Origin of the sequence: Dickeya lacustris (genome assembly GCF_029635795.1) — a bacterium.
Taxonomy (GTDB): Bacteria; Pseudomonadota; Gammaproteobacteria; order Enterobacterales; family Enterobacteriaceae; genus Dickeya; species Dickeya lacustris.
Genome location: NZ_CP114280.1, coordinates 2,073,440 through 2,131,110, shown reverse-complemented (window position 1 = coordinate 2,131,110; position 57,671 = coordinate 2,073,440). Strand labels below are relative to the sequence as shown.

At 55.4% G+C, this 57,671-nt stretch carries 49 protein-coding genes, 2 pseudogenes and 1 CRISPR repeat array (2 of these 52 running past the window's edge); of the genes and pseudogenes, 24 read left to right on the top strand and 27 right to left on the bottom strand.

Translation table 11 applies throughout. The features are described from left to right. The 4 genes from parE to ftsP all read left to right on the top strand — a co-directional run. Positions 1-402: the 3' portion of a DNA topoisomerase IV subunit B gene (gene parE / locus O1Q98_RS09660; protein ID WP_125258027.1), read on the top strand. Its footprint begins 1,494 nt before the window's first position; the window shows 402 of its 1,896 coding nt (coding positions 1,495-1,896); the start codon falls outside the window, past its left edge; the stop codon is at positions 400-402. A 146-nt stretch (positions 403-548) separates the two neighbouring features. After that, complete coding sequence (parC, locus tag O1Q98_RS09655) at positions 549-2,876, top strand: DNA topoisomerase IV subunit A (protein WP_125258028.1); 2,328 nt, start codon at positions 549-551, stop codon at positions 2,874-2,876. Between the two features lie 274 nt (positions 2,877-3,150). Continuing rightward, on the top strand, positions 3,151-3,888 hold the full coding sequence (locus tag O1Q98_RS09650) for a 1-acylglycerol-3-phosphate O-acyltransferase (RefSeq protein WP_125258029.1): 738 nt from the start codon (positions 3,151-3,153) through the stop codon (positions 3,886-3,888). A gap of 65 nt (positions 3,889-3,953) precedes the next feature. Next, on the top strand, positions 3,954-5,363 hold the full coding sequence (gene ftsP / locus O1Q98_RS09645; RefSeq protein WP_125258030.1) for a cell division protein FtsP: 1,410 nt from the start codon (positions 3,954-3,956) through the stop codon (positions 5,361-5,363). A gap of 47 nt (positions 5,364-5,410) precedes the next feature. On the opposite strand, the gene dkgA is transcribed toward ftsP, so the two are convergent. From dkgA to O1Q98_RS09630, 3 genes are all read right to left on the bottom strand, one after another. Continuing rightward, on the bottom strand, positions 5,411-6,256 hold the full coding sequence (gene dkgA, locus O1Q98_RS09640; protein WP_125258031.1) for a 2,5-didehydrogluconate reductase DkgA: 846 nt from the start codon (positions 6,254-6,256) through the stop codon (positions 5,411-5,413). Positions 6,257-6,451: 195 nt separating this feature from the next. Continuing rightward, on the bottom strand, positions 6,452-7,615 hold the full coding sequence (gene yqhD / locus O1Q98_RS09635) for an alcohol dehydrogenase (RefSeq protein WP_125258032.1): 1,164 nt from the start codon (positions 7,613-7,615) through the stop codon (positions 6,452-6,454). 19 nt (positions 7,616-7,634) lie between these two features. Further along, positions 7,635-8,375 carry an NADPH-dependent oxidoreductase gene (locus O1Q98_RS09630; protein WP_125258033.1) on the bottom strand — a complete coding sequence of 247 codons (741 nt, stop codon included), beginning with the start codon at positions 8,373-8,375 and terminating at the stop codon, positions 7,635-7,637. Between the two features lie 176 nt (positions 8,376-8,551). Here O1Q98_RS09630 and O1Q98_RS09625 point away from each other — a divergent pair, with 176 nt between their 5' ends. Continuing rightward, on the top strand, positions 8,552-9,472 hold the full coding sequence (locus tag O1Q98_RS09625; RefSeq protein WP_125258034.1) for an AraC family transcriptional regulator: 921 nt from the start codon (positions 8,552-8,554) through the stop codon (positions 9,470-9,472). Between the two features lie 75 nt (positions 9,473-9,547). On the opposite strand, the pseudogene O1Q98_RS09620 reads toward O1Q98_RS09625, so the two are convergent. Further along, positions 9,548-10,208 (bottom strand): annotated as a pseudogene (locus tag O1Q98_RS09620) (DedA family protein). Between the two features lie 219 nt (positions 10,209-10,427). Next, complete coding sequence (metC, locus tag O1Q98_RS09615) at positions 10,428-11,621, bottom strand: cystathionine beta-lyase (protein WP_125258036.1); 1,194 nt, start codon at positions 11,619-11,621, stop codon at positions 10,428-10,430. Positions 11,622-12,075: 454 nt separating this feature from the next. Between metC and exbB the strand changes: the two genes are divergently transcribed. Continuing rightward, positions 12,076-12,798, top strand: coding sequence for a tol-pal system-associated acyl-CoA thioesterase (gene exbB, locus O1Q98_RS09610; RefSeq protein WP_240632695.1), 723 nt, complete (start codon positions 12,076-12,078; stop codon positions 12,796-12,798). A gap of 4 nt (positions 12,799-12,802) precedes the next feature. After that, positions 12,803-13,222 (top strand): TonB system transport protein ExbD, encoded by a 420-nt coding sequence (gene exbD / locus O1Q98_RS09605; protein WP_125258037.1) that lies wholly within the window; start codon positions 12,803-12,805, stop codon positions 13,220-13,222. 187 nt (positions 13,223-13,409) lie between these two features. Here exbD and O1Q98_RS09600 read toward each other — a convergent pair whose 3' ends face one another. From O1Q98_RS09600 to O1Q98_RS09580, 5 genes are all read right to left on the bottom strand, one after another. Further along, complete coding sequence (locus O1Q98_RS09600; protein WP_125258038.1) at positions 13,410-14,429, bottom strand: substrate-binding domain-containing protein; 1,020 nt, start codon at positions 14,427-14,429, stop codon at positions 13,410-13,412. A 49-nt stretch (positions 14,430-14,478) separates the two neighbouring features. Beyond that, on the bottom strand, positions 14,479-15,891 hold the full coding sequence (locus O1Q98_RS09595) for a glycoside hydrolase family 32 protein (RefSeq protein WP_125258039.1): 1,413 nt from the start codon (positions 15,889-15,891) through the stop codon (positions 14,479-14,481). Between the two features lie 12 nt (positions 15,892-15,903). Further along, entirely contained in the window at positions 15,904-17,274 is a 1,371-nt protein-coding gene (locus tag O1Q98_RS09590) for a sucrose-specific PTS transporter subunit IIBC (RefSeq protein ID WP_125258040.1), read from the bottom strand. Positions 17,275-17,346: 72 nt separating this feature from the next. Further along, complete coding sequence (locus O1Q98_RS09585; protein WP_125258041.1) at positions 17,347-18,963, bottom strand: carbohydrate porin; 1,617 nt, start codon at positions 18,961-18,963, stop codon at positions 17,347-17,349. 185 nt (positions 18,964-19,148) lie between these two features. Beyond that, positions 19,149-20,069, bottom strand: coding sequence for an aminoimidazole riboside kinase (locus O1Q98_RS09580; protein ID WP_125258042.1), 921 nt, complete (start codon positions 20,067-20,069; stop codon positions 19,149-19,151). Positions 20,070-20,541: 472 nt separating this feature from the next. Between O1Q98_RS09580 and cas3 the strand changes: the two genes are divergently transcribed. From cas3 to cas2e, 8 genes are all read left to right on the top strand, one after another. After that, positions 20,542-23,283, top strand: a complete 2,742-nt coding sequence (gene cas3 / locus O1Q98_RS09575; protein WP_125258043.1) for a CRISPR-associated helicase Cas3' — start codon at positions 20,542-20,544, stop codon at positions 23,281-23,283. Positions 23,284-23,558: 275 nt separating this feature from the next. Next, positions 23,559-25,094: a type I-E CRISPR-associated protein Cse1/CasA gene (casA, locus tag O1Q98_RS09570; RefSeq protein ID WP_125258044.1), complete on the top strand. Its 1,536-nt coding sequence runs from the start codon at positions 23,559-23,561 to the stop codon at positions 25,092-25,094. Next, positions 25,087-25,821: a type I-E CRISPR-associated protein Cse2/CasB gene (casB, locus tag O1Q98_RS09565; protein ID WP_051123990.1), complete on the top strand. Its 735-nt coding sequence runs from the start codon at positions 25,087-25,089 to the stop codon at positions 25,819-25,821. Before casA ends, casB begins: the two co-directional genes overlap by 8 nt. Continuing rightward, entirely contained in the window at positions 25,818-26,879 is a 1,062-nt protein-coding gene (gene cas7e / locus O1Q98_RS09560) for a type I-E CRISPR-associated protein Cas7/Cse4/CasC (RefSeq protein WP_125258045.1), read from the top strand. The genes casB and cas7e overlap by 4 nt, the downstream gene beginning before the upstream one ends. Positions 26,880-26,886: 7 nt before the next feature. Continuing rightward, positions 26,887-27,624, top strand: a complete 738-nt coding sequence (gene cas5e, locus O1Q98_RS09555) for a type I-E CRISPR-associated protein Cas5/CasD (RefSeq protein ID WP_125258046.1) — start codon at positions 26,887-26,889, stop codon at positions 27,622-27,624. After that, positions 27,624-28,271 carry a type I-E CRISPR-associated protein Cas6/Cse3/CasE gene (gene cas6e, locus O1Q98_RS09550; protein WP_035339504.1) on the top strand — a complete coding sequence of 216 codons (648 nt, stop codon included), beginning with the start codon at positions 27,624-27,626 and terminating at the stop codon, positions 28,269-28,271. Before cas5e ends, cas6e begins: the two co-directional genes overlap by 1 nt. 13 nt (positions 28,272-28,284) lie before the next feature. Beyond that, on the top strand, positions 28,285-29,208 hold the full coding sequence (gene cas1e, locus O1Q98_RS09545; protein ID WP_125258047.1) for a type I-E CRISPR-associated endonuclease Cas1e: 924 nt from the start codon (positions 28,285-28,287) through the stop codon (positions 29,206-29,208). Beyond that, positions 29,205-29,498 carry a type I-E CRISPR-associated endoribonuclease Cas2e gene (gene cas2e, locus O1Q98_RS09540; RefSeq protein WP_038915443.1) on the top strand — a complete coding sequence of 98 codons (294 nt, stop codon included), beginning with the start codon at positions 29,205-29,207 and terminating at the stop codon, positions 29,496-29,498. Before cas1e ends, cas2e begins: the two co-directional genes overlap by 4 nt. A gap of 84 nt (positions 29,499-29,582) precedes the next feature. Next, positions 29,583-31,320: a CRISPR direct-repeat array (repeat unit 29 nt; unit sequence GTGTTCCCCGCGCCAGCGGGGATAAACCG). A 70-nt stretch (positions 31,321-31,390) separates the two neighbouring features. On the opposite strand, the gene O1Q98_RS09535 is transcribed toward cas2e, so the two are convergent. Continuing rightward, a complete protein-coding gene (locus O1Q98_RS09535; RefSeq protein WP_125258048.1) occupies positions 31,391-33,079 on the bottom strand; it encodes a methyl-accepting chemotaxis protein in 1,689 nt (562 codons plus the stop codon). Positions 33,080-34,085: 1,006 nt separating this feature from the next. Between O1Q98_RS09535 and O1Q98_RS09530 the strand changes: the two genes are divergently transcribed. Next, entirely contained in the window at positions 34,086-34,541 is a 456-nt protein-coding gene (locus tag O1Q98_RS09530) for a YhbP family protein (RefSeq protein WP_125258049.1), read from the top strand. A gap of 86 nt (positions 34,542-34,627) precedes the next feature. Here O1Q98_RS09530 and nrdG read toward each other — a convergent pair whose 3' ends face one another. After that, entirely contained in the window at positions 34,628-35,092 is a 465-nt protein-coding gene (gene nrdG / locus O1Q98_RS09525; protein ID WP_125258050.1) for an anaerobic ribonucleoside-triphosphate reductase-activating protein, read from the bottom strand. Between the two features lie 94 nt (positions 35,093-35,186). After that, positions 35,187-37,326, bottom strand: a pseudogene (gene nrdD / locus O1Q98_RS09520) (anaerobic ribonucleoside-triphosphate reductase). Positions 37,327-37,728: 402 nt separating this feature from the next. On the opposite strand from nrdD, the gene O1Q98_RS09515 reads away from it, so the two are divergent. From O1Q98_RS09515 to O1Q98_RS09490, 6 genes are all read left to right on the top strand, one after another. After that, positions 37,729-38,640: a homocysteine S-methyltransferase family protein gene (locus O1Q98_RS09515; RefSeq protein WP_125258052.1), complete on the top strand. Its 912-nt coding sequence runs from the start codon at positions 37,729-37,731 to the stop codon at positions 38,638-38,640. A 110-nt stretch (positions 38,641-38,750) separates the two neighbouring features. After that, the gene (locus O1Q98_RS09510; protein ID WP_125258053.1) at positions 38,751-40,277 is read left to right on the top strand and encodes an ABC transporter substrate-binding protein; all 1,527 of its coding nucleotides are present in this window, start codon (positions 38,751-38,753) and stop codon (positions 40,275-40,277) included. Between the two features lie 124 nt (positions 40,278-40,401). After that, a complete protein-coding gene (locus tag O1Q98_RS09505; RefSeq protein WP_240632696.1) occupies positions 40,402-41,310 on the top strand; it encodes an ABC transporter permease in 909 nt (302 codons plus the stop codon). 28 nt (positions 41,311-41,338) lie between these two features. After that, positions 41,339-42,160, top strand: a complete 822-nt coding sequence (locus tag O1Q98_RS09500; RefSeq protein WP_125258055.1) for an ABC transporter permease — start codon at positions 41,339-41,341, stop codon at positions 42,158-42,160. Continuing rightward, a complete protein-coding gene (locus O1Q98_RS09495; protein WP_125258056.1) occupies positions 42,153-43,748 on the top strand; it encodes an ABC transporter ATP-binding protein in 1,596 nt (531 codons plus the stop codon). The genes O1Q98_RS09500 and O1Q98_RS09495 overlap by 8 nt, the downstream gene beginning before the upstream one ends. A gap of 99 nt (positions 43,749-43,847) precedes the next feature. Beyond that, positions 43,848-44,342, top strand: coding sequence for a hypothetical protein (locus O1Q98_RS09490; RefSeq protein WP_125258057.1), 495 nt, complete (start codon positions 43,848-43,850; stop codon positions 44,340-44,342). A gap of 81 nt (positions 44,343-44,423) precedes the next feature. Here O1Q98_RS09490 and O1Q98_RS09485 read toward each other — a convergent pair whose 3' ends face one another. From O1Q98_RS09485 to pyrB, 14 genes are all read right to left on the bottom strand, one after another. Continuing rightward, a complete protein-coding gene (locus tag O1Q98_RS09485; protein WP_125258058.1) occupies positions 44,424-45,155 on the bottom strand; it encodes a proteasome-type protease in 732 nt (243 codons plus the stop codon). Between the two features lie 46 nt (positions 45,156-45,201). Next, entirely contained in the window at positions 45,202-46,041 is an 840-nt protein-coding gene (locus O1Q98_RS09480) for a transglutaminase family protein (protein ID WP_125258059.1), read from the bottom strand. Beyond that, positions 46,038-46,967, bottom strand: coding sequence for an alpha-E domain-containing protein (locus O1Q98_RS09475; RefSeq protein ID WP_125258060.1), 930 nt, complete (start codon positions 46,965-46,967; stop codon positions 46,038-46,040). Before O1Q98_RS09475 ends, O1Q98_RS09480 begins: the two co-directional genes overlap by 4 nt. Continuing rightward, positions 46,961-48,400 (bottom strand): circularly permuted type 2 ATP-grasp protein, encoded by a 1,440-nt coding sequence (locus tag O1Q98_RS09470; RefSeq protein ID WP_125258061.1) that lies wholly within the window; start codon positions 48,398-48,400, stop codon positions 46,961-46,963. The genes O1Q98_RS09475 and O1Q98_RS09470 overlap by 7 nt, the downstream gene beginning before the upstream one ends. 310 nt (positions 48,401-48,710) lie before the next feature. Further along, positions 48,711-49,460, bottom strand: a complete 750-nt coding sequence (locus tag O1Q98_RS09465; RefSeq protein ID WP_125258062.1) for a glycosyltransferase family 2 protein — start codon at positions 49,458-49,460, stop codon at positions 48,711-48,713. Between the two features lie 4 nt (positions 49,461-49,464). Next, positions 49,465-49,854, bottom strand: a complete 390-nt coding sequence (locus O1Q98_RS09460; RefSeq protein WP_125258063.1) for an HAD family hydrolase — start codon at positions 49,852-49,854, stop codon at positions 49,465-49,467. Continuing rightward, positions 49,847-51,316, bottom strand: a complete 1,470-nt coding sequence (locus O1Q98_RS09455) for a hypothetical protein (RefSeq protein ID WP_125258064.1) — start codon at positions 51,314-51,316, stop codon at positions 49,847-49,849. Before O1Q98_RS09455 ends, O1Q98_RS09460 begins: the two co-directional genes overlap by 8 nt. 116 nt (positions 51,317-51,432) lie before the next feature. Continuing rightward, positions 51,433-52,191 (bottom strand): lysylphosphatidylglycerol synthase transmembrane domain-containing protein, encoded by a 759-nt coding sequence (locus O1Q98_RS09450; RefSeq protein ID WP_278143579.1) that lies wholly within the window; start codon positions 52,189-52,191, stop codon positions 51,433-51,435. Position 52,192: 1 nt separating this feature from the next. Continuing rightward, entirely contained in the window at positions 52,193-52,468 is a 276-nt protein-coding gene (locus O1Q98_RS09445; RefSeq protein WP_278143577.1) for a hypothetical protein, read from the bottom strand. A gap of 34 nt (positions 52,469-52,502) precedes the next feature. Then, positions 52,503-53,009, bottom strand: coding sequence for a glycosyltransferase family 2 protein (locus O1Q98_RS09440; RefSeq protein ID WP_278143574.1), 507 nt, complete (start codon positions 53,007-53,009; stop codon positions 52,503-52,505). A gap of 7 nt (positions 53,010-53,016) precedes the next feature. Beyond that, positions 53,017-53,460, bottom strand: coding sequence for a GtrA domain-containing protein (locus O1Q98_RS09435; protein WP_125258067.1), 444 nt, complete (start codon positions 53,458-53,460; stop codon positions 53,017-53,019). A gap of 521 nt (positions 53,461-53,981) precedes the next feature. Beyond that, positions 53,982-54,368 carry a 2-iminobutanoate/2-iminopropanoate deaminase gene (gene ridA / locus O1Q98_RS09430; protein WP_125258068.1) on the bottom strand — a complete coding sequence of 129 codons (387 nt, stop codon included), beginning with the start codon at positions 54,366-54,368 and terminating at the stop codon, positions 53,982-53,984. A gap of 100 nt (positions 54,369-54,468) precedes the next feature. Beyond that, positions 54,469-54,933: an aspartate carbamoyltransferase regulatory subunit gene (pyrI, locus tag O1Q98_RS09425; protein WP_125258069.1), complete on the bottom strand. Its 465-nt coding sequence runs from the start codon at positions 54,931-54,933 to the stop codon at positions 54,469-54,471. A gap of 16 nt (positions 54,934-54,949) precedes the next feature. Beyond that, the gene (gene pyrB, locus O1Q98_RS09420) at positions 54,950-55,885 is read right to left on the bottom strand and encodes an aspartate carbamoyltransferase (protein ID WP_125258070.1); all 936 of its coding nucleotides are present in this window, start codon (positions 55,883-55,885) and stop codon (positions 54,950-54,952) included. 478 nt (positions 55,886-56,363) lie between these two features. Here pyrB and O1Q98_RS09415 point away from each other — a divergent pair, with 478 nt between their 5' ends. Then, positions 56,364-56,831 (top strand): NanQ anomerase/TabA/YiaL family protein, encoded by a 468-nt coding sequence (locus tag O1Q98_RS09415; RefSeq protein WP_125258071.1) that lies wholly within the window; start codon positions 56,364-56,366, stop codon positions 56,829-56,831. Positions 56,832-57,059: 228 nt separating this feature from the next. Next, positions 57,060-57,671: the 5' portion of a 6-phospho-beta-glucosidase gene (locus O1Q98_RS09410; protein ID WP_125258072.1), read on the top strand. It continues 825 nt past the right edge of the window; the window shows 612 of its 1,437 coding nt (coding positions 1-612); it begins with the start codon at positions 57,060-57,062; the stop codon falls past the right edge of the window.

Sequence of the window (57,671 nt, the reverse complement as noted above, 5' to 3'; positions counted from 1 at the left end):
ATCGCCACGCTGCTGTGCGCGCTGTTTGTGCGCCATTTCCGTGCGCTGGTGCAGCACGGCCATGTCTATGTCGCCATGCCGCCGCTCTACCGTATCGATTTGGGTAAAGAGGTGTACTACGCGCTTGATGAAGAAGAGAAAGCCGGAGTGCTCGACAGGCTCAAGCGTAAAAAGGGCAAACCGAACGTACAGCGCTTTAAAGGGTTGGGTGAAATGAACCCGCTGCAACTGCGTGAAACCACGCTGGACCCGAATACCCGCCGGTTGGTGCAGCTTACTGTCAGCGAGCAAGACATGGCGCAAACGCTGGCGACGATGGATATGTTATTAGCGAAAAAACGCTCGGAAGACCGGCGTAACTGGTTGCAGGAAAAAGGCGATAAAGCCGAGCTGGACGTGTAACTGCCGTCAAGCGCCCGCAGATTTGCTCATAGAGGTGTTGGCCGGGTTGACCCCTGCCTGCACGTCGATGACACCGATAATGGCGCGGCAGGTCAGTGAAAATAACGTGTTTTGCACATGGCAACGCCATGGTTTAAGGATTATCAATGAGTGACATAACTCATGACGGCGCAGAGCGTCTTGCGCTGCATACGTTTACCGAGAACGCCTATCTCAACTACTCCATGTACGTCATCATGGACCGGGCGTTACCCTTTATTGGCGACGGTCTTAAGCCGGTTCAGCGCCGCATTGTGTATGCCATGTCGGAGCTCGGGCTGAACGCCAGCGCAAAATTCAAGAAATCCGCCCGTACCGTAGGCGATGTGCTGGGTAAATATCACCCGCACGGCGACAGCGCCTGTTACGAGGCCATGGTGTTAATGGCACAACCCTTTTCGTACCGCTATCCGCTGGTGGACGGGCAGGGTAACTGGGGGGCACCGGACGACCCTAAATCGTTTGCCGCGATGCGTTATACCGAATCGCGCTTGTCGAAGTATGCCGATGTGCTGTTGCGCGAGCTGGGGCAAGGCACGGTGGATTATGTGCCCAACTTCGACGGGACGCTGCACGAGCCAAAAACGTTGCCTGCGCGGTTGCCGAATATTCTGCTGAACGGCACCACCGGTATTGCCGTGGGCATGGCCACCGATATTCCGCCGCATAACCTGCGTGAAGTCGCCGCCGCCGCGATGGCGCTGATTGATGACCCCGACACCCCGCTGGAGGCGCTGTTAGCGCACGTACAGGCACCGGATTATCCGACGGAAGCGGAAATCATCACGGCGCGTGACGACATGCGTAAAATGTACGAAAGCGGCCGTGGCTCGGTGCGCATGCGGGCGGTGTGGAAACAAGAGTCGATAAAGGATGACGACAACAAGAAGAAGGTGGAAATCATTATTACTGCCTTACCGCATCAGGTGTCTGGCGCGAAGGTGCTAGAGCAAATCGCCAGCCAGATGCGGGCGAAAAAGCTGCCGATGATCGACGATCTGCGTGATGAATCCGATCACGAAAATCCGACGCGACTGGTGCTGCAAATGCCCTATTCCAGCCGTCTCAATCCCGAGCAGGTGATGAACCACCTGTTTGCGACCACCGATCTGGAAAAAAGCTATCGCATCAACATGAATATGATCGGTCTGGATGGCCGACCGGCGGTGAAGGGGCTGCGCGAGATCCTGACCGAATGGCTGGCGTTCCGTCGTGACACGGTGCGCCGCCGCCTGAATTTCCGCCTGGATAAAGTGCTCAAACGCCTGCATGTGCTGGAAGGCTTGCTGATCGCGTTCCTGAAGATTGATGACGTTATCGAGGTTATCCGCAACGAAGATGAGCCGAAGCCGGTCTTAATGGCGACCTTTGGCCTGAGCGATATTCAGGCCGAAGCGATCCTTGAGCTGAAACTGCGCCATTTGGCGAAGCTTGAAGAGGTGAAAATTCGCGGCGAGCAGGATGAGCTTGCCAAAGAACGCGACCAGATTCAGGCGATACTGGTGTCTGAGCGCAAAATGAGCGGCCTGCTGAAAAAAGAGCTTCAGGATGACGTGAAAGCCTACGGCGATGAACGCCGCTCACCGCTGCAAGAGCGTGGCGAAGCCAAGGCCATGAGCGAACATGACCTGTCGCCTTCCGAGCCGGTGACGATTGTGCTGTCGGAAATGGGCTGGGTACGTAGTGCCAAAGGGCATGAGATTGACCCGTCCGGCCTGAGCTACAAAGCCGGCGATGCCTTTCGTGCAGCGGCGCGCGGCAAGAGCAATCAGCCGGTGGTGTTTATTGACTCCACCGGACGTAGTTATGCGCTTGACCCGCTGACGCTGCCTTCCGCGCGCGGCCAGGGTGAGCCGCTGACCGGTAAACTGACGCTGCCAGCCGGAGCAAGCGTTGAACAGGTGTTGATGGCGCAGGATGAACAACGCTTCTTGCTGGCTTCTGATGCCGGTTATGGCTTTATTTGCAGTTTTGCTGACCTCGTTGCGCGTAACCGCGTCGGCAAAGCGCTGCTGACGCTGCCGGAACATGCGCGCGTATTGCCGCCGCTGGAGATTACCCGTGACGATGACCTGTTGCTGACCATTACCGCCGCAGGTCGAATACTCCTGTTCCCGGTCTCTGATTTGCCGGTGCTCTCAAAAGGTAAGGGCAACAAGATTGTGTCGATTGCGGCAGCGCAACTCGCCAGTGGCGAAGACCGTGTGCAGTGGCTGATGACCATTGCGCCGCAGGCATCGGTGACGATTTACGCTGGCAAGCGTAAGTATTCACTGCGCCCGGAGGAGCTGCAAAAATATCAGGCCAGCCGGGGCTGCAAAGGCACATCGTTACCGCGCGGGTTACAGCGTGTCGAGCGTATTGACGTTGATGTGCCTGTCGGTTTTTCGCCGCAAAGTCCGGTGGAGCCCGGCAGCGGTAACAGCGACGAATAGCGATGAGTGGTGAATCGCGACGAGATAGCGACGAACTGGCAATGAACTGGCACTGAACTGGCACTGAAATAGTGGTAAGCGCCAGAAGCGGCACAGGGTGTTACGCGTTTTTTCGACCGGCACCCTGTGGCGCTAACGTGGTTCTGTTCGGCGATTTTCTCTGGTTTTTCACCGTAGTCCGATGCCGGTTCGCGCCCGCGCTGCTGGCAGGTTCGCCGTGTATTTTTGCGCCAAGTCGCTATACTAGCGGCGGCTATTGGCTCATGAGGTTGCTATGTTATTCATTTTACGGTTTTTAGTGGTCATCGTCTTCTGCGTGGTGGTGTCTCTGGTGGGGTTTGTCTATTGTCTCTTTACCCCGAAGAACCCCCGTCATGTCTCCCGGTTTGGCCGTCTGTTTGGCCGCCTGTCTGTCGTGTTCGGTATCAAACTGGAGCTGCGCTTACCACAGTCTGCCGGTTTTGACGGTAACTGTATCTATATTGCCAATCATCAGAATAATTATGACATGGTGACGGCAGCGAATATGGTCATGCCCGGTACGGTTACGGTCGGTAAAAAAAGCCTGGTGTGGATACCGTTTTTTGGCCCGCTGTACTGGCTGGCCGGGAACCTGCTGATAGACAGAGATAACCGCGCCAAAGCACACGGCACCATTGCTCAGGTGGTGAAGCACATTAAAGAGCGTAACATTTCGGTGTGGATGTTCCCGGAAGGAACGCGCAGCCGTGGACGCGGCTTGCTGCCCTTCAAAACCGGCGCTTTTCATGCGGCGATTGCAGCGGGCGTGCCGGTGGTGCCGATTTGTGTCTCCACCACCCATAACAAAATCAAACTCAATCGCTGGAACAACGGTCATGTGATTGTCGAGATGCTGCCGCCGATTGATACCCGCGCTTATAGCAAAGAGCAGGTGCGTGAGCTGGCGGCTCACTGTCACGACGTGATGGCGGCGAAAATTGCCGCGCTGGATGAAGAAGTCGCCCAGCGGGAAGCGGCAGATAAACGCTAATGTCGGGAGACAGCGGGAGGATGTCCCGTTATGGATAACGGATTGAACCGTGTTTTGGAGTCATTATGTCATTGAACCGGCGTCAGTTTCTTAAGGCCGGCGGAATTGCCTTGTGTGCCGGAGCCATGCCGTTAACGGCGCAGGCATCCACGGGGCAAACGCCGCTGCCGGTGCCGCCGCTGCTGGAGTCCCGCCGTGGGCAACCGGTTTTTCTCACCCTGCAACGCGCGCAGTGGGCATTTTCGGGTGAACGCAGAAACCCGGCATGGGGGTTTAACGGGCGTTATCTTGGCCCGACGGTGCGGGTATACAGTAATGATGATGTGAAGCTGATTTACAGCAATCGGCTTAACGAGCCTGTCGCCATGACCGTAAGCGGCCTGCAAGTCCCCGGTTCGCTGATGGGCGGCGGCGGGCGGCTCATCCAGCCCAATACAGATTGGGCACCGGTGTTGCCGGTGCGCCAGAGGGCGGCGACCTGCTGGTATCACGCCAATACCCCGAATCGCATGGCGGCGCACGTTTATAACGGCCTGGCGGGGTTGTGGCTGGTAGAAGATGAGAGCAGTAAATCACTGCCGGTTCCTAACCATTATGGCGTGGATGATTTCCCGCTCGTTCTTCAGGACAAGCGGCTGGATAATTTTGGCGCACTGCTCTATAACCCGCCCGGCAGCGGCGGTTTTATGGGGGATACGCTGCTGATCAATGGGGCGCAGAACCCGTTCGTTGAGGTATCTCGCGGTTGGGTCAGGTTGCGCTTGTTGAATGCCTCGAATGCCCGCCGCTATGTGATGCGCCTGAGCGATGGCCGCGCGATGAGTCTTATCGCCAACGATCAGGGCTTTTTGCCTGCGCCGATGGTGCTCAATCAGCTTTCATTGGCACCCGGCGAGCGCCGTGAAGTGCTCATCGACATGTCGCAGGGGAGCGAAGTGACGCTGACGGCGGGTGCGTCGGCCACGATTATGCAGCGTATACGCGGCTTGTTTGAGCCTTCCAATATCCTGGTGTCATCGAATGTGCTGACGTTGCGCCCGACGGGGTTAATGCCGTTAGTGACCAACCCGCTGCCGGCGCGGTTGTTGTCTGATAATTTGCTCGAAGGGGCAGTCAGCCGTACGCGTGAGTTTCGCCTCGGCGATAGCCAACCGGGGATTAACGGCGCGCCTTGGGATGTGAACCGCACTGATGTGCAAACCCAACTTGGCCGTTATGAGCGCTGGATAGTGCATGCCGACCAGCCGCAGGCGTTCCATATTCAGGGCGCGGCGTTTCTGGTGCGCAGCGTCAACGGCGGGCTAACGCCGCCTGAGGACAGCGGCTGGAAAGACACGGTATGGGTAGACAATAATGTTGAACTGCTGGTTTATTTTGGCCAGTTTTCTACCGCCCAGTTCCCCTTTCTCTATTACAGCCAGACGCTGGAAATGGCCGACAGAGGGTCAACCGGTCAGTTAGTGGTGCAACCGTAACGCAGGCCCGCTGTTCCCGCCCACGCGATAGGGGCGGGAGCGCTGGGTTATACTTTACGCGCGGCGTCAGTGCGCGGTAGATCCGGGTCGGGCCCCAGCCGTTTGCCGCAGTCCAGCGTGGCTATCTCACTCAGTTCCTCTTTTTCCAGCCGGAAATCGAACACGGCGAAATTTTCCTGAATGCGTGACGGCGTGATGGATTTGGGGATAACCACCAGACCGCTGTCTAAATGCCAGCGGATAACGATTTGCGCCGGGCTTTTGCCATATTTTTTTGCCAGACGATGAATCACCGGGTTATCAAAGACGCCATCGCCACCTTGTGCCAACGGGCTCCATGACTCGGTTTGAATGTGATGCGTGGTATTCCACGTGTGTAGCATGCGCTGTTGAAACAAAGGGTGCAGTTCTATCTGGTTGATAACCGGCATTACCCCGGTCTCTTCTTTCAGGCGTTGCAGGTGGTGAGGATGGAAATTGCACACACCGACGCTGCGCGCCAGCCCCTGTGCTTTGAGATTAAGCAAGCCGCGCCAGGCTTCCACATAGGTTCCCTGTTCCGGCAGCGGCCAGTGAATCAGATATAAATCAACATACTCCAGCTGCAATTTACGCAGGCTCTCTTCCAGCGCCTGACGCGGATGCGCCTGATCGCTATTCCAGAGTTTGGTGGTGATAAACAGGTCATCGCGTGGAATATCGGTATTCTGTAATGCGTGGCCGACACCGAGCTCGTTGCGGTAAATCGCCGCAGTATCAATGGCACGATAGCCCACGTTGAGCGCTTCGGTGACGGCGGCACTGGCTTGCTCATTACTGGCCTGCCAGACGCCTAAGCCCAATTGGGGCATCACATTGCCATCGGCCAGTTTAACCAGCGGTTGCATCGTCATGTCATTCTCCTTGTGGTGCTGCCTTGAACCTTTGGCGGTGAAGCCCGGCGATATGGCAGGTATAGGGGCAATCAGGTATCAAGATGATGCCACCGGAGCGATGGCAATGAAAAGCGAGTTTCGCCGAAGACGGCCCGGGTGGTGACGCCACCCGGACACTCTCTTAAGCGTAGCCGAAAATCGGCGTGGTGGTGATTAGCGTGCGGCCTCGTATACGCGCTGGCTTATCTCCAGCGAAATATCCTGGTGTTCGCCCAGTGCAGTCATCCCGTGTTCTTTGAGTTTGGCGACCAACGCCGGAATAGAGCTACCATCAAGCTGGTAATCCGAGAAGCGAGTGGGGACGCCCATGGTTTCGAAGAAGGCGCGCGTTGCGGCAATAGCGCTATCAATACGCTCATCATCAGAGCCATCGCGCAGGCCCCAAACGCGTTCAGCGTACTGCAACAGTTTTTCGCGTTTCTGTACCCGACGCTCGTTCAGCATCGCTGGCAGTACAATGGCCAGCGTCTGGGCGTGATCCAGACCATGCATCGCGGTGATTTCATGGCCCAGCATATGCGTTGACCAGTCCTGCGGTACGCCTGCGCCAATCAGACCATTGAGAGCCATCGTTGCGCTCCACATCACGTTAGCGCGCACATCATAATTCTGCGGTTCTTGCAGCGCGCGCGGGCCTTCTTCAATCAGGGTCAGTAACAGCCCTTCGCTGAAGCGGTCTTGCACTTTGCCATTGACCGGGTAAGTCAGATACTGCTCGACGGTATGTACGAACGCATCGACAACGCCGTTGGCGATTTGGCGCGCTGGCAGCGTGTAGGTGACAACCGGGTCAAGCACGGCAAAAACCGGGCGCACGCGATCGTTCATAAACGCCTGCTTGTCGCCGGTGGTTTTACGGGTGATAACCGCGCCACTGTTGGATTCCGAACCGGTGGCCGGTAAGGTGAGCACCACGCCCAGCGGCAGCGCCTGGGTGATTTCCGCGCCCCAGGTTTGCAGAATATGCCACGGATCTTCCGCTGCGGTGTAGTGCGCGGCAGCGGCGATAAATTTGGTGCCATCGGCGACAGAGCCGCCGCCCACGGCCAGCAGGAAGTCAATATTCTCCTTGCGCACGATGTCTACGGCTTTCATCAGGGTTTCGTAGGTCGGGTTCGGTTCAATACCCGAAAATTCCACGACATCGTGGCCTGCCAGCGCCGTCATCACCTGATCGAACACGCCATTTTGTTTGATGCTGCCGCCACCGTAGGTGATAAGGATGCGCGCGTCCGCCGGAATCTGTGCGGCCAGTGCAGCGATTTGGCCTTCGCCAAAGAGAATTTTTGTCGGGGTATGAAGCGTAAAGTTCTGCATGGTTGTCTCTCTTGTGTGTTTACTTATCCAGTTTAAAGCCCTGTTGTAACAGTGCTGGCAGGACATTCGGGAAATAGATGCGCTGATAGTAGCTGGCCGTATTGCTGCCCCAGGGTTCGCCGTCGTGACGCCCGGTTTGCTGCCAGTGATCCATTAATAGTTGGTTATAGCGCTCAATTGCGCCAGCCAGCACCTCGCCCTGGTACACTTCGTCGTGGCGGAACGTGGTCAGCGGCAGGCGGGGTTTCTGGTTAGCCGGTTTATCGACATAGCCCAGTACCAGCCCCGCGACCGGGAAGGTCAGCGGCGGCAGTTCCAGCAGATCGATAATGCCTTGCGGCTGGTTGCGTATGCCGCCAATCGGCACAATGCCGAGGCCAAAAGCGTGCGCAGCGGCAATAAGCGTACCCAGCGCGATGCCAACGTCAGTGGCGCCAGAAATGAGGCTCTCGACGCTTTCATGGGCGTGCTGTTCATGGCCGCTCATGGCGATACCGGTAGCGGTTTTATGCATATCCAGCACCAGGGTGAGAAACACCGGGGCTTTGGCAATCCACGGCTGTCCACCGGCCAGTTCGGCAATGCGCGCCCGGCGAGCCGGGTCTTGGGTGACGATGATGGAAACTTGCTGGGAATTGACGGAGGTTGGCGCTAAATGCGCGCTCTCGATAATCGCAGACAGCACCTCTTGCGGGATCGGTTTATCCAGGTAACTGCGTTCACTGCGATGTTGTTTAAGTAATTCAATGGTTTGATTCATGACGATCCTCAACGCATACCTGCCAAAATAGGAATTTTATTCTCGTCTTCCCGGGCGTTTCCGGCAATGCTCATTTCTCGCTATGTATTGCCTGTTTCTGCAAAAAATAGAAGGAAAGGGTGATTATGTGGGGGTTATATGTCATTTTATTTCTGTTGTCAGAATGAGATGAATATATGCAAAACTTAACTACACGCCAGCGCTTAATTAATCTGGCGATGCCTTTCGCCAGCCCGAATTGCATCAGCCAGACGCCTATCCCTCAAGTGAAGGTTATCTACACCGATCGCCATGGCGCGCGCACTCCGGTGCTATATGACCCTTGTATCGTGATTATTTTTCAGGGCCATAAGGTCGGCTATTTGGGCGGTAAGCATTTTCGTTATGACCCGGAAAATTACTTGCTGATGACGGTGCCGCTGCCGTTTGAGTGTGAAAGTTTTGCCAGCCCGGACAATCCGATCGTCGGTATTTCAATTCGGGTGGATATCCCTATTCTGCAAGACCTGTTGATAGAGATGGGCGATGAAGGCGGGGCAGATAAGCGCCGCGCAGACACTACCGGTATCAACAGCGTGCCGTTAAATGACGCCATACTCTGTGCGGCAGAGCGGCTGCTGGAGGCGATGGCACATACGCGAGATGCCCGGGTGCTGGGGCCGTGGATCGTGCGGGAAATTTTGTACCATGTGCTATGCGGCCCCTGTGGTGATTCGCTACAGGCGCTGATGAACCGCTACAGCCACTTCAGCCAGATAGCCCGCGCGCTGCGCCATATCGAAAATCACTATGCCGAGAGCCTGAGCGTCGAGGCGCTGGCGACGGATGTCAACATGAGTGTGTCGGCGTTTCACCATAACTTCAAAGCCGTCACCAATACGTCGCCGCTGCAATACCTGAAATCGTATCGCCTGCATAAAGCGCGTTTGCTGATGTTACAGGATGGCCTGAAAGCCAATGCCGCGTCGATGCAGGTTGGCTACGAAAGCCCCTCGCAGTTTAGTCGTGAATTCAAACGTTTTTTTGGCACCACACCGGGTGATGAAGTGGCAAGGCTGCGTTCCGGCCAGACGGTAATGGAAAGAAATGCGTGGTAGTGACAACGGCGAAAGAGAATCGTGAAGGAGAGGACACTGCGGCCATCATGCGATGGCTCGCAGTATGTTTGGGTATCAGGCCAGTGCGCGACGTCTGCGCCATACCATCAGCAGTACGCCGACCAGCCCGCTGAATAACAGCACCAGCGGCAGAATGCACAGCACCGCCATCACCTGATCTTCATAGCGTTTGACCAGCGGAATATGGCTGAAGGCATATCCCATGGTGATAATTCCGCCGACCCACAAAAAGCCGCTTAACCAGTTGAAAATCTGAAAACGGGTGTTGCTAAGGCCGGAAACACCGGCAATGGTGGGGAGCATGGTGCGCACAAAGGCGAGAAAACGCCCGACCAGGAGCGCGGATAAACCGTGCTGGTGGAACAGGTCATGGGTGCGTTGATGGTAGTGAGCGGGGAGCTGCTGCAACCACTTTTTCACCAGCCGGGTATCGCCCAGCCAGCGCCCTTGCAGGTAGCTTAACCAGCAACCGAGGCTGGCGGCCACCGTCAGCAGGGTTATCGTTGTATGCGAAGTGCATCACCCCTTTGGCGATCAATGCGCCGGTCAGCAGTAACAGGCTGTCTCCCGGCAGGAATGAGGCGGGCAGCAAACCATTTTCCAGAAACAGTGTGGCGAACAGAATCGCATAAATAAACCACAACACCTGCGGGTCAGCCAAGGCGCTGAAGTCATGCCGCCACAGCGCGTTAACGATTTCATGTAGAACACTCATAATGCATCCTGTCTGGTTTGCTTAACCCCTGAAGCCGCGTAGCAAAAGGCTCGATATCTCATGATACGTTACGCTAAGGCCGCGCTGTCCTGAGGTGCTAAAAACGAACCTCAGCATAGGGTAAGAAAGGTAAACGTATTGTCATCATTGTTACCGTTCATCATATACGCTTTAGCGGTCTTACCACAGCGGCTTGCAGGGGGTGAAGAGTTGGCGGCGTCACATTTTCTGCAATCTGTTGAAACCGGATTCCAAATCAGCTACCAGGTCATCGCTGTCCTCAAGGCCGATATGCAGACGTACCAGCGTGCCGCTAAAATCAACGCCACCAGCCGGGCGAATCGCCGCCAGCTCGTCAGGCTGGTTGGCCAGAATGAGTGATTCAAAGCCGCCCCAGGAGTAGGCCATGCGGAAATGGCTAAAGTTATCAAGGTAGTTCGCCAGTTGAGAGGGGCTGAGTTTTTCCCGTAGCACAAACGAGAATAAGCCGTTGCTGCCGCTGAAATCTCGTGTGAAAAACGCATGGCCTTTACAGCCCGGCAGCGCCGGATGATTCACCACCGCCACTTCAGGGCGCGCTGCCAGCCAGTGCGCGATACGTAGTCCGTTTTCCTGATGTTGCTGCAAGCGCACCCCTAGCGTACGCAAGCCTCGGCTTGCCATGTAGGCACTGTCTGCATCGGCCATTTGGCCCATCAGGTAGGATTGTTCGCGTAATTGATCCCAGCAGCGGGCATTGGCAACCGCCGTGCCTAACATGGCATCGGAGTGCCCGATAATATACTTGGTGGCTGACTGAATCGAGATATCCACGCCAAGCGCCAGCGGTTGGAACAGCACCCCTGCCGCCCAGGTGTTGTCTATCATGATGACAATGTCAGGGTTAACGCGACGCACAGCGGCGACAATCGCCGGAACGTCTTGCACTTCCATGGTAATGGAGCCGGGAGACTCGAGAAACACCACGCGTGTGTTGGGTTGAATCAGCGAGGCGATATTGTCGCCAATCATCGGGTCGAAAAAGGTGGTGCTGATGTTCATTTTGCCCAGCACTTTGTTACAAAAATCCTGCGTCGGTTCGTAGGCGGAACCGGTGACTAACAGGTGATCGCCTGCGCTAACAAATGCGGTGATGGCGTTGGCAATCGCGGCTGCGCCACAGGGGTAGAGCGCACAACCGGCACCGCCTTCAAGCTCGGTCATGGCGTCTTGTAACGCAAAATGGGTCAGGGTGCCACGGCGACCATAAAACAGCGCGCCTTTGGCGCGGTTAATCGTGGCGTGTTTTTTTTCCTGCACGCTATCAAAAACCAAAGAAGAGGCGCGTTGAATCACCGGGTTGACTGCGCCTTGGGTCACGCGCTTGCTGCGTCCGGCAGCCACCAGCGTGGTCGCAATTTTCTTACTTGTCATAAAACAATCACCTGTCACCTGTCGCTAAAACATGTTTGGCTATTTTTCTTTCGCTATTTCTTACGTTATCACGGCTGACAGGCGGTCGGGGCGGCTTTTTCCGCCAGATGAAGAGGTCTCATGCACATGGCTGACTGGCGAGCGGCAAAATACGCAAATAATAATGAGAACGACTATCAATTAATTCTGGGTTTGGTATCATTTTCGCCATCACAAGGGCGAACGGCCCGGAGTTATAGTCGAGATCATTTGGCGGAGGCACAGCGTGTATACGGCTGACAATACTATTAAGCAACGGGGTTCTTCAGTCTGGCACAAGTCCGGCAGCATGTTTCGGGCTGTGGCCTGTCGGCTGGGGGTCGTGGCGCTGTCAATCGTGATGGCAGGGCACGCAGTGGCGGCACCAGCCCCGGTACCCTTGGCCGTCGGCGCGCCGACGGCGACAGCCAACGGTATGATGCGCACGGATTTATCCGTCTGGGGAATGTACCAGCACGCTGATATCGTGGTGAAAACCGTCATGATAGGGCTGCTGTTGGCATCGGTCGTCACCTGGGCGATTTTCTTTAGTAAAAGTATCAGCCTGATGGCGGCGAAAAAGCGTATTCATCGCGAGCATCAGGCGTTGAGTGACGCACGCACATTCGATGACGCCACCGATATTGCCGGGGTGTTCACTCCAGGCAGCGTGACACTGCAATTATTGGCCGACGCCCGTAACGAACAAGAGCTCTCAGCCCGTTCAGATGACAATAGCGGTATTAAAGAGCGTACCGCTTTCCGCCTGGAACGCCGCGTTGCGGCAACCGGACGTCAGATGGGACGAGGCACCGGCTATCTGGCGACCGTTGGTGCCATCGCGCCGTTTATCGGTCTGTTCGGTACGGTGTGGGGCATCATGAACAGCTTTATTGGCATCGCCCAGTCGCAAACCACCAATCTGGCTGTGGTAGCGCCGGGGATTGCTGAAGCGCTGTTAGCCACCGCTATCGGGTTGGTGGCAGCGATCCCGGCCGTGGTGATTTATAATGTGTTCGCCCGCTGGACGGCCAGTTATAAAGCTATCGTGAGTGATGTGGCGGCACAGGTGCTACTGCTGCAAAGCCGTGATTTGGACATCGCCGCCAGTAACGGCATTCGTGTCTCAGCTCCGGCCCACACGCTGCGGGTAGGGTAACGCGATGGCGATACATTTAAACGACGGGCAGAGTGAAAACGGCGAAATGCATGATATCAACGTCACGCCGTTTATTGATGTCATGCTGGTGCTGTTGATTATCTTTATGGTGGCAGCACCGCTGGCAACGGTGGATGTACGCGTGAATTTGCCTGCCTCCAGCGCCACGCCGCAACCTCGCCCGGAAAAACCGGTATTCCTGACGGTCAAAGCGGATAAACAGCTTTATCTGGGCGATGACGCCATCAGCGAAGCGCTGTTGCCGCAGGCACTGGCGGCAAAAACGCAGGGTAATAAAGACACCACAATCTTTTTCCAGGCAGATAAAAGCGTGGATTATGAAACCCTGATGCGGGTGATGGATTCGCTGCGTGACGCGGGCTATCTCAAAATTGGCCTGATGGGGGCAGAGAAAGTACGCTGAGGCGAAGGTACGCTGGGGTGACAGAGCGTTGGGGTAAAAGAACGCTGAGGCGCGTATTCCCGGTGATGTCGCAGCAGCAGGGTTTGACATGGCAAGGTCTCGCGCTTGCTTAATCAGGGACGGCATTATCAGAACCACCGCTAACAGCGGTGGTTTTTTTATGTCTGAAGATAGCCCGACATGGCTGTCAGTGATGTAAGCCTGGGTAGCGCCAGTGCAGGCGTGTAGGAACATAGACCCGGCTTTCCGTCAGCGGTTGCCCGGCGATAAGCTGGTTTATCATCTCAAAGCTGTTGCGTGCCAGCGTTTCGCAATCCTGCGCAACGGTGTCGATTTTCATTGGCAGGCAATCAAACAGATAGTGGTCGTCAAAGCTGCATAAGCGCATATCACAATCCATGAGATTGTGTTGATTCAGGTAGCGCAGAACCCCTTCGAGTAGGCCGCAGGCGGCGGTAAACAGCGCCTTAGGCGGCCGCCCCAGTCTGGCGCACAGTTGCGCAAACATCTCATAACCGGCGCTGGAGTGGTAACTGCCATGGATAATCCACTCGGTCGGGCAGGCTAGCCCGGCGCGCTCCAGCCCAAGCTGAAACCCGGCCAGCCGGTCACGGGTCGGCGAGATTCGCGCCTGACCGCCGATGAAATAGAACTCATCCGGGCGCTGGCGTGCGATATTTTCCACCAGCGTTGCCGTTGACTCCACCGCTTCTGATACCACCATCGGCAACGAAGAGTCACCGATGACCCGGTCAAACTGCAATACTGGCAACTGTTGGTTGATCTTCTGATATTCAACGTCGCTTAACATGCTGGAGGCGACAATCAGGCCGTCTACCTGTCGTTGGATCAGGCTGTTGACGGCCATCATCTCCTGTGCGGCGTTCTCATCGGTACAGGCTATCAGTAGCTGTAAACCGGCCTCGCGACACAGGCACTCCAGCTCGCGGGAGATAACGGCAAATCCGTAGTTCGTCATTTCCGGCACCACCAACCCCAGCGTATTACTGCGGTTTGAGCGTAGGGAACGGGCATGAATGCTGGGCTGGTAACGCTGCTGTTGCGCCAGCGCCAGCACGCGGTCGCGGGTTTCATCTGACACCCGGAACTCTTTGCTGCGGCCGTTAAGCACCAGACTGGCGGTGGATTTCGACACGCCAGCCAGCCTGGCGATGTCGCTGATTGTGACGCGTTTGGTTGGTTTCACCGTGGTATCTTTTGCAAGTGCTGTGCCATCAATGGCATGAAAAGGAGTCCTATTCTATCACGCACGGGGCTAACAGCCAGTGCCGCAGCGTAATGTGCCCGGAACCACTGAAGCTGGCGGTGGCATCGCAATCAGGAAAATAACGCGATGACATTACCCCCTGACCATGGTTGATAAAAATTTCCACGCTAGAGCGGTCACATAATATGTGCAGATGATGCAGCGGGCCATCATGCCAGTAGCGGTGCTCCGGTTCATTGGTGCGCCGGTTACGGCGGCTTAACGTCAGGCGCTCACCGTCCCAGCACAGCACCATGATCCCGGCAAAATGAATCTGGAATTCACCTTGTGTCTCGAGCGTCAGCTCTGCGCTGCCTATTGGCAGAGCGGGCGCGTAGTCGGCCACGCCTTGCCACAGGTGCTCCAACTGGCGCAGCGTTTGCAATTCACGCGCGGGTTGTTGATATATTCTGCCCTCATGTAGCGTGAGCTCACGCGGGCAAGTCATGGTGTGGAGCCAGCCGTGGTTAAGGGTCGGCTGGCAGAACTCGTCCTGATCCGGTATGCCCATCCAGCCAAACAGTAGCCTTCTGCCGCTGTCATCACAGGTGGTTTGCGGGGCGTAGAATTCAAACCCGGCATCCAGCTCATGGAAGGCCTGATGGTCAAAGCGCGCGGTGGCGTAATCCAGCGCGCCGACGAAATAACCAGACTGATGCGTGTTGAGATTGCGCTCCTCTTCGGCAGGCAAACCTTGTGGGCAGCAGAGCAGCACGTCGGCCTCACCCAGCGTAAACAGATCCGGGCACTCCCACATGTAGCCAAACTCGCCCAGGCCATTTAGCCGCGAACCGGCAATCTCTCCCAGCAAATGCCAGTCACGCAGATCCGATGAGCGATAAAGCAAGATTTTACCTTGTAAATCGAGGTCTTGTGCGCCAAGCACCATGTACCAGTGGCCCTGATGCTGCCAGACTTTTGGGTCGCGCACATGGCCGGTATAGCCTGGCGGCAGCGATAATACCGGGCCGATTTTGTCAAAATCGCCCGCCGGGGTGGCATAAGCCAGACATTGATAAGCGGTGCGCGAACCGTCGTCATACTTCACATTACCGGTATACATCAGCGCTAACCGGTCGCCATCCACCACCGCCGAGCCGGAGTAACAGCCGTGGCTTTCATAGTCTTGTGCGGGCACCAGCGCCACCGGTTCGTGACGCCAGTGCACCAGATCCGCCGAGCTCCAGTGCCCCCAGAATTTGGCTCCGTGGGCGCAGGCCAGCGGGTTCCACTGATAAAACAGATGGTAGCGTCCTTTGTACTGTACAAAGCCGTTAGGATCGTTCATCAGCCCGACTAACGGCGACAGGTGCCACTGCGGCCGATACGGATCGTATGACTGTCGCGATGGCCCAGACATCAGCGAGTACGCCATGCGTTTTAACAGGTGGATTTCCTTCATGTGATGCGTGTCCTATGCGTTGTCCATTTTGTATTTCAGCAACAGCGAGAGCACAAAGGCACTGCCAAAAGCGATCACCATACCAATCAGGTAATTCAGCAGCGAACCAGGCTGTACGATAGCCAGCCCCGGCAAACCTGTCAGGCCGACAGCGGTCATGTTGACATGGTTGGCGACCACCCAGGCTCCGCCAAGCGCACCGCCGGTCAACGCCGCCAAAAACGGTTTGATAAAGCGCAGGTTGATACCGAAAATGGCCGCTTCGGTGATGCCAAGCAGACAAGAGAGCGCCGAAGGTACGGCAATGGCGCGGATTTTGCTGTCTTTCGTTTTGAAATACACTGCCAGACACGCACCGCCTTGCGCCACATTCGCCATGGCCCAGATAGGCAGCAAGAAGTTCACGCCGATTGACGGATTGCCCAACAGACCGGCTTCAATAGCGTGAAAACTGTGGTGAACACCGGTGATGACTATCGCGGAATACAGCCCGCCAAACAGCAACCCCGCCAGCCAACCTGCGTGGCTTATCAGTGAACTGAGCACCAATGAGATGCCATCGCCCAGCATGCGTCCGGCTGGGCCGATCACCAGCATGGCAACGAAACCGGAGATAATCACCGTCAAAAAAGGCGTGACGATGATATCCAGCGCGTTTGGCACCACGCGGCGCAGCCGTTTTTCCACCAGGCTCATAAACCAAACGGCCAACAGCACCGGGAACACCGTGCCCTGATAGCCTATCATCGCGAATTCCAGACCGAACAAATGCATGGTCTTGAAACCCCCGGCCACGCCCCAGGCGTTAGTGAGCGCCGGGTGAGTGAGAATGCCGCCCAGTGTCGCGCCCAGATACGGGTTGCCGCCAAACTCGCGCGCCGCCGTAAAACCAATCAGGACGGGCAGAATGATAAACGCCGCAGAGCTGAACATGTCCAGCATCACGAAAATGGCGCTACCGGCATCGACCCAGCCATAGGTCTTGATCATACCCAACAGGCCCATCAGCAGCCCGGAGGCCACAATCGCCGGAATAATCGGCACGAAAATGTTGGACAATAACCGGGCTAACCGCTGGAGCGGATTGAGTTTTTGCGCGGCCAGCGTCGCGGTATCACGGGTGCTGGCTTCGGTGATATCGGCGACCTGAATAAATTCCGCATACACTTTGTTCACCAGGCCTGAGCCAAAGATTATCTGCATCTGGCCTGCGTTCTGGAAACACCCTTTTACGCCTTCGAGTTTTTCGATAGCGGCTTTATCCGCCAGCCCGTCATCGTTTAGCACCAGGCGCAAGCGAGTGGCGCAGTGGGCGGCGCTGGCGATATTGTCCTTACCACCCAGTAACGGGAGCAGGGAGGCTGCAGTGGCACGAATATCCATACTATTCCTCATTATCAACAACCGATGGGCATATGTCCGTCACCGTCTGGCGGTGACGGGCCCCGTTAATGGTTAGAACCAGGTTTCCATCTGGACGCCGAAAGTCCATTCGCCGCCAGCTTTGAAACCGGTTGAGCCAAAGGCATCGCTGCTTGAGTAGTTATCCAACCGTTTATCCCAGTTCATGTAGCTGGTAAAAAAGCGCAATTCCGGGCGGCTGAAGAAATTGGCAATGTTGCCCACTTTGAACGTTGGCGCTACCGTCAGTTTATAAAACCCGCCGCTGACCTGATTACGTGCCAAATAGCTTTGAGGGTTCAAGTCCATATATTGATAGCTGCCTTCATACGCCATGGCGAAATTTTCGGTGATTTCCTGAATGAAGCGCGCATTAAATGTTATCCAGCGGTAATCATCACCCTGCACATAACGATCTTTACTGCTTTGCGCCAGAATTGTCGGGGCAAAGCTCCAGGTGTTATTCAACGCCGTGGTGCCATAGGTCGCCAGTCGCCAGGTGTTGGCGTTCTGCGTCAGGTTGCCGTCAGAGCCGATGCTCTTCACCTCGCCACCCAGCCCATGACCATAGAGCAACGCCACTTTGGATGTCCCATCGCGCAGGCCGTAGAAACTGTCGCCGTGCCAGGCCACCAGCGCGTGATAACCGCTATCACCGGCATTGGTGTTGGTGACGGCGTTGGCGCTGTTACGACCGGTGTTTTCCTTCACATCGTTGTTGCGCGCATGCAGGCCACTGAGCATGAACTGGAACGGGCCGACCATATTGTTACTGGTGACAACATAGTTCTGAATTTCATTATCCAGTGCGCTGATTTCACCGAGGCTACGGCCATAGACCGAGAGGTTGGTTTTCCAGCCATCGACCGGTTTGACGTCATAAATCCCGCCGCCGGTACCGGCCAGAAACACCACATCGGAGTCAATCCAATGGATGTCGAAATTATCGCGGTCAAACCGTTTGCCAGCCCACAGCGTGGTGTCCTTAAATGCGCCGGTAAAGGTGGGCAGTGAGCCAAGTTCGACAAACGCTTCGCGTACGTTGAACTGGCTGGTGGTGGCCGTCCAATCGTTATAGCTGCGCTGGCCATCGGCCATCATCACTTTGAAGCGGGTGGTGGCACCGTTGTCCAGTTTGGTGCGGTGCTCCAGTTTCAGCTCCAGATAGGTGTCATCTTCGTTACCGAGTCGGCCGACATGACCACCGGTTTGCCCGGCGGGCGTCATGCCGGGGCCGATATCTGCTTGTGAACTGGTCGCCGAGTTATGTACTGCCAGGCCGGAGCGCGCGTAGCCGTGGAATTCAAAACCATCGGCCAGGCTGCTTTTACTGGCAAGGGCAGCGGTTTTCTGCGCCACTTGCTGGGTTTGTTGTTCGTTTTGCGTGGCGCGGGCGGCGACCTGCTGGGTCTGTTGCGCCACCTGTTGCGTGACGTTTTCGACCTGCTGGGTCTTCTGTTCAACCTGCGTGGTGCGGGCCGCCAGCTGTTTGGCCTGCTTTTCCGCCGAGTCGGCGCGGGCTTCAGCCTGTTTTGCGCGGCTTTCTGCTTGCTGTAAACGTTGCTCAAGCGCGTTAAGGCGCGCTTCAATGCTGTCAGAAGGTGCTGCCAATGCCTGAGTGGTACAGAGGGCGAGACCCACGGCGGTGGCAAGATAACCTGGCTTTATCATTGTTGTGTTCCCTTGGCTGGAGTGGTTTTTTGTTTTGCTAAATTGCTAAACCGGTTATGCCAGAGAAAACTAAATGCCCGCAGAGGGAATTGGCAAGGAATTTTATTTTCCCGCAGTGCTAACTGTGATCGCGTTTGCAAAACCCGGCCAGCATGGATGACGCTGGCCTGGGGGCGCGCGATTGATTAAACCGTGAACAGCTGATGGGCAAACGGCAGGGCCGTCATCGCGCCTTTTGCGGTGGTTGCCAGCGCGCCGCAACGCTGCGCCTGCGCCAGCACCGCCTGCCAGTCTTCCGGCTGGTACAGGCTGTCGTAACGCGCCAGCGCCGCCAGCATGCCAGCGACGAACGCATCGCCTGCGCCAGTGGTGTCAATCGGGTTTACCCGTAGCGCCGGGAAGTGGCGCAATTGCTGGCCGTCATGCAGCCAGACGCCGTCGCCGCCCTGTGTAATCAACAGCCGCTTGATGGGGTAACGCTGCATCAGCAGGGCTGCGCCCTGATGTAAGTCGGTCGTGCCGCCAAGAAACCAGAACTCCTCTTCGGAGAGCTTCACCACATCGGCCAGTGCCAGCGCGCTATCCAGACAGGCGCGCAACTCCTCTTCGTTGCGCCAGAGATCGGGGCGAATGTTGGGGTCAAAGCTGACCCAGCCTTGCGCGGCGCGGATGCGGCGCATCGCTTCCAGCGCCGTGGTGCGTGACGGCTCGCGCGAGAGGGCAATCGAGCACAGGTGCAGCCATTCGCCGCGTTTGAAAACGGGCAGGTCTTGCGGTTGTAAAAACAGATCGGCGCTGGGCCGCACCATAAACGTGAAGGTGCGCTCACCGTGGTCATCCAGGCTGACGACCACCGTTGAGGTACGCTGATCGCTATCCAGCAGCATATGGCGTATGTCTACCTGTTCTTGCGCTAACACCTGTTTCAGGAAACGGCCAAAGGCATCATCGCCTACCCGGCCGATAAAGCCGCTCGCACCGCCGAGGCGCGCCACGCCGACGGCAACATTGGCCGGTGCGCCGCCGGGACATTTCAGGTAGCGTTCCTCGTCTTCAGGAATAAGGTCAACGACGGCATCGCCCAAAACCCATACTTTATGAGACATGATGGCTCTCTTTTTCAGAATGACTAAACTGTTTGCTAACATAGAAGAAACGGTTTAGCTAATCAACTTAATGATGCGCGCCTGCGGGAGGAAATGTCAGAAGGTAACGAAAAATTAACGGTTTGATATCGTCATATTATCGTTGGCGGTCATTCTTTTATTTACCGTAAAGAATAAAAATGGCAGGTAATATTTTTTATTAAATATTATTTATGTGCTAACTAATACAGTAAATCCTAAATATGTTTGTTGTGTCAAAATTATCAAAATAAAGAGCGGTTTAGGCGTGATTGATATATTCCATCCTCATATACTGTATAGCGTAGAATTCATTTATCTGATGCAACAGACGGTAGTGAGTCAGGGCGATGTGCAAGCTAAGTCGCTTTTTTATTTATAAAAATTATCTTGTCACAGAATATTAATTTTCCATACTTTATAGTCAATCACTCATCAGCCGATGAGGTGTGTTATGCCTGAGGCAGTCCATTTGGAACGGTTATTTGCACCTTATTTTCATTATTGGGGTAAAGCACAGTCGTCTTCTGAAAATGAAAACGCTGCGCCGTATCATTTATTGCCTTATCACTGTCTGGATGTGGCGGCCTGTGGTTATTGGCTGGTGAAACATCATCGTTTTCATGTTCACGAGCACATGCGCTCGCTGGGATTAGAGGAAGAGCGCGCCGCGTTATGGCTGGCATGGTTTTTGGCCTGGCACGATATCGGTAAATTTGCCCGCAGTTTTCAACGGCTATACCAGAACCCTGATGCGCCGCTGGTGCGTGCCACCGGGCATGCGTCGCCAGTGCGGCATGATTCGCTAGGGCTATGGTTATGGCGTCATCGGCTCTACGAGCGCTGGGAGCAGGACGCAGGCTGGCTACCGGCGGTTGCCCGCGCGGATAAATTCCATCATGTGATGGATCAGTGGCTGCGCTTGATGTGCGGCCACCATGGTCAGCCGCCGCTGGAAGACGATAACGGTGCGCTGGCGTTTCACCCGGATGACATTCTGGCGGCGCAGGCTTACCTGACCGATTTGCGCACGGTGTTCCCGCAGTTAACCGCGTTTCCCGATGCGTTTTGCGATAAAAGCTGGCGCGCGCTTTTGCAGCAGCGCAGCTGGACGCTGGCCGGTTGTGTGGTACTGGCGGACTGGATAGGCTCCTCACAGGCCGATTTCCCTTATTGCTCACAGCCGATGGCGCTGGCGGATTACTGGCGTGAATATGCGTTACCGCAGGCGGAAAACGCGGTGCTGCGTCTGCCCGCCGCCTGCGACGTTGCGCCGTTTCAGGGCATGCCAGCGCTGTTTCCTTTTATTAGCCAGCCGACACCGTTGCAGCAGCAGGCCATGACGGTGGATATCAGTACGCCCGGCCCGCAGCTTTTTTTACTGGAAGACGTCACCGGGGCAGGCAAGACCGAGGCGGCATTGGTGCTGACGCATCGCTTATTGAGCGCCGGATATGGCGACGGGCTGTATGTCGGCCTGCCGACCATGGCGACCGCTAACGCCATGTACCGCCGGTTATCGCAAGCCTATCGCACACTGTTTAGCGAGTCCGGTTTGCCTTCGCTGATGCTGGCGCACGGCGCGCGCGATATGGTGGCGGATTTCCGGTTGTCGTTATGGGGCGCAGAGCAGGCCGGGCCGGTGCGCTACGGCCCGGATGAAGGGAGCGCCAGTGCCGCGTGCAACCAGTGGTTTGCCGATTCGCGCAAGAAAGCGCTGCTGGCCGATGTGGGCGTCGGCACGCTCGATCAGGCATTGATGGCGGTGATGCCGTTTCGGCACCAGTCGCTGCGCCTGTTGGGGTTGAGCGGCAAAATCCTGCTGCTGGACGAGGTGCATGCATACGATGCCTACACCGGCCGCTTGCTGGAAAACCTGCTGGCTTTCCACGCCAGCCAGGGCGGCAGCGCGATCGTTCTGACGGCTACGCTTGCGGCATCGCAGCGCGAGCGGTTGGTGCAGGCGTTTTACCGGGGTGTGCAGCAACCGGCTGGTCAACTGGCAGAGCAGGCCGACTATCCGTGGTTTACCCAGGTCAATGCGCAGGCGCTGCATGAATGGCCGGTGGCAACCCGTGCCGAGGTGCGCCGTACCGTCGAGGTGGCGTGGTTATCCCAGCGTGCTGAGGCCATTGAGCGCATTCGTCAGGCGGTGGCGAGCGGGCTGTGTGTCTGTTGGGTGCGCAACACGGTGGACGACGCGATAACCGCCTGGCAACAACTGTGTCAGGGCGGTGAGATAGCCGCAGATGACGTGTTGCTGTTCCACAGCCGGTTTGCGTTTTGTGACCGTATCGCGATTGAAGACAGGGCGATTGAGCGCTTTGGCAAACACAGCAACGGCGAGACGCGGCGCGGCAAGGTGCTGATTGCCACGCAGGTGGTCGAGCAATCGCTGGATATCGATGTGGACGTGATGATAAGCGACCTGGCACCGGTGGATTTGTTAATCCAGCGCGCAGGGCGGTTGCAACGGCATATTCGCCGGGCGGACGGGCGCTGTAAACCGCCGGGTGACGACGCGCCAGCGCGGGACGCGCGCGCCGCGCCGGTGTTGTGGGTGCTGGCCCCGGCGTGGCAACCGGATGCCGGGCGCGACTGGCTGGGCGCGGAATTGCGTGGCACCGGTGCGGTGTATTCGCATCAGGCGGTGTTGTGGCGCACCCAGGCAATACTGCGTGAGCGCGGGGCGTTACGCATGCCGGATGAGGCGCGCTTGCTGATAGACAGCGTGTATGAGCAGCGTATTGCGGCCCCTGCCATACTGGAGGAGGGGGATTATCAGGCGCAAGGCAAGCAACTGGGCGATCGCACCGTTGCGGCGCAATCTTCGCTGACGTTTTCATTGGGGTACTGCGTGGCCGCCGCACAGCGCGGCTGGAGCGATGACGCCGAGCTGTTCACCCGCACAGGCGAAGAATCGCAGGATGTGTATCTGGCCTGGCGTGCCGAGAGTGGTGATGCGCTACCGCAGCCCTACGCTGGCGACGGCGAGTTTAGCTGGGAGAGAAGCCGCCTGTCGGTACGCAAGAGCTGGTGGCAGCAACACCAAAACGGCTGGCCGACGTTACAGGGCGATGAACTGGAACGCTTCCGGCAACACCTGCACCGCCCTGGCGCGCAGGTATTACTGCTCACGCCGGGTGAGGCGGCGCATTACTACCGTGCAGACACCGGGTTGGTTGCGGCGGACTGAATAGCAAAGTAGCCGGGTAATAGGGTGCTTTTAAGGTTGTAAACAAGAAATGCTCCATCGTTACCGGCATCAATTTGTCTTTATACCCATGGCGCTGTTGGTCACAGCTTCAACGTAACAAGGCTGTTTTTAAAAGATTTTTTGCTGCTCAGGCAGTTTTTGTTCACCGGGAAACATCGGTGCCGCTGGCGCGGACTCTGGCCGCGCGGAGGCAGAAAACAATAACAGGAATCATGACGACCTCACGGATGAGGCCTTACTGAAGAGGTAGGTTCATGTTTTCACTGATTGACACACCCTGGTTACCGGTAGTGGGCGCGGACGGGCATCGCACCCATATTTCTCCACGGCAACTGACCGACGACCGGATTATCAATCTGGCGTGCCCGCGACCTGATTTTCAGGGCGCAGCCTGGCAGTTGCTGATTGGTTTGCTGCAAACCGCCTACTCACCACCGGATGAAGAGTGCTGGGAGGACATCTGGCGTGATGGACTGGGCGACGGCTGGATACAGGCGCTGGACAACCTGGCACCGGCATTTCAGTTTGGTGGCGATAAACCTGCGTTTATGCAGGATTTCTCATCGCTTGAGGCCGACAACAACCCGATTTCCGGTTTATTGATCGATGCGCCGGGTGGCAACACCCTCAAGCTCAACAAAGATCACTTCGTCAAACGCGGCACAGTAAACGCCATCTGCCCGCACTGTGCGGCACTGGCGCTTTACACACTGCAAACCAACGCGCCGTCGGGCGGCGTTGGCCATCGCGTCGGTTTACGTGGCGGCGGCCCGATCACCACCTTGCTGATGCCCTACGATGCGCAAAAACCAGTACCGCTGTGGCGCAAACTGTGGGCCAACGTCAGCTCCGGCGAGCGGGGGCGGTGCGATGCGTCGGTATTCCCCTGGCTCAAGGCCACCCGCACCAGCGAAGGTGACAGAGACAAGGTCACGCCGGAAAACGCGCACCCATTGCAGGCGTTTTGGGGCATGCCGCGCCGCATCGAGCTTGATTTCAGCCATACCGAATCCGGCCATTGTGACCTGTGTGGCGATCACTCCGGGCAGTTACTGACGCACTATCGCACCAAAAACTACGGCGTGCAGTATGAACACTGGCAGCACCCGCTGACGCCCTATCGCAAATCATTGAAAGATGGCGTGGTGTTGTCGGTAAAAGGTCAGCCGGGCGGGTTGTCCTACCGCGACTGGCTGGGGCTGGTGCTGGGGACGAAGGATACACTCAATGAAACGCTCCCCGCCTATGTAGTGAACCTCAGTCATCAGCGCGTGCCGCTGCGCCATAAAGTCGGGCTGTGGTGCTTTGGCTACGACATGGACAACATGAAAGCCCGCTGCTGGTACGAACACCACGTGCCGGTGTGGAAAGACATTACCCCGGCGGTGCGTGACTACCTGCCGCTGGGCTTGCAGATGGCGCACGACGCCCAACAACTGCTGCGCCAGTCGGTAAAAGCAGCCTGGTTTAGCCGTCCGAAAGAAGTGGGGGGCGATTTCAGCTTCATCGATGTGTCGTTCTGGCAGGAAACCGAACAGTTTTTCCGGCAGCTTTATCGCTCTATCGCCGGGGGCGGCTGCCCGGTAGCGGCGCTTAACGCCTGGCGCAACCAGCTCTACATGTACCTTATCGGCACGTTTGACCGGCTGACATTCGGCAACCCAGACCAGAAAGGCGACCTGACGCAGGCGGTCGAGGCGCGCGGCAGCATGGTGAAGCTGTTCCACATCCAGAAATCAATGAAACAGCTCAAAGGATTACAACCGCAAGAGGAACCGGCGAATGGATAAAGGGAGCAGGGAGAACGGTAACAAGGAGAGCGGTCGTAAGGAGAATGGCCACAACGAGAAAGGTTACAAGAATAGCACCGCAACGCCGCTGGTGATAAACCCACCAGCGGCGCAGAAGATAGAGACGTGGTTTGGCGCATTACAAAACCGGCATAACGACACCCATAATGGCCGTGCGGAGCGGGCGGCGTTGCGCCGCGCCGCCGCGCCTTATGGCGCGCTGACCTGTCAGGGGTTTATGCGCCTGTCGAATATGCTGGCCGAGGTTATTGGCGACAAACAGCATCGCTTGCTCGGTGTGGCGATCTTCGCGGCGGTGGCGGCCCATGCCGACAAGAGTGACGACAAGAAAAGTTTCGCCGCGCAACTGGGTGAGCCGGTCAGTGCGGGCAACGACCGGCGTTACCTGTCTGAACTGCGTTTCGAGCGGCTGCTGCGTGCGCAAACGCCGGAAGAACTGTGCCGCCTGTTGATTCGGGCGGTGACGATTCGCGGCGACGCAGGCGTGAATCTGCCGTCGCTGGCAGACGGCATCCTGCTGTGGATGGATGAATGGCATGCCCGGCAACATAACCTGCCTGCACAGCACAACCCACTGAAACGCAATGCGGTGCGCTGGGCGTGCGAATACAACCAGATAACGCAGGAGCCTGCACCGGACGAGGCACCCTCCTCCCCGCAAGACGCTAACGGAAACCACCCGACCGACAACAAGGAACCGGCATGACCACCTTTATTCAACTGCATTTTTTGACGGCTTACGCACCCGCTAACCTTAACCGCGACGACGCCGGTCGCCCGAAAACCGCGCTGGTCGGCGGCGTGGAGCGGCTGCGGGTGTCATCACAGAGCCTTAAGCGCGCCTGGCGCACTTCGGCGGTGTTTGAAAACGCGCTGGGCGAGCATATCGGCAAGCGCACCCGGCGGCTGGGGCGCGAGGTGTATCAGCAACTGATTGATGGTGGCGTCACCACCAAAACTGCCGAAGAAGCGGCGAAAGAGATTGCCGGGCAGTTCGGCAAACTGAAAAAAGAAGAAAAAAACAGCAAGGATCCGCTGGAAAAATACGACATCGAGCAACTGGCGCACATCAGCGTGCCGGAGCGGGCGCATATAGACCAACTGGTGGCGACGTTGATTGCCGAAAATCGCAAACCCAACAGCGAAGAGCTGAAACTGCTGCGCAAAGCGGTGGCGAGCGTCGATATTGCGCTGTTTGGCCGCATGCTGGCTTCCAGCCCGGAGTTCAACGTGGAAGCGGCCTGTCAGGTGGCGCACGCGCTGGGCGTCAGCGCAGTCACGGTAGAAGATGACTTTTTCACGGCGGTGGATGACCTTAACACCGGTGATGACAACAGCGGCTCTGGTCACATGGGCGAGCAGGGCTTTGCCTCGGCGTTGTTCTATCAGTACATCTGCATCGACCGCGATCGGCTGCTGGAAAACCTCAGCGGTGATGACGCGTTAGTGCAGCGCACATTGCGGGCGCTGGGCGAAACGGCGCTGACCGTGTCGCCGACCGGCAAGCAAAATAGCTTTGCCTCCCGCGCCTACGCCTCTTACGTGCTGGCAGAACGGGGGTCGGCACAGCCGCGTGCGCTGTCAGTGGCGTTTTTCAAACCGGTGCGTGGCGAGGAACCGCTGGAAACCGCCATCACCGCGCTGAAAAGCCAACAGGAGAAGTTCAACCGCGCTTACGGCGCTGACGGCATGAGCGATTACGTGCTGAATGTTGAAGCCGGTGTCGGCAGCCTGCCGCAACTGTTGGATTTCATCAGCCAGTGAGGGTGGCATGACCGAGTATCTGGTATTTCAGCTGTACGCGCCGCTGGCCTCCTGGGGGGAACCGGCGGTGGGTGAGGTGCGCCATACCTCACCCGTGCCAAGCCGTTCTGCGCTGCTGGGGTTGCTGGCGGCGGCACTCGGCATCCGCCGCGAGGAAGACGCGCGCTTGGCACAGTTTAACGCGCACTACCGTTTTGCGGTGCGAATGCTTTCTCGTCGGGAAGGCTGGCTGCGCGATTACCACACCGTGCAGATGCCGCGTGAAGAGCGCAAACGGGTGCGCCATACCCGGCGTGATGAGCTGTGTTCTGACCCGGAGCAGGGGCTGGAAACGCTGTTGAGCGCCCGTGAATACCGCTGTGATGCGTATTACCACGTGGCGGTGAGTGCGACCGAGGGCGCGCCCGTTACCCTCTCGCAACTGGCGCAGGCGCTGCGCACCCCGGTGTTCCCGCTCTATCTCGGTCGCAAAAGTTGCCCGCTGGCGTTGCCACTGGCGCCGCATCTGCTGCATGGGTCGCTGGCCGAGGTGTGGTGGCAGGTTGACGATACGCCATTGCTCAACGACCCGGCATTGGCGTTTATCAACCAACCTGACGGCAGTTGCTACTGGGAACCGGGTGAGGATGTTGACGCAGAGGGGGCGGTGATGGCGGTAGATCGCTGCGACCAGCCCACCAGCCGTCGGCGCTGGCAGTTCACTACCCGAATACAGTGCCACGGCGTACTGAAAGGAGGTCAGTAATGTTCTTTTCCCGTGTCACGCTGCAACCGGCGGCGCTGCCGTCGGCGATGGCGGCGAAATGGCTGACATCGCCGGTGTATGCCAGCCACCAGTGGTTGTGGCAACTGTTCCCGCAGGAGCAGCAGCGCCGCTTTTTGTTTCGCCAGGACTCCCATCCTGGGGCCAGCCGCTATTACCTGCTTTCGGCCTGCGCGCCCCGGCCAGATCACAACCTGTTTGTGGTGGACACCAAGCCGTGGCAACCGCAACTGAACGCCGGGATGCAACTGGCGTTTTCCCTGCGCGCCAACCCGGTGGTGACGCGCCAGAAAAAGCGCAGCGATGTGCTGATGGATGCCAAACATCAGGCCAAAGCACAGGGCGCGAGCCCGGCGGAAATCTGGCCGCGCCAGCAGCAGGCGGCAGCCGACTGGCTGGTGCGTCAGGGCGAGCAGTGGGGGTTTGAGGTCAATGCCTGTCGCGTTGACGGCTACCAGCGTCATCAACTGTATAAACCGCGCCAGAGCGCACCGGTGAGCTTCAGCTCGGTGGATTTTGACGGCCTGCTGCGCATCACCGACGCCGGGCGTTTTGCACAGGCGGTCAGCCAGGGGCTGGGGAAAAGCCGGGCGCTGGGGTGCGGGCTGTTGCTATTGCGTCGTGCCTGAGCGGGAGGCGGCTATGTCATTCGTTCCGTTAAACCCGATCCCGCTCAAAGACCGCACCTCAATGATCTTCCTGCAATACGGGCAGATTGACGTGGTGGACGGCGCGTTTGTGCTGATCGATAAAACCGGGGTGCGCACCCATATTCCGGTAGGCTCGGTGGCCTGCATCATGCTGGAGCCGGGCACTCGCGTCTCCCATGCGGCGGCAAAGCTGGCGGCCACCGTCGGCACGCTGCTGGTGTGGGTGGGGGAAGCCGGGGTGCGGTTATACGCCGCCGGGCAGCCGGGCGGCGCACGTTCTGACCGGTTGTTGTATCAGGCGCGGCTGGCGCTGGATGAAGAACTGCGCCTGAAAGTGGTGCGGCGCATGTTCGAACTGCGTTTTGGCGAACCGGCACCGAGCCGCCGCTCCGTCGAGCAACTGCGCGGCATTGAAGGCGCGCGGGTGCGCCAGACCTACAGCCTGCTGGCAAAACAGTACGGCGTGAAATGGGATGGCCGCCGCTATGACCCGAAAGACTGGGCGCGTGGCGACAAGGTCAACCAGTGTATTAGCGCCGCCACCGCCTGCCTCTACGGTATTACCGAAGCGGCGATACTGGCAGCGGGCTACGCACCGGCTATCGGTTTTATCCATAGCGGCAAGCCGCTGTCGTTTGTCTACGACATTGCCGACATCATCAAGTTTGACGGTGTGGTGCCCAAAGCGTTCGAGATTGCCGCCCGCAACCCGCTGGAGCCCGATCGTGACGTGCGGGTGGCCTGCCGTGATATTTTCCGCAGCCAGCAAACGCTGGCCAAACTGATCCCCCTGATTGAAGACGTGCTGGCCGCTGGTGAAATTGAACCGCCGCAGGCACCGCCAGACGCACAACCGCCCGCCATTCCCGAACCGACGCCCTTTGGCGACGCCGGGCACCGAGGCCATGGCGCATGAGCATGCTGGTGGTGGTAACAGAAAACGTGCCGCCGCGCTTGCGCGGCCGGCTGGCGGTCTGGCTGCTGGAAGTGCGCGCCGGGGTGTATGTAGGCGACACCTCGCGCCGGGTACGGGAGATGATCTGGCAACAGGTGGTGGAACTGGCCGAACAGGGCAATGTGGTGATGGCCTGGGCCACCAACACCGAGTCCGGTTTCGAGTTCCAGACCTACGGTGAAAACCGCCGGATGCCGGTGGATCTCGATGGCCTGCGGTTAGTCTCTTTTCACCCTGTTGAAAATCAGTAAGTTAGCGCTCTTTAACAACCGGGAAAAATCGGTAGAATTTTACGGCCTTTAAAATACCTTATAAAACAGGTATCTACTTTTAGAGTGTTCCCCGCGCCAGCGGGGATAAACCGGACAGGTGTCCAAAGCGCTCGTTGGTGGATGGGTGTTCCCCGCGCCAGCGGGGATAAACCGTGAGAAAGACATGGCTATTATACTCCCGGCAAGTGTTCCCCGCGCCAGCGGGGATAAACCGGGCGAATGCCCGATCTGTGGTCGACGTGGAAAGTGTTCCCCGCGCCAGCGGGGATAAACCGGTTAGCCGGTCGCTGTCATCGGACGTGCGCGAGTGTTCCCCGCGCCAGCGGGGATAAACCGGCATGAGTCCCCAGCTCATCGAGCAGAACAAGGTGTTCCCCGCGCCAGCGGGGATAAACCGGGTATTTCTATGCACTGTAAGAAGGGAGATACGTGTTCCCCGCGCCAGCGGGGATAAACCGCGTAGAACGGGAAAAACTGGCGGCTTATGACAGTGTTCCCCGCGCCAGCGGGGATAAACCGCATGATCCAGTCATACATGGACGCCGAAAAAGGTGTTCCCCGCGCCAGCGGGGATAAACCGCCCAGCATCCGCGCTGTCTTTTTTGATTCAGCGTGTTCCCCGCGCCAGCGGGGATAAACCGCGCCTGTCTCATTGATGAAGCCACCCTGACCAGTGTTCCCCGCGCCAGCGGGGATAAACCGACCGATGATGAGGTTATCGCGATTGTAGAGAAGTGTTCCCCGCGCCAGCGGGGATAAACCGTTCGGCCATATCCAGCAGTGCCGCAAGGCTTGGTGTTCCCCGCGCCAGCGGGGATAAACCGTACCTTGAGCGGACTATATCGAGTTGAATAATGTGTTCCCCGCGCCAGCGGGGATAAACCGGGTGTTGTGCCTAATGTTTATGTTAAGACACTGTGTTCCCCGCGCCAGCGGGGATAAACCGCCCACACCTCACCATCGGGATCAGTTGCTATAGTGTTCCCCGCGCCAGCGGGGATAAACCGATCCTCTCTTAACAGGTTACTCGTGATTGAGCGTGTTCCCCGCGCCAGCGGGGATAAACCGCCGGACTTTATTTCCCGGTTCAAGTTTCTGGAGTGTTCCCCGCGCCAGCGGGGATAAACCGAGTAATTATTTCTTTGCTCTGTATAGTGCCGGGTGTTCCCCGCGCCAGCGGGGATAAACCGTTCAGGTCGATAATAACGGCAATAAATATGTCGTGTTCCCCGCGCCAGCGGGGATAAACCGTCATTAGTACCCTCGCAATCTGGTATCTATTGGTGTTCCCCGCGCCAGCGGGGATAAACCGAGTGCCTGATATAGTGTCTATATGTGATTATTGTGTTCCCCGCGCCAGCGGGGATAAACCGGGCTATCGCTGATCGCCAAGAGGCCCGCAAGAGTGTTCCCCGCGCCAGCGGGGATAAACCGGCATTGGAAACCCAGCGACTGCGGGCTCAGATGTGTTCCCCGCGCCAGCGGGGATAAACCGTTCAGAATTGTTTATGACGGCCCAGCCCTAGAGTGTTCCCCGCGCCAGCGGGGATAAACCGACGAAAAAATATTTTGGAGCAAAATTCTTGATGTGTTCCCCGCGCCAGCGGGGATAAACCGGGGATGTATGGCAACTATGACTCGCTCGTTTTGTGTTCCCCGCGCCAGCGGGGATAAACCGTATGGCAGGCATATACATGTCGATCCGGTGGAAGTGTTCCCCGCGCCAGCGGGGATAAACCGATTGTGCCAATATAGATAACGTCCAGCTTGCCGTGTTCCCCGCGCCAGCGGGGTAAAAAAGAGAAACCCGATGACGGGCGGTACGCGTCATCGGGTTTTTGCTTATGGAACTGCGTTACGCAGGCTGATGATTAAAATGAATGCCAGTCATCTTCGCTGCTTTTGGTTTTGCGCGAGGAGGCGGCGGGTTTTAAGGCCAGTGTTTTCGCCGCCGCCGGTTTTGCCGGGGTGCTGGCGAGCAGCGGCTGGTTGCTGGATGCACGGTACGCGCTCTGTCCGGTTTGTTGCAGATGAAACAAGCTCACTACCTGTTTTAATTGCTCGGCCTGTTGCTGTAAGGCTTGGGTGGCATCGGTGCCTTCTCGCACCAGCGAGGCGTTTTGCAACGTGGTTTGTTCCATCTTATTGATGGCCATGTTGACCTGTTCAATGCCGAGCGACTGCTCCTGACTGGCGACGCTGATTTCACCCACCAGCTCGCTGACTTTGCGCACGCCATCGACAATACCCTGAATGGAAACCCCGGCTTTTTCCACCAGACGATTGCCTGCGTCAACGGTTTGTACCGAGTGATCGATAAGTTCTTTGATTTCCCGGGCGGCCGAGGCGCTGCGCTGGGCCAGGCTGCGCACTTCGCTTGCAACCACGGCAAAGCCGCGACCCTGTTCACCGGCGCGGGCTGCTTCGACGGCGGCATTCAGCGCCAGAATATTGGTTTGAAACGCGATGCTGTCGATAACGCCGATAATATCGACAATTTTCTTGGAGGAACTGTCGATGGCACCCATGGTTTGCACCACATCGCCGACCAGTTGGCCGCCTGACTGGGCCTGGCTGGCGGTATCTTGCGCCAACTGGCTGGCTTGTCTGGCGTTGTCGGCATTTTGCCGAACGGTAGAAGTGAGCTGCTCTATCGAGGCGGCGGTTTCTTGCAGGGCGCCGGATTGTTCCTCGGTACGGTTAGACAAATCCTGATTGCCTGCCGAGAGCTGTGATGAGGCTCCGGCGATCGCTTCGGCCCCTTCGCGCACTTCGCCCACCACGGTGCGCAGTTGCAGCGTCATTTCCTGTAGCGCGTGTTGCAGTTGCGCCAGTTCGTCGCGCCCTTGCGGGATAATGGTTTCGGTGAGGTCGCCTTTGGCAACGGCGTTCGTCACCCGCACCGCTTTTTGCAACGGCTGGACGATACTGCGGGTCAGCATCCAGGCGAGCAGTGAGCCGATAAGGGTAATCAACACGCCCAGTCCGCCGAGGAACAGGTAGCTGTTATTGGCGCGATCGGCAATCTCTACGCGCATGCGGTCAATACCGGTGCGTTGGTAGTCGCGCAGTATGCTCATGCTCTTTTGGTATTCCACGGAGACCGGTTGCAGTTTTTGTTCAAACAACTGTTTGGCCAGGTCGGCGTTGCCAGCGGATTTGGCGGCAAAAATATCGTCTCGCGCCTTGATATAAGCCTGACGGTCAACGTTTAGCTTATCCAGCAGCGCCTTTTCCTCATTGGATGAGACAAGCGCCGTAAACTGGGCGGCACGTTCGTTGTTCTCTTTGGTGGCATTGGCATTATCTACGGCGAAAACCTGCGCCAGCGAGGCATCGCTGCTGCGCGCCGTGGCCGTCGCCCGTTGGATACCGGCGGCGAGCGTGGCAGCCCAGTCCGCCACCAGACGCTCTTTGCGCAACGGTATTTGCATGATTTGTTCTGCGTTTTGGCTAATCTGGCGCAGCTGATAAATACCGCTGGCCAACATGATTAACGAGAACGCGATGAGTATTCCAAACCCTACGGATAGCCGAGTACCAATTTTGTAGTTTTTCATTTTTTCTCCCGGGTTTCTCTGCAACGGTTGTCAGATTCCCTAGTATGTTCGACGTAACGGATATATTGAGCGAATGGTGCCGGTATACCCGTCATCCTTCACGTTGCCGGTGTGTTGGCTGTGTTCGCTCACCCGAATCACTGACTTGAGTAAGCTCATCGGGATTCGCTTACTTGCCGCCTTCCTGCAACTCGAATTATTTGGGGTATAGAACGATTAAACAGGCTCTCCTGACCCGTATTTCCTGACCCGTTATCTCTGCAATATGCGCCTTTTCGCAATGCAATGATCTACAGGATGTGGCTGTGTGTTCAATTATAGTTAATCGCCGGCTAATGCTATTTAATTCATTTTTAGTGTGTTAATACTTATTCTCATTAACAAGAAACGTTCTGATATATCGGATGATTATTCGATTGACTATTTTTTATCGTTCTTTTCCTCCTTGGTGGGTATTTCAGGTATTAAGGATACAGTGCCGCAAGGAAATCAAAGCCTGATTAAGCAATATATTATTCACTTCACATTATTTTGAATTATCACCGCGCGAGGCTGGGCAACTATGTTGGTTGATAACCATGTTGGCCGATAACTGTGTTGGCCGATAACTGTGTTGGCTGATAACCATATTGGTTGATAACCATGTTGGTTGATAACTATGTTGGCTGACGACGTGATGGTTTTTTTGGCGCGGAGAGCGGTTGTTTTCGCGCAGCGATGGCACGGTTGGTGGCCGTCCGGTTGATGGCTGAAATAGGGTTTGGGCACAGATATGCTCAGAATAACGGCAATAATATGTTTTGCCGGAATAGAAACTAACTGGTCACACCAGCGGAAATACCTTTTCTGTGAAGACGTTATCCCTTTTTTCACGTTGGGGTCGGCAAAATAGCCGCGCAACAGGTCTTTATTTTGCCCGGGAAGTGGCATTATGTGCAGTTCGTGATAAGGAGACTGAGGTTCTCAGTCGGCCATGGATTAACGAGGTTCCACCGGGGGAGAGGCCGTGGAAGCAGAGAATACCCTGGGAGTGATTTCCCGCTATCTGAAAAAATTGCATGTGCTGACGTTATGTGTCAGCGCTGATGACGATTTATGGTGTGCCAACTGCTTTTATGTGTTTGACGATGAACAGGTCGCCTTTTACCTGATGACGGAACCGGACACCCGGCACGGCGTCATTATGCGTCGTTGCGCCAGAGTCGCGGGTACGGTCAATGGTCAGCCTAAAAGTGTGTTACTGATTAAAGGCATACAGTTTATGGGGGAAATCCGTTGCCTGAGCGGGGAAGAGGAAACGCTGGCACGTCATCGCTATATTACCCGCTTCCCGATTGCCCGCAGTAGCAGCGCGCCTATCTGGAAATTGTCGCTCAACGAAATCAAGATGACTGATAACGCGCTCGGGTTTGGCAAAAAGCACCTGTGGACGCGCCGCGCTGCGGTGGCGGAACCCGTGTAACGCGGTTGCCCGTGCCGATGACACGGGCGACAAAACGAACCACAACAAACGAACCACAACAAACGAACCACAAAGCACGCGGCGGCTTAACGCAGGTGATGAATCACCTGATTGCGGCTGCCGCGCCACACCAGCGTCAAATCGCGCTGCTCTTGTACGAAACGTCCATCGACCAGCACGTTAATCAGGTTCACCACCTCTTGCTGGGCAGGGCTCAGTTCATCGAGCCGATAACCCGTCCACATCCAGATATCCTTTGTCGGGCACTCCGCGCGCACCCGCGCCACCAGGCGCAGTATGTCAGGCACGTTTTGCGGATGTAGCGGATCGCCGCCTGAGAGCGACAGCCCTTGCAGCGGCAGTTCGGTGGAGCGCAAATCCGCGATAATGCGGTCTTCCAGTTCGGCGGTGAAGAGATGGCCTGAGTTGAGCCGCCAGGTGCTTTTGTTATAGCAGCCGGGACACTGATGCTCACAGCCCGCGACAAACAGCGTACAGCGGGTGCCAGGGCCGTTGACCACATCCACCGGGTAGTATTGATGGTAGTTCATAGTGATAACCGCTCAAAAGGCCGCCCATGGGGGCGGCATCGCTTAACGTTAGAGCCGAATGCGCCACCCCTTGGCTTGGGGGCGAGGCAGACTGTCAGCCCAGTTGACCGTTAGCTAAGTGTTTTACCCGGCGTTTGACTTCTTCTTGCTTACCGGCATTGAACGGACGTGCATCCGGGCTGCCCAGATAGCCGCATACCCGACGTGTCACCGACACGCGCGCCGAGTCGTGGTTGCCGCACTGCGGGCAGGTAAAGCCTTTGCTGGTGCAGGCGAACTCACCGGTAAAACCACACTCGTAGCACTCGTCGATGGGGGTGTTGGTGCCGTAATAGGGCACGCGGGTGTAGCTGTAATCCCACACATCTTCCAGCGCTTTGAGGTTATGCTGCAAGTTGGGGTACTCGCCGTAACAGATAAAACCACCGTTAGCCAGCGGCGGATAAGGGGCCTCAAAGTCTATCTTTTGGTACGGATTGACCTTTTTCTCCACGTCGAGATGGAAACTGTTGGTGTAGTAACCTTTGTCGGTAACGCCGGAAACCACGCCAAATTCAGCCGTGTCCAGACGGCAGAAACGATCGCACAGGTTTTCGCTCGGTGTGCTGTACAGGCTAAAACCGTAGCCGGTTTCCTCTTTCCAGCTATCGGTTGCCGCTTTCAGGCGGGCGACAATCGCCACGGCTTTTTGCCGCTTGGTTTCATCATCAAACAGGTGCTGTTCATCGCCAAACAGCGCGTTGATGGTCTCATGGATGCCGATATAGCCCAGCGAGATGGACGCGCGGCCATTCTTGAAAATCTCGGCGATATTGTCGTCAGCTTGCAGGCGCACACCGCAGGCCCCTTCCATATACAGTATAGGCGCTACGCGGGCTTTGACATTTTCCAGCCGCGCGATGCGCGTCAATGAGCGCTTTTTTCGCCAACTGAAGGCGCTTATCCAGCAATGTCCAGAAACGGGCTTCATCGCCACCCGCTTCCAGTGCGATGCGTGGCAGGTTCAGGCTGATGACGCCAAGGTTATTGCGCCCATCGTGGATAGGCTTGCCGTTCTCTTCATACTCGCCAAGGAAGCTGCGACAGCCCATCGGCGTTTTGAACGAACCGGTGACTTCCACCACCTGATCGTAATTGAGAATATCCGGGTACATGCGCTTGCTGGCGCACTCTAGCGCTAACTGTTTGATGTCGTAGTTCGCGTCACCCGGTTTGTGGTTCACGCCGTCACGGATGGCGAACACCAGTTTCGGGAACACCGCCGTTTTGTGGTTTTTACCCAGCCCGGCGATGCGATTACGCAGGATAGATTGTTGAATCAAGCGCGACTGCCAACTGGTGCCGAGGCCAAAACCGAAGGTGACAAACGGCGTCTGGCCGTTGGCGGTGTGCAGGGTGTTGACTTCATATTCCAGTGACTGGAAGGCGTCATAGCACTCTTTTTCCGTGCGGCTGTGCGCGTAGCCTTCGGCGTCCGGTATCTGCCACTCAAGAGCGACGGCTTTGTGTTTCTCATGGCTGGCGGTGACGAATGGCGCGAGAATTTCATCAATACGGTTGATGGTGGTGCCGCCGTAAATGTGGCTGGCGACCTGCGCGATAATCTGCGCTGTCACCGCCGTGGCGGTAGAAATGGATTTTGGCTGCTCAATTTCCGCATTCCCCATTTTAAACCCTTGCGTCAACATGCCGCCCAGATCGATGAGCATGCAGTTAAACATGGGGAAGAATGGCGAGTAGTCGAGATCGTGATAGTGAATTTCGCCGCGTTCGTGCGCCAGCACTACGTCACGAGGCAGAATATGCTGTTTGGCGTAGTGCTTGGCGACAATCCCGGCCAGCAGGTCACGCTGGGTGGGGATAACCTTGCTGTCTTTATTGGCGTTTTCGTTCAGTAACGCCATATTACTTTGTTCAACCAGACCACGAATTTCCTGATTGAGACGACCCTGACGCTCGCGTGCGACATCACGGTCATGGCGGTATTCGATATAGGCGCGAGCCAGTTGTTTGTACTTGCCAGACATCAGCAGATTTTCCACGGTATGCTGAATGTCATGGATCTCAACGCGCGCTTTTCCTTGCATATGTTGAGCGACGGCACAGGCCACGGTAGCGCAGTAATCCTCATCGTTAACGTTGACAGCCTGCGATGCCTTGATAATGGCATCTTTGATGCGGTTTTCGTCAAAAGGTACCTGGCACCCGTCCCGTTTAATCACTACTGGTTTCATGTTGTTCCTCGGTGTGTTTCCCGTTTCCAGCAACGGTTGTTGAGGTTATCCACAGGCGAAAGCCGCACCGGACAACGGATGCGGGGGCTGTGGATGGTTTGTGGATAAACACAATATGTAGGTCACGATAAAAAGGATAGACACTATATATTGAATTTGCCCGAGGGTGTGCCTGCTTTTATCACGCCAAAATTGACCTGGCTCAATGAAATTTGGGCATCGTAGAGAAATCAGTCTTGTATAAACCGTAATCAATTTGGGGTAAGCGGGAGAGCGTTAGTGTGGGAATGGCAGTCATTTCTCCTTTTTTAGCTATCAAGGCATCTAGACTTCCATAACTGCTTTTTGTATGGTGGCGTGAAATAACGACGCAGTGTACTGACGCAACGGGAAGGAAAGACAATGGCAGAGCATGTTGTGATTCTTGATGGGGGAATGGGGCGCGAGCTGGCGCGAATCGGTGCGCCGTTTCGCCAGCCGGAGTGGTCAGCACTGGCGTTGATGGAGTCGCCCGCACATGTGCGTCAGGTGCATGACAGCTTTATCGCCGCCGGTGCGCAGGTGATAACCAGCAACAGCTATGCGGTGGTGCCGTTTCATGTTGGTGATGCGGTCTTTGCAGCGCGCGGCGCGGCGTTGGCCTCCCTTGCCGGTGAGCTGGCGCGTCAGGCGGCGGATGCCGCTCCTCATGCGGTGCGGGTTGCCGGTTCACTGCCGCCGGTGCTGGGCTCTTACCGCCCGGACTTGTTTGATGCCGCCGCCGCCACGCCTATCCTCAATACGCTTATCAACGCATTAAGCCCGTATGTGGATGTGTGGCTGGCGGAAACGCAAAGCGCGGTGGCGGAAGTGGCGCTGGTGCGTGAGCTGCTGGCCGATGACCCGCGCGAACTGTGGTTGTCATTTACGCTGCAAGATGAACTGGATGCCAACGGCAACGCCCGGCTGCGCTCCGGTGAAAGCGTGAGTGACGCAGCGGCAGCAGCGCTACGGCTGAAAGCGGCGAACCTGTTATTTAATTGCAGCCGCCCGGAAGTGATGGCCTCAGCGGTGGCACAGGCACGGGCGCATTTTGGTGAGCAGGCCGGTGCGCCTGGGGTTGGGGTGTATGCGAATGCGTTCGAGCCTGAGGATAATCAGCGCGGTGCCAATGAAGGGCTGAGTCAACTACGTACCGACACGCACCCGCAAGGCTACCTGCAATGGGCGCAGGAGTGGGTGGCGCAGGGCGCAACGCTGGTTGGCGGCTGCTGTGGTATTGGCCCGGAGCACATTGCGCGTCTGGCGCAGGCGTTTAGCCGCCACGACGGTTAGCCGCACACACCCGGTGTATAACAACCGGATGTATAACAACCGGATGACAGTGTAAAAACATAACGATAATGACCACCGGCAGCGGTGGCGCCTTACAAAGGGAACACAACATGAATCGTCGTCATTTTATTAAGAGCGCCTGCGCCCTGTCTGTTGCGGCCAGCCTGCCGTTTGGTATGGCCTTTGGTGCAGAAGACACGCCGAAAAAGGGCGGTCATCTGATTGTCGGGGTGGATAACGCCTCCAGTTCTGACCGCCTCGACCCGGCTTTTTGGTTTGAAACCTACATGTACTTTGTCGGCTCCCAGCTGTTTAACAATTTGGTCGAACTGGATGAGAAAGGCGAGCTGACGCCATCGCTGGCGGAGTCGTGGGAGAGCAAAGAGGGCGGGCGCACCTGGGTGCTCAAGATCCGCAAAGGCGTGCAGTTCCACGATGGCCGTGCGCTGACCGCCAAAGACGTCATCTATTCACTCAACCACCATCGCGGCGAGAAATCGAGCTCGTCGGTGAAAAGCTATCTTGATCCGGTGACGGCGATAGAGGCAACCGACAGCCATGAAGTGACCATTCGCCTTAATGAACCGAACGTGGAATTTATCGCGCTGTTGGGCGACGTGCATTTTGCCATCACGCCGGAAAATGAGAATTTCGATAAAGGCATCGGCACCGGCGCGTTCATTCTGGACAGCTTCCAGCCGGGCGTGCGCACGCTGGTGAAACGCAATCCGAACCACTGGAACCCGGCGCGCGGCCATGTGGACTCGGTGGAAACACTGGCGATGAATGATTCTACGGCGCGCGTGGCGGCGCTGGTGAGCGGCTCGGCCCATATCATCAACCGCGTGAACCCGCGTATCGTCAGCCGTATTCAGGCGATGCCGACGCTGCAACTGTTGCGCTCGCGCGACAGCCAGATTTTTACCTTTGCCGGGTTGGGCGATGTTGCGCCGTTTAACAACGAAGACGCGCGTCTGGCGCTGAAATACGGCATCGACCGCCAGCAAATTATCGACACCGTGCTGGGTGGATACGGCAGCGTGGCGAACGATAACCCGATTTTCCCGTCTAACCGCTATTTCGCCAAAGACCTGCCGCAACGCCCGTATGACCCGGAAAAAGCCAAATGGCACTGGCAGAAGTCCGGTTTTAGCGGCCCGCTGACGCTCTCGGTGGCCGATGCCGGTTTCCCAGGGGCGGTGGACGCCGGGCAGTTGTATCAGGTGGCGGCGCAAAAAGCCGGTATCACCTTAAATGTCGAGCGCGTGCCGGATGACGGTTTCTGGGATAACGTCTGGATGAAGAAACCGTTTGTCTCCTCCAACTGGTCGATTCGCCCGACGGCCGATGCGCTGTTGTCGCTGGTGTTCACCAGTCAGGCACCGTGGAACGAGTCGGCGTGGAAGAACGACGCGTTTGACCAGCTCGTTCGCGCGGCGCGCGGTGAGCAAAACGAAGAGAAACGCCGCCAGATTTACCACGACATTCAGGTGATGCTGGTGGATAAAGGCAGTGAAATCATCCCGCTGTATGCCGACGCGCTGGATGCGTGCAGCAACAAGGTGAAAGGGCTGACGGCAATCCCGGGCTTCCCGCTCAGTGGCAACCGCGCAGCGGAAAAAGTGTGGCTGGCTTAAGGCGGATATTGTGACATTTTTGCACCGACGCACGGCTGTGAATCGATGGGTGGCTGTGAATCAATGGAGTGAACATCACCCGCTGCTGGGGTTGACGTTGCAGCGTTTGCTGGCTGGCGTGGTGATGGTCGCGGTGGTGTCGCTGCTGATTTTTGCCGGCATTCAGCTACTGCCCGGCAATGCGGCGACCGCCATTTTAGGGCAAACGGCGACGCCAGAGGCGGTGCGTGCGCTCAATGCCCAGCTCGGGCTGGATAAACCGGCGCTGGCGCGTTATGTCGGCTGGTTGTGGGGCGTGTTGCAAGGGGATTTCGGCCAGAGCTTTACCAGCCGCCAGGCGATTGCGCCGGTGTTGGCCTGGCGACTTGAGAACACGCTGTTTTTGGCCGGTTGCACCGCGTTAATTGCTGTCCCGCTGGCGCTGCTGATGGGGTTTTTGTCGGTACGTTTTCAGGGCAGCCTGCTTGACCGGCTGCTCAATCTTCTCGCCCGTATTGCGGTGGCGTTGCCGGAGTTTTTCTCCGGCTACTTATTGATCCTGATTTTTTCCATCACCCTGTTTTGGCTGCCCAGTAACAGCAGTGTCAGCGCCGGGATGCCGTTGGGCGCGCACCTGAGCGCTATCGCGCTGCCGTGCCTGACGCTGGTGCTGGCGGTGCTGGGGCACATGAGCAACATGACGCGCGCGGCGCTAATCAGTGCGCAAAACGCCGCTTATGTGGATACCGCGCTGTTAAAAGGGCTGTCGCCTTCCGCTATTCTATTGCGCCATGTGTTGCCCAATGCCTGGGGGCCGATTATCAACGTTATCGTGCTTAACCTTGCCTACCTGATGGTGGGGGTGGTGATTGTGGAGAACGTGTTTGTGTATCCGGGGCTGGGGCAGTATATGGTTGATAGCATCAGTAAACGTGACATGCCGGTGATTCAGGGCTGTGCGCTGGTGCTGGCGGCGATTTATATTCTGCTCAACCTGCTGGCGGATGTGGTCTCTTTGATGGCTAACCCGCGTTTGCGTCATGCCCGACGGTGAAACCCGTCAACCGAATGGATATCTGTTAATGCCTGCTGTGAAACCTTCCGTGGTGCTCGGCCTGTTGGGGCTGAGTGTGTTTATTGGCGTGGCGCTGTTCGCCCCCTGGCTTGCGCCGTATCCGGCCGATCGCGTGGTGGGCGGTGCCTGGCTTGGGCCGATGCCGCATGCCTTACTCGGTACCGATAATCTGGGGCGTGACCTGTTCTCGCGCCTGATTTGGGGCACCCGTACCTCACTGGCTGTCACGGCGCTGGCGGCGCTGCTGGCGTTTGTTATCGGCACCGGGCTTGGCTTTCTGGCCGGGGTGTGCGGCGGTGCGGTCGATCAACTGATTTCCCGCATCAACGATGTACTGATGGCGATCCCGACCCTGATTCTGGCGCTGGTGGTGCTGGCGATGCTGCCGAAAAGCACCTTCATCATCATTCTGGTGCTGGGCGTGCTGGAGGCGACCCGCGTGCTGCGGGTGTCGCGCTCGCTGGCGCTGGATATCGCCACGCAAGAGTTTATCGAAGCAGCGCGGCTGCGCGGTGAGTCGATGCGCTGGATCTTGTGGCAGGAAATTTTACCGAACGCGCGTAACACGCTGGTGGCGGAGTTTGCGCTGCGCTTTATCTTTATTTTACTGTTTCTCTCGGCACTGTCGTTTTTGGGCCTGGGTATTCAGCCGCCGACGGCGGACTGGGGCGGGCTGGCGCGCGATAACAAAGACGGCATTCTGTTTGGCGTGTGGGCGGCGCTGGTGCCGGGAGCGGCAATCGCGCTGCTGGCGGTGTCGCTTAATGTGGTGGCGGACTGGTTGCTTGATAAAGACGGGCGCAACTGGCGCGGGGGCCGCCATGGATGAGTTATTGCGGCTGGAGAAACTGCGTGTGGTCGCCGGTGATCGCACGCTGGTTGACGACATCAGCGTTAGCCTGCATCAGGGTGAGGTGCTGGGGCTGATTGGTGAGTCGGGCGCGGGCAAGTCCACCATTGGTCAGGCGATTTTGGGCCACTGTCGCCACGGGATGCGCATTGCTGACGGCCATATCTGGTTTGGTCAGGGCGATACCCGGCAGGATTTAGCCGCGTTATCGGAAAAACAGCTACGACAGGTGCGCGGGCGACGCATCGCTTATGTGGCGCAGTCTGCCAGTGCCTCGTTTAATCCGGCGCAGCGCATTGGCGAGCAGGTGATTGAAAGCGCGGTGCGTCATCGGGTGCTGACGCGCCAGCAGGCTATCAGCCGCGCTATCGAGCTGTTTGGCCAGCTTTCGCTGCCCGATCCGCAGACGTTTTTTCAGCGCTACCCCCATCAGGTGTCCGGCGGGCAGTTGCAGCGCGCGATGATAGCCATGGCGATGTGCGCCAAACCGGATGTGATTATTTTTGATGAACCGACCACGGCGCTGGATGTTACCACCCAGCTTGGCGTGCTCAATGCCATCAGCGAGATTATCCGGCTCAGTGGCGTGGCGGCGCTGTATATCAGCCATGATTTGGCGGTGGTGGCGCAAATTAGCGATCGCATTATGGTGTTGCGCCACGGCAAGCAGGTGGAAATCGGCGCGACAGCCGAGATGCTGGCAAACCCGACCCAGCCCTACACCCGTGATTTGCTCCAGGCGCGCGGCGAGCCGAAAACACCGCAACCCGCCAGTGACGACAAGGTGCTGACCGTGCAGCATTTGGGGGCGCACTATCATCAGCAACCGGTGTTACACGATCTCTCATTACAACTGGCGCGCGGGCAAACGCTGGCGGTGATTGGCGAATCCGGCTCGGGCAAATCGACACTGGGGCGCACATTGTGCGGATTATTGGCCCCGGCCGGGGGGGAGATTCATCTCAACGGCGAGCCGTTGCCTCCTCGGTTGGCGCAGCGCAGTCGCGCGCAGTTACAGGCGATTCAGATGATTCATCAACACCCGGATACCGCGCTCAATCCGCGTCTGCCGGTTGGTGTGCAGATTGAGCGCGCGATGGTGTGCCTGACCTCGCTGCACCGTGCCGAGCGGCGCACGCGGTTGCATGACTTACTGCATCAGGTGGGGTTGTCGCCGGAGCTGGCGCAGCGCTACCCGACGGCGCTCTCCGGCGGGCAAAAGCAGCGCGTGTGTATTGCCCGCGCGTTAGCCGCACAGCCGCAGGTGATCGTCTGCGACGAGCCGACCTCCGCGCTTGACCCGCTGGTGGCCCGCGAGGTGCTGGCGCTGTTGCGGCAAATTCAGCAGGAAACCGGTGTTGCATACCTGTTTATTACCCATGATCTGCACGTGGTGCGCGAGGTGGCCGATAGCGTGGCGGTGTTGCGTCATGGCCGCATTGTGCGTCAGGGGCCGGTCACGCAGGCGTTGTCCGCACCGCTTGATGACTACACCCGGCAGTTACTGCTGGCAGTGCCGGAAATGCGCTGCGGCTGGCTGCAAGAGGTGATGGCGCAGTGGAGCTAACCGATTAAATAAAGCCTATACAGCGAAAACAAAAGGTTACTGGTAAGATAGCGGGCATTTAATCACCCTGGCTGAAGTATTGATGAGGAACGTATGCGCGTGAAGGACGTAAAGCGAGAGAGCGGTGCGCGGGGATTTAACCGTGTTCTCAACCTGATAATGTTGCTGGCGGCGGCGTGGTGTGCGCCTGCAACCACGCTGGCGGCGAATACCGGCAATAACACCAGCGCTGCTGCGGGTGCTACTGGCAGTGCGAGTGGCAATGGCAATAGCGGCGCGAATAATAGCGGTGCGAATAGCAAGAACACCACGGTGCCAATGGCATCGACCCAGTGTGAAGGGTTGAACCTGTATGCGGCAGACAACGGCAAAGTGATTACCGGTAATACGTCAGCGTATACCGTTTCAGGCAAAGACCGGCTCTATTTTTATTTCGGGCCACATGACGAGTGCCTGAACAAACGGGTGTTTATTGTGCCGGGCGATCGTGTCACTGCCTATCGTGAATGGAAGGGGTTTTATTCCATCACCTATTACAACAAAGCCGGTGTGATGTTTGAAGGCTGGGTGAAGAGCGATCGTCTCAGCCAATAATCGTCTTGGCCAATAACCTCTTGGCTAATCATCGCGCAACGCCGGGCATCTCAAGACGCTGCCCGGCGGTGTGTTTTGGGGTTACTGCTCTGGAAACGGCGGTAACTGGCGGAAGGTATTGAGTAACCCTTCTGACCAGGCTTTGCGAATGGTGACAAAGTAGGGGTCATTTTCTGTGATACGGCGCTGCTCGCTGACATCAAAGCGACCGGTGCGATAAATCATCACATCCAGCGGCAGGCCGACCGACAGGTTACTGCGCAGCGTGGAGTCAATCGAAATCAGCGCACAGCACATCGCCTGCTCCAGCGGCGTGTCTGCCGTCAGCACCCGGTCGATAATCGGTTTGCCGTACTTGCTTTCGCCAATCTGGAAGTAGGGGGTGTCAGCGGTGGCCTCGATAAAATTCCCCTCGGGATAGATGTGAAACAGACGCGGCGCTTCATCGCCAATCTGACCGCCCAGCAGCAGGTTGCAGCCAAAATTGGTGCTGCCGCCATTTTGCTGCGCCAGACTGTCGCGGTGGATAACCTCGCGTACCGTTTCCCCCACCAGCGTAGCGGCTTCATACAAGGTACTGGTTTGCATCAGGTTCGGCGTGTGCTGGGCGTGAATGCGCGCCTTAAGCAGGCTGATGATGCTCTGCGTGGTGGCAAGATTGCCCGCCGATTGAATCACCAACACCCGCTCGCCTTCCTGATGGAAGACATGAAGCTTTCTGAAGGTTGCAATGTGGTCAACCCCCGCATTGGTGCGGGAGTCAGAAGCGAAAACCAGCCCGTCAGACAGACGCATGGCCACACAGTAGGTCATACAGTACCTTTTTACCGACTCAACGAAATAGGGTTTACCGTTCTCGCTATTGCTGCTGTTGTTGCTGTACCTGTTGTTGGCGCTCGAATGGCTGGCGTTCGAACAGGCTGACAGCCGCTTGCGAGAACATCTCTTCACAGCCACCGCCAAGGCGGCTGCCGCGCACCGGGCAGGCATCCAGATAATCCATCCCTATCGCCAGGCGCAAATGCTGATTGAGCCTGCGGGTATTGTTGGTGATGTCAAAGCTGTGCCAGCGTTCGTCAAACCACACTTCAGCCCAGGCGTGCATGGCGACATGCGTGGTATCGCGGCTGTAGACATAGCCGCTGACATAGCGCGCCGGAATACGCAGGCTGCGGCAACAGGCCAGGAAGACATGGGTGTGATCCTGACAAACGCCCTTGCCCTTGGCAAAGGCGACGCAGGCGGTGTCCTGCACCTGCGTCGCGCCCGGAGTATACGGCATTTTCAGCCGCAATTCTGCCATCAGTGTATCCAGGCTGCCGAGCGGGTCGGCCTCCCGATAATAGCGCCGGGCGAAGTCGCGTATCGCGTCATCGGCTTGAGTTAGCTCTGTGTTGCGCAAGAACACCAGTGGCGACAGGCCATCGTCGCTTTCCTGCGATTCCTCGATATTTTCGGCAATCTCCACCACGCCTTGCGCGTGAATCAGAATGTCATGGTGCGGGCTGTCGAGCGTTAAGACATGCATCAGATTGCCATAGGCATCGGTCGTCGCGACGGCGGCAGTCGGCAGCGTCAGTTTCCACTCGCGGATATGCTGGCGCGCCGAGCTCTGCGGTGTCAGTCGCAGGTACTGGGTGCTGAATTTCACTTCTTCATCATAGCGGTAGTGCGTGAGGTGATTGATGGTCAGTTTCATAGCGCCTCCAGATAGGTATGACGGATGCTGTCAGCCAGTTCGTTGATTTTCATCATAAAGCGGTTTAGGTAGGGTTGCAGGTCATCGGCCAGCACCTCGTCAAGCGAGCCAAAACGCAGCTCGACGTGCAGCAGGTGGGCCAGCCGCTGCGGTACGCGCGCCCGTTCATTGGCGATCATCTCCAGTTGCTGCACCAAATCGCCGACGCAGGCGTGCAGCGATCGCGGCACGTCGTTGCGTAATACCAACAGCTCAGTGACGGTTTCCCGGTCAATCGGCTGGCGATAGATACTGTGGTAGGCTTCACGGGCGCTGACGGCGCGCAGCAGGGTATCCAGCCGGTAATATTCGCGTACCGGGTCAGGGTCGGTGTTGAGCTGTTGGTCTTTGACCGAGAGTAACTGCGCCGTGGCATAGGCGCGTTCAATCAAGGTGCCGATGCGAATAAAACATTGGGCGTCGTTACGCAGCAACGTGCCGAACATCGCGCCGCGAAACAGGTGGGCGCGCTCTTTCACCCAGTCAAAAAAAGCGTCGATACCGATTTTATCCACCCCCGACTGGCGCAGGTTACGGATATCGATGCGGGTGGTGTTGATGCACTCCCACACTTCCGATGACAGACTGCCGCGCACCGCGTGGGCGTTGTTCCACGCCATCTCGATGCAACTGTAAATACTGCTGGGGTTGTGGCTATCGAGCGCAAAGAAATTCAGCAGGTTATTCATGGTGAAACGGGCATAGCGCTGCTGAAACAGTTCGTGGGTAAACGTCAGGTTGAGCGGCAGTGCCAGATCGTTTTGTTGCTGATTGTGGCGCGGCATCATCGACAGTTTGTAGGTGACATCCAGCACCCGGGCAAAACTCTCAGCGCGCTCTAAGTAGCGCGCCATCCAATACAGTTCACTGGCGGTACGGCTTAACATGATTCGTCCTCCTCCATCACCCAGGTGTCTTTGGTGCCGCCCCCTTGCGAGGAGTTCACCACCAATGAGCCTTCGGTTAGGGCCACGCGCGTCAGGCCGCCCGGCACCAGCCTTATCTCCTCGCCATACAGTGCGAACGGGCGCAGGTCGATATGGCGCGGGGCCAGCCCCTCTTCGACAAAGGTCGGGCAGGTGGAGAGCGCCAATGTATCTTGCGCGATGTAGTTGCCGGGGTTAGCCAGCAAGCGCAGACGAAACTCCTCAATTTGCTGGCGCGTCGATTTCGGGCCGACCAGCATGCCGTAGCCACCGGCTCCGTGTACCTCTTTGACCACCATGCTGTCGAGATGCGCCAGCACATAGCTGAGGTCTTCAGGCTTGCGGCATTGCCAGGTGGGAATATTGCCGAGAATCGGCTCCTCGGAGAGATAAAAGCGGATCATCTCCGGTACATATGGATAGATGGATTTGTCGTCCGCCACGCCGGTGCCGATGGCGTTGGCCAGCACCACGCCACCGGTGCGATACACCGACAGCAAACCCGGCACACCGAGCATGGAATCGGCGCGGAAGGCCAGTGGGTCTAAGAATGCATCATCAAGGCGGCGGTAGATGACATCCACCCGGCATGGGCCTTCGGTGGTGCGCATGTAGACACCGCCTTCTTTGACGAACAGATCGGCGCTTTCCACCAGCTCAACCCCCATCTGCTGGGCGAGAAAACTGTGCTCAAAGTAAGCGCTGTTAAAGCGGCCTGGCGTCATCACCACCACGGTCGGGTCATCAACGTGGGTGCTTTCACGCAGCGTCTGCAACAGATAACTGGGGTAGCGCTCAACCGGGGCGATGTGCTGGCTGGCGAAAAGGTCGGGGTAGAGGCGCATCATCATTTTGCGGTTTTCCAGCATATAAGAGACGCCGGAAGGGGTGCGCAAATTGTCTTCCAGCACGTAATAGCGCCCGTCGCTGTTACGTACCATGTCAATACCGGTAATGTGCGCATAAATATTATTATGCAGATCAACACCCTGCATACAGGGCTGGTACTGCTCGTTGGCCAGCACCTGTTCACGGGGCACGATACCGGCATTCAGGATGTGCTGCTGGTGATAGATGTCGTAGAGAAAGGCGTTCAGGGCTTTGACCCGCTGGCGAATGCCGAGGTCGAGCATTTTCCACTCATGGGCCGGAATAATACGCGGCACGCTGTCAAACGGGATCAGGCGCTCGGTGCCGCCCTCTTCGCCATAGACATTAAAAGTAATCCCCACCCGGTGAAACAGTAATTCCGCCTGCTCTTTCTTCTGGCGGATAGCGTGCTGGTCAGTCTGCTGCAACCATTGCCAGTAGGCATCATAGTGCGGGCGTTGCTGACCTGCTGCGGTGAGCATCTCATCGTAATAAGCCGCCCCCGGAAGCGTCATTTTTATCATTGTCATCCCCTGCATTCCGCTTGATAGAAGATGCATGGAGTGATGCAGAAAATATGCCAACGTGGTAAATGAGCTACTTATCGCAGACTTTCGTGATGAATTGCATCAAGTTGGTGCAATTTGCGCTTTTAGAGGGGCACAGGGCTGCGATGATGGGGATGATGTTGTATGAATGATTGGGAGAGAGAGGCGTGGTTTTAAGATGAGAGTGCGCCTATAAAGAACAGGTTTAATCAATCCAGATTAAACCTGTTATCACTAGTTCATATAACGCGATATTCCGTCGTTTGCTGCCTTATTGCTGATGCGGTTATACGTCGGCGATATCTTTATTGGCCAGGAATATGTCAAGCTCTGCCGGCGTACCTAAAACATGCACCTGTTTGGTTGGTAAATCAGCGATAGCGATCTTTTTACCCTCTGCGATCAACTGTTGATAGAGTGGGGCAATATAGCGCTCACCTTTCACTAAGTTGGCAGAATCAGCAAAGAACTTATCGTACGCTTCCACATATTCTGCTGCGTTGGCGAACCAATACAAACCTATTGAAGCGTAATCTGAAATTCTTTTCTTCTCAGCGACCTGTGTCGCCCAGCCATCCTGCCCGATTTGCACGAAACTCCAATGATCGCCCGGAACCTGAAAACAGGGCACCCAACCATCAGCACCGGATTGAATATCATTGGGATGTAGCGCCGCTGGCTCAACGAAGGTATCGATGTTGTATACCAGTAGTGAGGCATCGGGGTGCCACAGATGCTTTGAAAGATAAGCACTGGTCGCCTGGCCGTCAGTCAGGCCTTCCAGCTCGAGCACGTGCGCATCTTTAATACCAAGCGCGGCACACTGCGTGCGAACATAATCGGCGGAGTGGTTTTCGGCCAGACAAACGAAGACGAAGCGGGCCTCATCGCAGATGAAGTTTGATAAGGAAAGCATTGACCAGTCAAACAAACTGCGCCCATGAGCGACTATTTCATATTTAGGAACGGTATAACCCGCATCATAGAAACGCGAACCACGGCCAGCCATGGTAATGACGATATTGGTCTTCTTCATCTCTTTACTCTTGACCTAGCAATTTATGAATTTCTTCTTCACTCATGGTTAAAAACTCGTTTGGTCTGACAGCGCGATCGTCAATATAGAAGCCGTGCTTGCGAGGCCAGGGTTTGCCAAACAAGATTTCATCGTAAGGCACATTCCACTTATCCAGCCACTCCAGTAGCACAGGTGCGGTATGGCGGTTGATAAGACCAAGGTTTCCCTCGTGCGTCTTCATGTTACGCGCGGTATATAGCAGGATGGTATAGCCCTTACTTTGGTATTCGCGTAACTTATCCAGCATTGGCTGGTAAGGAACTAACTCAGCATAACTCTGATCTTTTTTCTTTATATCACAGAGCGTTCCGTCGATATCGACAACGAGAGTACCATCAATATGCTTAGACATAGCTTCCTTCAATCTCATCGAGAATATGTTTAGCCGTTAGGATAAATGCAACGACTTTATTCGGATAGTCAATATGCAAGGGGAGCATGGATAGGAACAGTGACGCTTCACCTAATCGCATAATCTTTGGATCATGCCCCATTGCGATAACCTGACGAATGAATTCTGACTTCAGTTTTTCATGGTTAGTATGCTTAATATTGAGCTGCATACGGTTATCGTCGGAGAACCCAACGTTATAAAGACCATTGTTAATGAAGTCATAGTCTCCCATGACACTATGTGAGACTTTACTCAAATCATACAGAGGATGAGTCCACAGCCCCTCTTCAGTGACTGCTCCTTTCGGATCAATTAGTTTCATCAGGTAGCGCTGCTGATCGTAAAGCACATTCGAGAAACAGGGGTCGCCATGCCCAACAACCTGATAATTAAACGCAAACGCTTTTTCGTGTTGTTGATACAATTTGAGGTATCGATCGCGGAGCGCACGAATATCCAGATCTTCACTCGTGCTTATCATCAGATTATTAATCCTCTGACCCTCTTTCATCTCCAGTAATGCATCAATCCGTTCGTTTAATTTCTTCACGAACAGTGTGTTGGCATCTTTTGCTGATTGCTCAACCGAGCAGGCTTTTTGTGGTCGCTCTGCAATAAAAAACAGCAGGCGCTCGGCGAAAGGCACGAATGTATCAAAGTCAAATGCGCCATGGACCCACTGCAATGCAGCATCCGCCAGGTAATAACGCATCATTTTATAAGATGCCTGATCGGTGGTTTCCTCATAGCCGAAAGTCTGGATTAACCAAGGCCGCATCGCTTCTGGAACGAGATTATAAAATGAATACTCAGCCAGCATTTTTTTCTTATCAGCAGAGCACTTAGTATAGTAATAAGCGTCACCCTTAATCTCATTAAAGTGCCGCGTTGCGGTAGACCCACTGGTGAAACTAAGAAAATCACGGATTTTCGCGAGATCTAATGGTTCGACGGATTGTACTCGCTGAGTATCCTGCCAGACTTGATCCCACAAATGTAACGGTGAGTCACAAAAATCACTCCAGCGGTTAATTAACTCATGGGTGTTTTTCATGAATACAAGCAGTGGCTTATACAGCCGATCGGTGAAGTTCTCTTCAGCGTAAGGAAGACGTTCAATAAGTTGAACCAGACGATCAAGGTTAATAAAACCTGCTCTGCCCGCAATAACACAGACGGAAGCATTATCCGCTTTTGCAATAATTTTTGATTTTATCGCTGGCAGATCTTCACTATTTCTTAAGAATAGCAGTCTTTTTTGCGCCCATTCAGGTAAGGCATCTTTTAAATGTGAGAATAATTGGCGGCGTTTAAAAGTGATTTCACCATAGTGACGGCGACCAACAATGCTTTTTACCTCGCCGCTTACCAGCTCACGATCATCGAATATAATAAATATTTTTTCTTGTGGATTAGTCATGTTTAACCTTCAATGTCTTGATTCGGGCAATCAGCGGTACCAGGCCGATAAAGATATATGTCAGGAAAATAATTGCTATTGATTGATATAAACCAAAATTAGGCGCAATCGACGAGTTACCGGGAAGACTGGCTAACAGGCCGCTTGAGAAAAGCGTTGCCCAGTCTGGCTGGCCAATAACATAAATTATTTGTAAACAATGACAGCGCCAGTACCTCGACAGTCCAGATGAGTACGGAGAGCAACATGAAGCCGCTGCGGCGTCCTTCCAATGACTTATAAACATCTAATTCGAACTGGCGGAATCTATAGCTTATCTTAAGGATAAGCAGCCCCCTTCGAGTGTGGCTGTTTAGCACAAGATGTCGATTTAAATAAATAGATACTCGAGAAATAGCAAATAGTGCCATTAAACCAAGGCTGCTGGCGGAGACGAAAAACAGGCAAACATTTCTCATTTCCTTAGGAACAGGGACGTTAAGGAAATATAAACCAAGAATAAATACTGTTATCACAGCGATATCGCCAAAACGTTCAGCGACCCATACAGCAAATGCTTTTTGGCGTCTATCGTAAACCAGGTAAAACGAGTAAAGGCGAATAATTTCGCCTATTTTAAATGGTAGGAAAATACTGGGAAATGCAGTCAACACATGGGCACTCAGCATTGGGAAGGCTTTATCCCTCTCATCCAATGTGAGCAGGAATAAGCGCATCATACGGAAGAGATGAGAGCACAGATAAAGCAGGCTAATCCCTAACAGCCCCCATATGTGACTATCACTAAATGTTTCTATTAAATTGTCGGTGCTGTGCCATATCCATAGCGCTATAGATAAGAATAGCAAGCCGATATAGCAATACAGTCTTCGCATATCATTCAGCCTCTGTATTTCCTTTACTCTTCGAGTAAATAATTTTTCCGCTGTACTGTTCAAAAGATGTGTTTCTCATCTCACTAGACAGAAATTTACCACGACGGAAAAGATAACCGCTAAGAAGTCGTAGCACTTTAACCGCCTGACGGAAAAGCTTAACGTTTGACACCTGATCTTCTTCGCGCCAGCTAATAGGGAAAAACTTCACTTTCTGTTTGTGATAATAACTGCCTAACAGCATGACATAATTAAATGTTAAATCATCGGGGAACATCTTATAGTAGAAGTCTCTGAAATCCGCTAAACGGTTACATATTTAATCCAGAGCCTAAGTCATAAATAGCTCTACAAGCTACCAATGAAAACAACATGTTATATATATAATTACCGAAGGTTCTGAATAAAGAATACCCTTGGAGCCGACTTCCAGGCATAAAACGAGCGCCAAGAAAGCAGCTTAGGTCATTATGCGCACCTTTCTCAATAAAGGGGATCAGATCACGAATATCAGCCTGATCGTCGCCATGCAGGACGATTAGATAGTCAAATTTATGCTCAATGGCATAGCGAAAGGCTGCTTTGTGCGACCCTCCAAGACCATAGTTATCATCATTGCGCCATGCAATAAAATTACAGTCGGTTAGAACCTGTTTGCCTGTTTCGATTGCAACCTCAAGCGTTTGGTCAGGCGAGCGGTTATCCACGACCATAACAGTATCAATCCATTTTTGGACATCTGGTGTGAATTGATTGATCACACGCTTTATTTGGTTTTCACAACGGTAGGCTGGAATAAATACCAGTGCTTTCATCATGGATTCTCTATTTTGACTTTGGTTTGAACAACTTGACGAGTTGTTGCATAAAAATAAAATTAGTAACCAGATTCAGTGGTGTTGCTATTATTTTGGCTATTATTTCTAATGACTTTCCGTAAGACGAAAAGTATTGGATATTTGGCAGAAAAATACTTATTTCATGAATGATTTTTGAGTAAAAAAGAATTGATAGAAACTGGAATACCCAATAGATGATAATTTTTGAAGAAACGGATTTTTCTGTAGAGTGAAAAACTTTTCCTAGTGATACAAACCATACGAAGGTTACGCCAACATAAGATGAGATAAAGTTTGCGATGTGGCTTTGAATGCCCCCAAGCAAAACGAGCGTGCTAAAAGTAGAAAAGTCCAGCACCCAACCAATGCCGGATATCGCTGAAAAGACAAGGAATTTTTTTATTTTATCGATTAATATATCATTTTTCATAACATAGTAGCCATTTTATCTTTGTCGCTATCTCATTTTGTACTGTAATGGTAATTTGTCTGGAATTGAAAACTCAATAAAAATAACCACATATCTAATATTTTACTACACCTTGCAAGATGAATCAAATTTATCCATTAACTAATATTAAATTAATTAGCTTAATGCTTGTTAAGTTATAAGGAAATTAAATATCAATTATTTGTGTTATGTGGTCGAGTCATCCCATCGTAATAACTCGTTTTACATCGCAGCATCATTTTTTTGAAGTATATCGGAGGATGTTTAATGCCTTTTTATTGTTATTTTTATTCGGGGATTTTTGAGATATAAGCGAAGTTGACCTCAGGTAAATAATCTTTTTCCTCTGAGTCGTAGTAACTGAAAATTTTAATATGGATTAAAACAATGAGAAAAGGCTGTTTTCACATCCTGGAATGATGCAGTCAAGAATATAACACCCACCATCAACGATTATTTTTTTAATCACGATGGCAGGTGAGAGGTCGATAAAAAAGGCCTTAACCGCGCACGGCAATCGCTTCGATTTCGATTTTCACGTCTTTTGGCAGACGGGCCACTTCTACGCAGGAACGGGCCGGGAACGGCGCGTTGTGCTCGGTGAAGAAGGCTTCATAGGCGGCGTTGACGGTGGCAAAGTCGTTTAAGTCTTTCACGAACACCGTGGTTTTGATGATGTTGCTGACTTTAAGGCCAGCGGCTTCCACGATGGCTTTCACGTTTTCCAGTGACTGGCGCGCCTGTGCGGTGACGTCGTCTGCCACTAACCCGGTTTTCGGATCGACCGGGATCTGGCCTGATGTGAAGATCATGCTGCCAAGGTCAACACCCTGCACATAAGGGCCAATGGCGGCAGGGGCGTGTTCCGTACTGATAATGCGTGACATGGGTATCTCCTTAAGATTAAAAATGGCGAGCGCTGCATTATTTCAAAAACTGCGCCGTCAGGCCAATAGAGTCATCGATTGCCTGACGGCCACGCCAGATTTAATGGCTGTTGAGCACCGCCTGACGCTCAAACTCTTTCTCGCAATATTTGCATTTCAGGTGAACCTCATCGTCGCGTTGTTTAACGCTAAACGACGAATTAACCGGCTCGATGCGGCTGATGCAGTTGCTGTTCGGGCAGGTCAGCACGCCTTCGATGTGTGAAGGTAACTGGGGTTGCAGCTTGCGCACCACCTCATAATTATCGATTTGGTTGACGGTGGCCTGCGGTGCGTACATCGCCAGTTGATTGGCTTGCTCGTCAGTAAGAAAAATGTTTTCTATTTTAATCAGATCTTTGCGGCCAAGATGGTTAGACGGCAGATTCAGACCGATGGTGATGCGCTGGTCGGTGGCGGTCAGTTTGAACAGTGTCAGTAATTTGAAGCCAACCTGCGCCGGAATATGGTCGATGACGGTGCCGCGTTTGATGGCTTCTACCTGTAATTTATTGTCCTGAGTCATGCTGTATGCTCCTCTCTCACAGAACCAGTTCGCGGTTCAAAACCAATGCCAGCAGCGCCTGGCGCGCGTAAATACCGTTGCCCGCCTGCTGGAAGTAATAGGCGTAAGGCGTGCTGTCCACGTCGGTGGTAATTTCATCGATACGCGGCAGCGGATGCAGCACTTTCAGGTTGTCGCGGGCGTGGTCGAGGTCGGCGGCGCGCAGGATAAACTGCGATTTGATATTGATATATTCCGACGGGTCGAGCCGCTCTTTCTGTACCCGGGTCATGTACAGAATATCCAGCTGCGGCACCACTTCCTCAATGCTGGTGTGCAGGCTGTAGGGAATATTTTTCTCCGCCAGCATGTTGAGGATGTAGTCCGGCATCGCCAGCGCATCCGGGGAGATGAAGTAGAAGCGGTTGCCGTCGAATTTCGCCAGCGCCTGGGTCAGTGAATGGACGGTGCGGCCATATTTCAGGTCGCCAACCATGGCGATATTGATGTTATTCAGGCGGCCCTGTGTTTCCTGAATGGTGAACAAGTCCAACAGCGTTTGGGAAGGGTGCTGATTGGCACCGTCGCCCGCGTTGAACACCGGCACGCCGCCGGAGAATTCTGTCGCCAACCGTGCTGCGCCTTCCTGCGGGTGGCGCATCACAATCGCGTCCACATAGTTGCTGATGACCGAAATGGTATCGGCCAGCGTTTCGCCTTTTTTACCGAGCGAGGTGTTGCTGCTGTCGGCAAACCCGACCACCGAAGCCCCCAGGCGGTGAATGGCGGTTTCAAACGACAGACGGGTGCGGGTGGACGCTTCAAAGAAGCAGCTGGCAATCACTTTGTGTTTCAACAGTTCCGGTTGTGGGGTGGCTTTCAGGCTGGCGGCTACCTTGAGCGTCAGTTCCAGATCGTCCCGGCTGAGATCGTTGATTGAGATGATGTGTCTTTTATATAGCGGATTGACCATGTGGCTATGCTCCCCTCGGTTAGGCCCGGTAAACAAACAAATGGCTGGCGGCGACAGGCAAAAAAAAGCCCCTCAACGAGGGGCTTTTTTTATACATCTGTCAGGCAACGGAAGAAAAAACGCCGTCATGCTGCCAGCAGGCAGTTGCGGTTTGGCATCCACAAAAACGGTTGTGTTGAACATGTTTCCTCCCGGCAAATTGTCGGGAATTATACGCGCCGAAAAGGCGAATTCAAGCAGAAAAACGCCCTGTTTTGTGGGTTGGCAATCGGTTGCGGATGTCTCTTCGTCAGACGTTTACTGCGCCTCTGGCGACCCCTCTCGGCTGATAACAGAGCAAGCGGGCGGCAGTGATGACACTCACCGCACGGGTCGGATCACTTTTTTGCCTTCACCGGCTGGCGAGCAATGGCGGACAAGAGTATAAGGAAGCAAAACGTTGTTTCATTTTTTTATTTCATTTTAATAAGGAGCGATGATGATTACCGGTAATGTCAACCAACTGGCGCTGGTGCCGTATTTGCCAGCTAAATTGCGTGAAGCCATTGAGTATGTGAAGCAGCACATCAATGCTGATACCCCGCTGGGTAAGCACGATATCGATGGCAATAACGTGTTTGTGCTGATTTCTAATGACAGCACCGAGCCGTTTGAAAAACGCCGCGCCGAATACCACGCCAAATATCTGGATATCCAGATTGTGCTGGATGGCACAGAAGGCATGACCTTCAGCAGCCTGCCTGCCGGTAAACCGGATGTAGACTGGCTGGCGGATAAAGACATTGCTTTCCTGGCCGCTGGCGAGCAGGAAAAACAGTTCGTACTCAATAGCGGTGATTTTGTGGTGTTCTTCCCGGGTGAAGTCCACAAACCACTGTGCGCCGTGGGAGAACCTGCCCATGTGCGTAAAGCCGTAGTGAAGATTAATGCTGCGCTAGTTATCTGATCGTTTTGGCGCGTTAAGCGCCTGCCCTCAGCAGGGAGAAGTCTGTGTCCTTCTCCTTGCCTCCTGCTTGCTTCCTCGTTATACGCCCTGTGTTGACCTGGCGATGGGGCCGCTGTTGCTCGCGCTGCGCTGCTTATCTTTTCTCCTGTCGTTTTAATGAAACCGGTTGCAGTTATGACGTGTTCTTGTATTCTGAAACCGGTTTCAGTTTCTGTGAGAGGAAAAAAGATGAGTCAATTACCCGCCGGGTTTTTATGGGGTGGTGCGGTGGCCGCCCACCAGCTTGAAGGTGGCTGGAATGAGGGCGGTAAAGGCGTGAGCGTCGTGGATGTGCTGACGGCTGGCGCGCATGGCAAATTGCGGCGCATCACCGATGGCGTGCTGCCAGATGAACACTACCCGAACCATCAGGCTATCGACTTTTACCATCGCTACAAAGAAGACATTGCGCTGTTTGCGCAAATGGGCTTCAGGTGTTTTCGCACCAGCATCGCCTGGACTCGTATTTTCCCCAACGGCGATGAAGCCGAACCCTGTGAGGAGGGGTTGGCGTTTTATGACGCCATGATTGATGAGTTACTCAAACACGGTATTGAACCGGTGCTGACATTGAGCCATTTCGAGATGCCGCTGCATCTGGTGCAGCAGTACGACGGTTGGATGAGCCGCAAAACGCTGGAGTGCTTTGTACATTTTGCGACCACGGTCATAAGCCGCTATCGTCATAAAGTGAAATACTGGATGACGTTTAATGAGATCAATAACCAGAAAAATGTCTCGGCGGAGATTTTTGGCTGGATGTGTTCCGGGGTGAAATTCCCGCAAAAAGCGCAACCGGAA

Excerpts from the sequence above, each read along its gene's own strand:
- parC (WP_125258028.1), top strand. The coding sequence starts at position 549 with ATGAGTGACATAACTCATGACGGCGCAGAGCGTCTTGCGCTGCATACG.
- O1Q98_RS09650 (WP_125258029.1), top strand. The coding sequence starts at position 3,151 with ATGTTATTCATTTTACGGTTTTTAGTGGTCATCGTCTTCTGCGTGGTG.
- ftsP (WP_125258030.1), top strand. The coding sequence starts at position 3,954 with ATGTCATTGAACCGGCGTCAGTTTCTTAAGGCCGGCGGAATTGCCTTG.
- dkgA (WP_125258031.1), bottom strand. The coding sequence starts at position 6,256 with ATGACGATGCAACCGCTGGTTAAACTGGCCGATGGCAATGTGATGCCC.
- yqhD (WP_125258032.1), bottom strand. The coding sequence starts at position 7,615 with ATGCAGAACTTTACGCTTCATACCCCGACAAAAATTCTCTTTGGCGAA.
- O1Q98_RS09630 (WP_125258033.1), bottom strand. The coding sequence starts at position 8,375 with ATGAATCAAACCATTGAATTACTTAAACAACATCGCAGTGAACGCAGT.
- O1Q98_RS09625 (WP_125258034.1), top strand. The coding sequence starts at position 8,552 with ATGCAAAACTTAACTACACGCCAGCGCTTAATTAATCTGGCGATGCCT.
- metC (WP_125258036.1), bottom strand. The coding sequence starts at position 11,621 with ATGACAAGTAAGAAAATTGCGACCACGCTGGTGGCTGCCGGACGCAGC.
- exbB (WP_240632695.1), top strand. The coding sequence starts at position 12,076 with ATGATGCGCACGGATTTATCCGTCTGGGGAATGTACCAGCACGCTGAT.
- exbD (WP_125258037.1), top strand. The coding sequence starts at position 12,803 with ATGGCGATACATTTAAACGACGGGCAGAGTGAAAACGGCGAAATGCAT.
- O1Q98_RS09595 (WP_125258039.1), bottom strand. The coding sequence starts at position 15,891 with ATGAAGGAAATCCACCTGTTAAAACGCATGGCGTACTCGCTGATGTCT.
- O1Q98_RS09590 (WP_125258040.1), bottom strand. The coding sequence starts at position 17,274 with ATGGATATTCGTGCCACTGCAGCCTCCCTGCTCCCGTTACTGGGTGGT.
- O1Q98_RS09585 (WP_125258041.1), bottom strand. The coding sequence starts at position 18,963 with ATGATAAAGCCAGGTTATCTTGCCACCGCCGTGGGTCTCGCCCTCTGT.
- O1Q98_RS09580 (WP_125258042.1), bottom strand. The coding sequence starts at position 20,069 with ATGTCTCATAAAGTATGGGTTTTGGGCGATGCCGTCGTTGACCTTATT.
- cas3 (WP_125258043.1), top strand. The coding sequence starts at position 20,542 with ATGCCTGAGGCAGTCCATTTGGAACGGTTATTTGCACCTTATTTTCAT.
- casA (WP_125258044.1), top strand. The coding sequence starts at position 23,559 with ATGTTTTCACTGATTGACACACCCTGGTTACCGGTAGTGGGCGCGGAC.
- casB (WP_051123990.1), top strand. The coding sequence starts at position 25,087 with ATGGATAAAGGGAGCAGGGAGAACGGTAACAAGGAGAGCGGTCGTAAG.
- cas7e (WP_125258045.1), top strand. The coding sequence starts at position 25,818 with ATGACCACCTTTATTCAACTGCATTTTTTGACGGCTTACGCACCCGCT.
- cas5e (WP_125258046.1), top strand. The coding sequence starts at position 26,887 with ATGACCGAGTATCTGGTATTTCAGCTGTACGCGCCGCTGGCCTCCTGG.
- cas6e (WP_035339504.1), top strand. The coding sequence starts at position 27,624 with ATGTTCTTTTCCCGTGTCACGCTGCAACCGGCGGCGCTGCCGTCGGCG.
- cas1e (WP_125258047.1), top strand. The coding sequence starts at position 28,285 with ATGTCATTCGTTCCGTTAAACCCGATCCCGCTCAAAGACCGCACCTCA.
- cas2e (WP_038915443.1), top strand. The coding sequence starts at position 29,205 with ATGAGCATGCTGGTGGTGGTAACAGAAAACGTGCCGCCGCGCTTGCGC.
- O1Q98_RS09535 (WP_125258048.1), bottom strand. The coding sequence starts at position 33,079 with ATGAAAAACTACAAAATTGGTACTCGGCTATCCGTAGGGTTTGGAATA.
- nrdG (WP_125258050.1), bottom strand. The coding sequence starts at position 35,092 with ATGAACTACCATCAATACTACCCGGTGGATGTGGTCAACGGCCCTGGC.
- O1Q98_RS09515 (WP_125258052.1), top strand. The coding sequence starts at position 37,729 with ATGGCAGAGCATGTTGTGATTCTTGATGGGGGAATGGGGCGCGAGCTG.
- O1Q98_RS09510 (WP_125258053.1), top strand. The coding sequence starts at position 38,751 with ATGAATCGTCGTCATTTTATTAAGAGCGCCTGCGCCCTGTCTGTTGCG.
- O1Q98_RS09505 (WP_240632696.1), top strand. The coding sequence starts at position 40,402 with ATGGTCGCGGTGGTGTCGCTGCTGATTTTTGCCGGCATTCAGCTACTG.
- O1Q98_RS09500 (WP_125258055.1), top strand. The coding sequence starts at position 41,339 with ATGCCTGCTGTGAAACCTTCCGTGGTGCTCGGCCTGTTGGGGCTGAGT.
- O1Q98_RS09495 (WP_125258056.1), top strand. The coding sequence starts at position 42,153 with ATGGATGAGTTATTGCGGCTGGAGAAACTGCGTGTGGTCGCCGGTGAT.
- O1Q98_RS09485 (WP_125258058.1), bottom strand. The coding sequence starts at position 45,155 with ATGACCTACTGTGTGGCCATGCGTCTGTCTGACGGGCTGGTTTTCGCT.
- O1Q98_RS09480 (WP_125258059.1), bottom strand. The coding sequence starts at position 46,041 with ATGAAACTGACCATCAATCACCTCACGCACTACCGCTATGATGAAGAA.
- O1Q98_RS09475 (WP_125258060.1), bottom strand. The coding sequence starts at position 46,967 with ATGTTAAGCCGTACCGCCAGTGAACTGTATTGGATGGCGCGCTACTTA.
- O1Q98_RS09470 (WP_125258061.1), bottom strand. The coding sequence starts at position 48,400 with ATGATAAAAATGACGCTTCCGGGGGCGGCTTATTACGATGAGATGCTC.
- O1Q98_RS09465 (WP_125258062.1), bottom strand. The coding sequence starts at position 49,460 with ATGAAGAAGACCAATATCGTCATTACCATGGCTGGCCGTGGTTCGCGT.
- O1Q98_RS09460 (WP_125258063.1), bottom strand. The coding sequence starts at position 49,854 with ATGTCTAAGCATATTGATGGTACTCTCGTTGTCGATATCGACGGAACG.
- O1Q98_RS09455 (WP_125258064.1), bottom strand. The coding sequence starts at position 51,316 with ATGACTAATCCACAAGAAAAAATATTTATTATATTCGATGATCGTGAG.
- O1Q98_RS09450 (WP_278143579.1), bottom strand. The coding sequence starts at position 52,191 with ATGCGAAGACTGTATTGCTATATCGGCTTGCTATTCTTATCTATAGCG.
- O1Q98_RS09445 (WP_278143577.1), bottom strand. The coding sequence starts at position 52,468 with ATGTTCCCCGATGATTTAACATTTAATTATGTCATGCTGTTAGGCAGT.
- O1Q98_RS09440 (WP_278143574.1), bottom strand. The coding sequence starts at position 53,009 with ATGATGAAAGCACTGGTATTTATTCCAGCCTACCGTTGTGAAAACCAA.
- O1Q98_RS09435 (WP_125258067.1), bottom strand. The coding sequence starts at position 53,460 with ATGAAAAATGATATATTAATCGATAAAATAAAAAAATTCCTTGTCTTT.
- ridA (WP_125258068.1), bottom strand. The coding sequence starts at position 54,368 with ATGTCACGCATTATCAGTACGGAACACGCCCCTGCCGCCATTGGCCCT.
- pyrI (WP_125258069.1), bottom strand. The coding sequence starts at position 54,933 with ATGACTCAGGACAATAAATTACAGGTAGAAGCCATCAAACGCGGCACC.
- pyrB (WP_125258070.1), bottom strand. The coding sequence starts at position 55,885 with ATGGTCAATCCGCTATATAAAAGACACATCATCTCAATCAACGATCTC.
- O1Q98_RS09415 (WP_125258071.1), top strand. The coding sequence starts at position 56,364 with ATGATTACCGGTAATGTCAACCAACTGGCGCTGGTGCCGTATTTGCCA.